Source organism: Geopseudomonas aromaticivorans (genome assembly GCF_019097855.1).
GTDB lineage: Bacteria > Pseudomonadota > Gammaproteobacteria > Pseudomonadales > Pseudomonadaceae > Geopseudomonas > Geopseudomonas aromaticivorans.
In genome coordinates this window covers 55,220-111,181 of record NZ_JAHRGL010000030.1, presented here as the reverse complement: position 1 = coordinate 111,181, position 55,962 = coordinate 55,220, and the positions used below count along the sequence as shown (strand labels likewise).

Below are 55,962 nucleotides of genomic sequence, written 5' to 3'. Positions count from 1 at the left end.
ACCTCCGCTTCACCGATATCAAGGGCCGTCAGCACCACATCACCATGCCGGCACGCGATGCCGACGAAGACTTCTTCGATGTGGGCAAGATGTTCGACGGTTCCTCCCTCGACGGCTGGAAGGGCATCGAAGCCTCCGACATGATCCTGCTGCCGGACGACAGCACCGCCGTGATGGACCCGTTCACCGAAGAGCCGACCCTGATCCTGGTCTGCGACGTGATCGAGCCCTCCACCATGCAGGGCTATGACCGCGACCCGCGCGCCATCGCCAAGCGCGCCGAGGAATACCTGAAGTCCACCGGCATCGGCGACACCGTATTCTGCGGCCCGGAGCCGGAGTTTTTCATCTTCGATTCCGTGAAGTACAAGTCGGACATGTCCGGCTCGATGTTCAAGATCTTCTCCGAGCAGGCCGCCTGGAGCAGCGACGCCGACGTCGACGGCCGCCAGGGCAACAACGGTCACCGCATCGCGGTCAAGGGCGGCTACCTGCCGACCCCGCCGAGCGACCCGGATCACGAAATCCGTACCGCCATGTGCAACGCCCTGGAAGAAATGGGCCAGGTCGTCGAAGTGCACCACCACGAAGTGGCTGGCGGCCAGAACGAAATCGGCGTCAAGTTCAACACCCTCGTCGCCAAGGCTGACGAAGTGCAGACCCTGAAGTACTGCGTGCACAACGTCGCCGAAGCCTACGGCAAGACCGTGACCTTCATGCCGAAGCCGCTGTACGGCGACAACGGCTCGGGCATGCACGTGCACCTGTCCATCGCCAAAGACGGCAAGAACACCTTCGCCGGCGAAGGCTATGCCGGCCTGTCCGATACCGCCCTGTACTTCATCGGCGGCATCATCAAGCACGGCAAGGCGCTGAACGCCCTGACCAACCCGTCGACCAACTCCTACAAGCGTCTGGTCCCGGGCTTCGAAGCTCCGGTCATGCTGGCCTACTCGGCCCGCAACCGTTCCGCCTCGATCCGCATCCCGTACGTGTCCAGCCCGAAAGGCCGCCGCATCGAAGCGCGCTTCCCGGACCCGGCTGCCAACCCGTACCTGGCCTTCGCCGCCCTGCTGATGGCCGGCCTGGACGGTATCCAGAACAAGATCCACCCCGGCGACGCCGCCGACAAGAACCTGTACGACCTGCCGCCGGAAGAGTCCAAGCTCATCCCGCAGGTGTGCGGCAGCCTGAAGGAAGCCCTGGAAGCTCTGGAAGCCGACCATGACTTCCTGCTCAAGGGCGGCGTATTCACCAAGGACTTCCTGGAGGCCTTCACCGAGCTGAAGTCCGCCGAGGAAATCAAGGTGCGCACCTTCGTGCACCCGCTGGAGTACGACCTGTACTACAGCTGCTAAGCCAGTCGCCGGTCCTGCCCAGGACCGGCCCTGCAGCGTTGTCACAAAGGCCTCCTTCGGGAGGCCTTTGTGCTTTGTGTGTCGGAAAAACCTCACGAGTGCGCCGGGGCGCACAGCCCGCAGCCGCGCCACTTGCCAGTGCGCTCCGGCAGTGCAAGGCTTGGCCCATCGCCGATTGATGCCGAAAGGACTCCCCCATGCGCCTGACCTGCACCTGCCTGCTGCTTGCCCTGGCCCTGCCGGCCAGCGCCGAGATCTATCGCTATACCGACGCCCACGGCAATCCGGTCTATACCAACCAGCCGCCCGAGGGCGTGAGCAGCGAGAGCGTGCAGCTGGGCCCGACCAATACGGTCGCGGCGCCGCCGGCCAAGCCGGCCAAGCCCCAGAGCGCCACCGAGCAGGAAGGCTACCGCCGCCTGGAGATCAGCGGGGTACCGAACGACGACGACACCCTGCGCGCCAATGCCGGCGACTTCACCGTCGACGTCAGTCTGGAGCCGAGCCTGCGCGAGGGCGATCTGCTGCAACTGCTGCTGGATGGCCAGCCCCTGGCGGCCCCGGGCACCCAGACCAGCTTCCGGCTCGGCCAGGTCGACCGCGGCACCCACAGCCTGCAGGCCGTGGTCCTGCGTGACGGCGAACCCCTGCAGACCAGCGCCAGCGTCAGCTTCACCGTGCAGCGCGTGCACATCGGCAGCCCGGCCCTGCCCCGCAAGGCGAACAATTGACCACCATGCGTACACTGCTCTGCCTGCTCCTGCTGACCTGCCTGCCGGCCTTCGCCGGCGTGTACACCTACCTCGACGCCGACGGCAACAGGGTGTTCACCGACCAGCCGCGCCGCGCCAACGCCGAGCGCCTCGAACTGGCGCCGACCAACCGCGCCGACCTGCCCGCCCCGGCCGCCAGCCCGCCGCCGGCGCTGCCACCCGTGCTGCTGCCGGCCTACCAGCTGCTGCGCATCACCCTGCCGGAACCGGATGCCACCATCCGCGACAACAGCGGCGGCCTGCTGGTCACCCTGGAAAGCGAACCGGGCCTGCTGGAAGAGCACAGCTACCGCGTGCTGCTCGACGGCAAGCCCTACGGCGCCCCGGCGCGCAGCCCGGTGTTTGCGCTGGACAACATCGACCGCGGCACCCACCAGCTGGCCGCGGAGATCATCGATGGCGAAGGCCGCATCGTCGAGCGCACGCCGAACCAGCCCTTTCACCTCAAGCGCATCTCGCTGGCGCAGAAGCGTCAGGCCAACCCCTGCCAGGGGGACGACTACGGCGTACGCCCGGAGTGCCCACTGGCCGACAAGCCGGCCGAACCGCGCCGCCTGCTTGGCCTGCCCCTGCCTTGAGCACGACGCACCAATAAAGTGCACACCCGTGCCCTGCGACCTATACTGAACCATCGGTAGCGGGCAGAGCGTAGCGCCCGGCAGGCTCGCCCAGCGCCGCTGCCGTCCCGCCGTAGCCGCCGAAGCACTCCACTGGCGCAACGCTGCAGGCCTTGTTCTACCGGCCTCCGCCCAGGGCGACAGGTCCCCCGGGCACGCGCAGGCCCGGCGCGCGGCGTGCACGAAAAAGCGGCAGCCACCGGCCTGCCTGTGCACCACGGAGTGCTGGCGCGCTTCTTGCAAATGCCATGCATCCACAGGAGCGCATGCTTGCCATGGCCTACGACTCTCTGCAGCGCCTGCTGCTCGACAACCTCACCACCGCGGTCATTCTGCTGAATGCCGAACTGCGCCTGGAATACATGAACCCGGCCGCCGAGATGCTGCTCGGCGTCAGCGGCCAGCGCAGCCAGGGCCTGTTCATCGGCGAACTGTGTCACGAGACGCCCGACGGCCTCTCCGCCCTGCGCCATGCGGTGGCCAGCGGCCAGCCGTTCACCAAGCGCGAGGCGCAGCTGGTGTCGGCCAGCGGCCAGCACCTCGCGGTGGACTACGCTGCCACGCCGATTCCCGGCCTGAGCAGCTTCCTGCTGCTGCTCGAGCTGCATCCGCGCGACCGCCTGCTGCGCATCAGCAAGGAGGAAGCGCAGCTGGCCAAGCAGGAGACCACCCGTCTGCTGGTGCGCGGTCTGGCCCACGAGATCAAGAATCCGCTGGGCGGCATCCGCGGTGCCGCTCAGCTGCTGGCCCGCGAGCTGCCGGAGGCGAGCCTCAAGGACTACACCAACGTGATCATCGAGGAAGCCGACCGCCTGCGTAACCTGGTGGACCGCATGCTCGGCTCCAACAAGCTGCCTCAACTGGTGCCGACCAACATCCACGAGGTCCTCGAGCGCGTGTGCAACCTGGTCGAGGCGGAAACCCAGGGCAAGCTGGCCCTCGAACGCGACTACGACCCGAGCATCCCCGAGCTGCTGGCCGACCATGAACAGCTGATCCAGGCCCTGCTCAACATCGTGCGCAATGCCATGCAGGCGATCCTCGAGCAGAAGCATCCGGCGGCGCCCGGACGCATCCTGCTGCGCACCCGCACCCTGCGCCAGTTCACCATCGGCCACCAGCGCCACCGCCTGGTGTGCCGGATCGAGGTGATCGACAACGGCCCGGGCATCGACCCGGCGCTGCAGGACACCCTCTTCTATCCCATGGTCAGCGGCCGTGCCGACGGCACCGGCCTGGGTCTGGCCATCGCCCAGAACATCCTCAACCAGCACCAGGGCCTGATCGAGTGCGAGAGCCAGCCCGGACGCACGGTTTTCTCGCTGTATCTGCCGCTTGAACAAGGAGCACCAACCCCATGAACCGACCGGAAACTGTCTGGATCGTTGACGATGACCGCTCGATCCGCTGGGTGCTGGAGAAAGCCTTGCAACAGGCGGGCATCGCCAACCAGAGCTTCGACAACGCCGACAGCCTGCTCAATCGCCTGAGCCTCGAGCAGCCCAGCGTGATCCTCTCCGACATCCGCATGCCCGGGGCCAGCGGCCTAGAGCTGCTGGCGCGCATCCGCGAGCTATACCCGCGCCTGCCGGTGATCATCATGACCGCGCATTCCGACCTGGAAAGCGCGGTGGCCTCCTATCAGGGCGGTGCCTTCGAATACCTGCCCAAGCCGTTCGACGTCGACGAGGCGGTGTCGCTGGTCAAGCGTGCCACCCTGCACGCCCGCGAGCAGCAGGCGCTGGCCACCCCCGAGGAGCAGACCGCCACCCCGGAGATCATCGGCGAGGCGGCGGCGATGCAGGAGGTGTTCCGCGCCATCGGCCGCCTCAGCCACTCCAACATCACCGTGCTGATCAACGGCGAGTCCGGCACCGGCAAGGAGCTGGTGGCACACGCCCTGCACCGCCACAGCCCGCGCGCCAGTGCGCCGTTCATCGCGCTGAACATGGCGGCGATTCCCAAGGACCTGATGGAGTCGGAACTGTTCGGCCACGAGAAGGGCGCCTTTACCGGCGCCGCCGCGCAGCGCCGCGGCCGCTTCGAGCAGGCCGACGGCGGCACCCTGTTCCTCGACGAGATCGGCGACATGCCCGCCGATACCCAGACCCGTCTGCTGCGCGTGCTGGCCGACGGCGAGTTCTACCGGGTCGGCGGCCACACCCCGGTCAAGGTCAACGTGCGCATCATCGCCGCCACCCACCAGAACCTGGAAACCCTGGTGCGCGCCGGCAAGTTCCGCGAGGACCTGTTCCACCGCCTCAACGTCATCCGCATCCACATCCCGCGCCTGTCCGACCGCCGCGAGGACATCCCGGCGCTGGCCCGCCACTTCCTCGCCCGTGCCGCCCAGGAGCTGGCGGTCGAGCCCAAGCTGCTCAAGGCGCAGACCGAGGAGTACCTGCAGAACCTGCCATGGCCGGGCAACGTGCGCCAGCTGGAAAACACCTGCCGCTGGATCACGGTGATGGCGTCCGGGCGTGAGGTGCACGTCGACGACCTGCCGCCGGAGCTGCTGCAGCAGCAACAGGAAGCCCCGGTCGGCGGCAGCTGGGAACAGAGCCTGCGCCTGTGGGCCGAGCAGGCCCTGAGCCGCGGCCAGAGCGATCTGCTCGGCAGCGCCCTGCCGGCCTTCGAGCGGGTGATGATCGAGAGCGCGCTCAAGCACACCGCCGGCCGCCGCCGCGACGCCGCCCAGCTGCTCGGCTGGGGCCGCAACACCCTGACCCGCAAGATCAAGGAGCTGGACATGGCGGTGGAAGGCAGCGACGAGGACGAAAGCCTGTAAGCCTGCCCCGCCCTCCCGGTGCGCCGGGACGGGGCGAGCAGGCCGTCATCTCCCGCCTTCTCACCGACTCGCTCAGCGCCCGCCCTGCTCCTGCAGGTCGTCGCGCACGCGCTCGCCGAGCACCTGCCGGCGGGCCAGCAGCCACAGACAGAACAGCAGCAATACCCCGCCTTCCAGCGCCAGCGTCAGCGGCGCACCGATGCGCGCCGCCAGCAGGCCGGCGAGCAGGCCGCCGATGGCATCGAAGCCGAAGCGGATCGAGGTGAAGAAGGACACCACGCGGCCACGCAGATGCTCCGGTGCCAGGCTCTGCAGCAGCATGTTGGTGCCGACATTGCCCACCGCGATGCCGAAGCCGAGCAGGGCCATGGCCAGCAGCGCCAGCGCCAGCACCGGGCTGGCCGCAAAGGCCAGCAGCGCCGCGCCGCTCAACACTGCGCCGACCAGCACGATGCCCACCAGTCCCGGCAGCGCCTGGCGGGTGGCGAGGAACAGGGTGGACAGCAGCGCCCCGCAGCCGGCGGCGCCCCACAGCCAGCCGAGGGTCCGCGCATCGCCGGCGAAGATGTCGCGGGCGAATACCGGCAGCAGCACCGCATAGCTGGAGGCGGTGAGGTTGACCATCGCCAGGGTGAGGATCAGCAGGCGGATCGGGTAGTTGTGCCAGACGTAGCCCAGGCCCTCGCGAAACAGCGTGGCCATCGAGCCCGTGGCCCGGGCCGGCGCCTCGATGCGGATCAGCAGCAGGCCGAGCATCAGGGCGAGGAACGACAGGCCGTTGAGGGCAAAGCACAGCGCCTCGTTGGTCAGTGCCAGCAGCAGGCCGGCCAGCGGCGGGCCGATGAAGCGTCCGGAGTTGAACAGCATGGCGTTGAGCGCCAGGGCATTGGGCAGGTCGCCGCGGCTGCCGACGAAGCTGCCGATCAGCGACTGGCGCAGCGGCGTATCGAAGGCGTTGAGCACGCCGAGCAGCAGCGACATGCCGACGATCAACGCCGGGCCGACCAGCTCCAGCGCCGTGAGCGCGGCCAGCGCCAGCGCCTGCAGGGCGAGAATGCCCTCGACGACGATCAGCAAGCGGCGCTTGTCGTGGCGATCGGTCCAGGCACCGGCCAGCGGGCCGACGATCAGCTGCGGCAGCAGCGCGGCGAAGGTGGTGACGCCCAGCAGCGCCACCGAGCCGGTGAGGCGGTAGATCAGCCAGGACAGGGCGACCTGCTGGATCCAGCTGCCGAGGATGGAGACGGCCTGCCCGGCGAAATACAGGCGAAAGTTGGGGTACTGCAGCGCACGGATGGCGGCCGGCCAGGGCTGGCGATCGGTAGAGCGACTCACGGTGTCTCCTGCGGGGTCGCGGGTTCCGTCTGGAGCCGACGGAGCAATTGAAAGATGGCCGCCCCGGCACGTGAAGACGGCAGACGCGCGGCCCGCAATCGGAGGCATGGCAAGCGCCGCGACAGGACGGCGGCAGGCAGACTGCCGCCTGCCGACCTGCAAGGCAAGTCCCTTGCTGTCGGCGCCCCGCCGCAGAGGCCAGCAGCAGCACCGTCGGCGGCGCTGGCGCGCCTACCAGGGCAGCTCCTGGCCCTGGTAATCGACGAAACGACAGTCGCGGCGCCCGGCAGCCGCCTCGATCACCGGCACCAGGCCGTTCACGCTCTGCGCCACGCTCAGCGGCGCCTGGGTACCGCCCATGTCGGTCTGCACCCAGCCCGGATGCAGCGCCAGCAGGCTGAAATCGCGCGCCGCGCCAAGCTGCGCCGCCCAGCTGAGCAGCAGGCTGTTGAGCGCGGCCTTGCTGGCCGCGTACAGCGGCAGGTCCGCACCCGGGCTGAGCTGCAGGCTGGCCATCACCGAGCTGGTACAGGCCACGACCGCGTCCGTGTTCAGCTGCGCCGCGAGCGCGCGGGCCAGGCGCAGCGGGGCGATGGCATTGCTGAGAAACAGCTGGGCGATTTCCGCCTCGCTGACGCTGGCCACATCCTGCGCCGCCGGGCCGGCCACCCCGGCATTCAGCAGCAGGCGATCCAGGCGCGTCTCGCCCAGCGCGGCGCGGATGGTTGTCGCGGCGGCGGGTGCGTTGAGGTCGCAGGCGATCAGTTGCAGGCGCGCGCCGTGTTGCGCCGCCAGCTCGGTCAGCCCGGCGGAACCGGCCGGATCGCGCGCCACGGCGAACACCCGGTCACCGCGCTCGAGATAGGCGCGGACCAGCCCCAGACCGATCCCCCGCGAAGCGCCGGCCAGCAGAACGTTGAGCATGAGGTGACTCCCGTCGAGTGAACTGCGCACAGGGTAGTCGCAACGCCACGGCGGGGAAACCGGCCGAGCAGCCGGTCGCCGCCTGACCGGACCGGCAGCGGACGAAAAAAGCCGCCCGGCGCAGGAGAGGCGCGCGGACGGCAAAGGAACAGCAGAGGAGATCGCGCTCAGCCAGCGGCCAGCGCCGTGTCGCGCAGGCGCGCGCGGCTGACCCGCACCAGCGCGCGCTCCAGGCGGCGCAGCATCTCGTCGATGTTGCCGTGGCTGACGGTCAACGCCGGCGAAAAACGCAGAATGTGCGGCTGCGGCGCGTTGAGCAGCAAGCCCTCGTCCAGCGCCGCGCGCACCACCGCCGGCGCCGCCAGGCGGTGCAACGGCAGGCCCCAGAGCAGGCCCTGGCCACGCAGCGGGCCATGGCCGTGCCGGCGCGCCAGCTGGGCCAGACCGTCGCTGAGGTGCTCGCCGAGCTCGCGCACCTGCTCGAGAAAGCCCGGTTCCAGCACCGTCTTCAGCACCGCCAGGCCGGCGGCCATCATCAGCGCGTTGCCGTGGTAGGTGCCGCCCTGCTCGCCCGGCTCCTGGCAGCAAGCATTGCCGCGGGCCAGTACGGCGGCCAGCGGCACGCCGCCGCCGAGCCCCTTGCCGAGGGTGACGATGTCGGCGCGCACGCCGTACAGCTCCTCGGCCAGCAGCGCACCGCAGCGGCCCATGCCGGTCTGCACCTCGTCGAGGATCAGCAGCACGCCGCGCGCCCGGCACAGCCGCTCGGCGCCCTGCAGGTAGTCGAGGGTCGCCGGGATCACCCCGGCCTCGCCCTGCAGCGGCTCCAGCATCACCGCCACGGTATGCGAATCGACCGCCTGCGACAGCGCCTCCAGATCGTTGAACGGCACCTTCTCGAAGCCTGGCAGCTTCGGTTCGAACAGCTGCTGGAAGGCCGGCTTGCCCGAGGCGGACATGGCGCCGAGGGTGCGGCCGTGGAAGCTGTGCTTGGCGGTGACGATGGTGTAGGCGCCGCCGCGATGGCGCTGGCCCCACTTGCGCGCCAGCTTGATGGCGCCCTCGCAGGCCTCGGCGCCGCTGCTGAGGAAGTACGCCTGGTCGCTGCCGGTGGCCTCGCAGAGGCGACTGGCCAGCTTGAGCAGGCCCGCGTTGTAGTAGCCCGCACCGGGGTTGAGCAGCCGTTCGGCCTGGCGCTTGAGCGCCTCGACCACCACGCTCGGGCTGTGACCAAGGCTGTTGACAGCCCAGCCCTGGGTGAAGTCGAGGTAGGCGCGATCCTCGCTGTCCCACAGCCAGGAGCCCTGGCCACGCACGAAGACCTGCGCCGGGCGCTCGACGCTGGGCATCAGGCGCAGGCTGGCCAGCGTATCGTCACGCATGTTGGACTCCTTCGCTCTCGGCCGACCGTGCCGCTTCACCGCCGTACAGCCGCGCCTGCCAGTCCTCCAGTTCGCCGCTGGCCAGGCGCCGTTCGGCCACCTTGCGCCACGCTGGCGCCAGCGCGTCGCAGGCCAGCATCTGGCGCAGGGCGCAGCGCTCCAGCGGGGTGTGCACGTACCACTCGAGCAGCCGGGCGATGCTCAGCTCCGGGTAGTGCCGCTGCACCCGTTGCAGAGGCTCCGCCGCACTGACCAGGCCGGGGCGCAGCACCCGGTAGAACCAGCCGCAGCGACCGCTGTCCTGCAGCAGCCGCGGCAACTCGGGCAGGTTCCAGCGCCGCGCCAGTCCGTAGTCGGGCAGGCACGGCTGGCTGACCTCCAGCAGCGCCTCGCCCCAGCGCACCACGTCGCCGACGCAGACCTCCGCCTCGCCGAGGCCGAAGGTGGAGAAGTTTTCGCTACAGGCGGCCGGCCGCCACTTGTGCAGCGGGAAGCGCTTGCGCCAGTGGCGGTAGTGCTCGGCCGGATAGTGCAGCAGAACGCTGTCGGCCCGTTCCGGGCGGCGCTGGGCCAGCTGGTCGCCCGGCAGTCCGTCGCTGCCCAGCCAAACCTCGCCCTGCAGCGGCTGCGACGCGGCGACGCCGGACTGGGCGCTGCCAAGCTCTTCGAATTTACCTATGAACACTTCCCGAATCGTGATGGGCTGCATGGCCTGTTGACCACCTGTCTGCGCGTGATGAGCGCTAGACTAGGACTCGTCCGGCCTGCGGGCCATTTCGTTTTTCCAGTGTCTCTAATAAGTTCAGCTTATGGATTTTCGTCAGCTTCGCTACTTCGTCGCCGTCTACGAGGAGGGCCATGTCGGCCGCGCCGCCGAGCGCCTGAGCATTTCCCAGCCGGCGCTGTCGCAGCAGATCCGCCATCTGGAAGGCGAACTGGAGGTGGCGTTGTTCCAGCGCAGCGGCAAACGCCTGCTGCCGGCGCCAGCGGCGCACACCCTCTACCACCATGCCGTGCCGCTGCTCGACGGCCTCGAGCGCACCCGCGAGGCGATGCGTGCCTTCCGCGGCCAGGCGCCGCGCAGCCTGGCCATCGGCGTGCTGCAGACGATCAACGCCAACCTGGTGCCGCTGCTGCTGGAGCGCCTGCGCACGTTGCAGCCGCATCTGGTGGTGCAGATCTACGAGCTGTCGGGGATCGACATCGAGCGGCGCCTGCTCACCGGCACCCTGGATGTCGGCATCGGCTTCCTGCCGCCGCGCCAGCCCGGCCTGCACAGCCTGCTGTTGTACGAGGACGAGCTGCAGCTGGTGATCGCCGCCGACCATCCGTTGCGCGAGTTCAGAAAGGTGTCGCTGGCCCAGGCGGCCGAGCTGCCGATGCTGCTGCTCGGCGAGGAGTTCCGCATCCGCCAGATCTGGCAGGAGCAGCTGGCCGCCATCGGCCGCCGACCGCAGGTACAGGCCGAGCTGAACCAGATGAACGGCATTCTCGACAGCCTGCCGCACACCCGGCTGGCCTCGGTGCTGCCCGGCCGGGCGCGGCAGGTGCAAGGACACGAACAACTGCTGTGGAAACCGCTGAGCGAGCCGCGCGTGCCGCTGCAGGTGGGGCTGGTGTACCGCGACGCCCAGCGTCAGCAGGCGACGCTGGAGCTGCTGCGCTCGGTGCTGGAGGGAGGCGCCTGAGCGAAAAATCGCAGGCAAAAAAAACCCCGCGTAAGCGGGGCTCTTGCAGACCTGTTCCTGACATCCCTTATCGCCCCACCATCCTGATGGGATCCCTGTGATCCGTGTTCTGATTCGCGCTTCCTGCGCCAAGTCCAGATGTGCTTAGGTTAGTTGCGGGGCCTGGGTATTCCTAGGGCGGTTAACCCCCACGATGTGTAAGCCTACGCTTACACAATGCCAGCATTTCAGAACAGCGCCGCGTCCAGTTCGTACAGTGTCGCGCTGCCGGCGCGCACCGCAGCGCTCAGCGAGTGGATGCGCGGCAGCAGGCGGGCGAAGTAGAAGCGCGCGGTAGCCCGCTTGGCCGTGTAGAAATCGCCCTCGCGGCCCAGCGCCGCGGCAGCCATGCGCGCCCACAGGTAGGCGTAGGCCGTGTAGCCGAACACCTGCAGGTACTCCACCGAGGCGGCGCCGATCTCGCGCGGATCGCGCAGGGCCTGCTCGACCAGCCAGACCGACAGGTCATCGAGGTTGTCCAGCGCCGCCGCCAGCGGCACGGTGAACTCCGCCAGTGCCGGCGCCGTCGCGGCAATGAAGGCACGCACCTCGTCACTGAACAGGCGGTACAGCGCACCGTCGCTGCCGACCAGCTTGCGACCGGCAAGGTCGAGGGCCTGGATGCCGTTGGTGCCTTCGTAGATCTGGGTGATGCGCACGTCGCGCACCAGCTGCTCCTGGCCCCACTCGCGGATGTAGCCGTGGCCACCGAATACCTGCTGGCCGAGCACGCAGACCTCGAGACCGAGGTCGGTGAGGAAGGCCTTGGCCACCGGGGTGAGCAGCGCCACCAGGCCCTCGGCGCGCGCTCGCTCGGCCGGATCGCCTGCGTACTTGGCGGCATCCAGCTGCAGCGCCACGTAGCTGGAGAAGGCGCGGCCGCCCTCGGTGAGCGCCTTCATAATCAGCAGCATGCGCCGCACGTCGGGGTGCTCGACGATCGGGTCGGCGCTCTTGTCCGGCGCCTGGGGGCCGTGCGGAGCGCGGCTCTGCAGGCGCTCGCGGGCGTAGGCGACGGCGTTCTGCCAGGAGCGCTCGCCGGCCGCCAGGCCCTGGATGCCGACCGCCAGGCGCTCGTAGTTCATCATGGTGAACATCGCCGCCAGGCCCTTGTGCGGCTCGCCGACCAGCCATCCGCTGGCGCCGTCGTAGTTCATCACGCAGGTGGACGCCCCCTTGATGCCCATCTTGTGTTCCAGCGCGCCGCAGCTCAGCGGGTTGCGCGCGCCCAGCGAACCGTCGGCATTGACCAGCCGCTTGGGCACCAGGAACAGCGATATACCTCTGGAACCTGCCGGTGCATCGGGCAGGCGCGCCAGCACCAGATGGACGATGTTCGCGGTGAGATCCTGCTCGCCGCCGGTGATGAAGATCTTGTTGCCGGTGAGCCGGTAGCTGCCATCAAGCTGCGGCTCGGCGCGCGTACGGATCAGGCCGAGGTCGGTGCCGGCGTGCGGCTCGGTCAGGCACATCACCCCGGCCCACTCGCCACTGTACAGCCTGGGCAGGTAGCGCGCCTTGAGCTGCTCGCTGGCGTGGGCGGACAGCTCCAGGCAGGCGCCGGCGGTGAGCATCGGGTAGAGGGCGAAGGCCAGGTTGGCCGAGTTGAGCATCTCCTCGATCTGCGCGCCGAGGGCCTTGGGCATGCCCAGGCCGCCGTAGGCCGGATCGCCGCACACGCCGACCCAACCGCCCTCGGCCCAGGCCTGCCAGGCCGCGGGAAAGCCGGCCGGGGTATGCACCGCGCCGTCCTGCCAGTGGCAACCCTCCTCGTCGCCGCTGCGGTTGAGCGGGGCGATGGTTGCGGCGGTCAGCTTGCCGGCCTCCTCCAGTACGGCCGCAACGGTATCGACATCCGCCACGCCGGCCAGCGCCGGCAGGCGCGCCCACTGCGCGGGGGCGTCAAGGACCTCCTCGAGAACGAAGCGCATGTCGCGCAGGGGAGCCTGGTAGTCGGCCATGGGTGCATTCCTCGCGGGTTTTATTGTTGTCCTGGTGGCCTGTGCAGGAGCGGACTCATCTGCGAGCGGTCGCGAAAGAATGCGCTCCTACAAGGTGAATCTCTGCGCTCCCGTGCCGCTCAATGGCCGAGCGCGAACTCCTCCGCCGCCATCGCCATCAGGCTGCCCGCGCCGGCCTGGATGCAGGCGACGTGCGCGCGGGTGCGCGGCAGCAGGCGCTGGAAGTAGAAGCGGGCGGTGTGCAGCTTGGCGCGGTAGAAGGCCTCCTCGCCCGTGCCGGCGGCCAGCTTCTCCTGGGCCAGACGCGCCATGTCGGCCCACAGCCAGGCCAGGCAGACGTAGCCGGAGTACATCAGGTAGTCCACCGCGGCGGCGCCGACCTCCTCGCGATCCTGCATGGCCTTCATCCCGATCTGCATGGTCAGCTCGCCCCACTCCTTGTTCAGCTGCGCCAGCGGGGCGACGAATTCCTTGAGCGGCTCGTCTGCCTCGTGGGCCTTGCAGAACTTGTGCACCACCTTGGTGAAGGCCTTGAGCGTCTCGCCCTGGCTCATCAGCACCTTGCGCCCCAGCAGGTCCAGCGCCTGGATGCCGGTGGTGCCCTCGTAGAGCATCGAAATGCGGCTGTCGCGGGCGTTCTGCTCCATGCCCCACTCGGCGATATAGCCGTGGCCGCCGAACACCTGCATGCCGAGGCTGGCGCTCTCGAAGCCGGTTTCGGTGACGAACGCCTTGGCGATCGGGGTGACGAAGGCCAGCAGGGTGTCGGCCTCCTGGCGCGCCGCCGCATCGCTGCTGTAGCGCACCACGTCGACCAGCTTGGCGGCGTAGTAGATCAGCGCGCGATTGCCCTCGGCGAAGGCCTTGATGGTCAGCAGCATGCGCCGCACGTCGGGGTGGACGATGATCGGGTCGGCCGGCTGCTCGGGCGCCTTCGGTCCGCTCAGCGCACGCATCTGCAGGCGCTCGCGGGCGTACTTGATCGCGCCCTGGAAGGCCACCTCGGCGTGCGCCAAACCCTGCAGCGCGGTGCCGATGCGCGCGGTGTTCATGAAGGTGAACATGCACTTGAGGCCTTCGTTGGCCGGGCCGATCAGGTAGCCGGTGGCGCCGTCGAAGTTCATCACGCAGGTGGCGTTGCCGTGGATGCCCATCTTGTGTTCCAGCGAGCCGCAGGCCAGCGCGTTGCGCGCGCCGAGGCCGCCACCTTCGCCGGGCAGGAACTTGGGCACGATGAACAGCGAAATGCCCTTGGTGCCGGCCGGGGCGTCGGGCAGGCGGGCGAGGACGATGTGCACGATGTTGTCGGCCAGGTCGTGCTCGCCGGCGGAAATGAAGATCTTGGTGCCGCTGATCTTGTAGGAGCCGTCGGCCTGCGGCTCGGCGCGGGTGCGCAGCAGGCCGAGGTCGGAGCCGCCCTGCGGCTCGGTCAGGCACATGGTGCCGGTCCACTCGCCGCTCACCAGCCGGGGCAGGAAGGTGGCCTTCTGCTCGGCGCTGCCGTGCGCCGACAGGGTGTTCATCGCACCGTGGGCCAGCCCCGGGTACATGCCCCAGGCCCAGTTGGCCTCGCCGACCAGCTCGCTGACCACCAGGCCCAGCGATTCCGGCAGGCCCTGGCCGCCGTGCTCCGGCTCGTGGGCCAGGCTCGGCATGCCCAGCTCGACGTACTGGCGGTAGGCCTCCTTGAACCCCGTCGGGGTCTTCACCCCCGCGGCCGTCCAGGTGCAGCCCTCGAGGTCGCCGACGCGGTTCAGCGGCGCCAGCACCTCCTCGCAGAACTGCGCGGTCTGTTCGAGGATGGCGTCGACCACGTCGGCAGTGGCGTCCTGGCAGCCGGGCAGGCTCTGGTAGTGCTCCGCGTAGCCGAGCAGCTCGTCGCGGACGAAACGCAGATCGCGCAGGGGGGCGTGGTACTCGGGCATGGTCGTCGTCCTCTGAAAAACCTGTTGTTGTCGTTCAGGGACAGTATGACCGATAGCTCCTTTGGGCAACCCGGCGCTGATCAGCCTGCGCTCAACCCAGCAGCGGCGCCAGCTCGAGATGCGCCGCCACCGCCGCCGGGGTGGCGGCCGAAAGGCGTGGCACGCGGCCGAGACAGGGCGCCGGCAGGCGCTCGGCCAGGGTGGCGAGGTTGTCGTCGAGGCGTGAGGTGGCCGGGTCGACCACGTTGGCCACCCAGCCGGCCAGGGTGAGGCCGTCGCGGGCGATGGCCTCGGCCGTCAGCAGCGCGTGGTTGATGCAGCCCAGGCGCACGCCGACCACCAGGATCACCGGCAGCTGCAGGGCCACGGCGAGATCGGCCAGGCTTTCCCGCCCGGCCAGCGGCACCCGCCAGCCGCCGGCGCCCTCGACCAAGGTGATGTCGGCGCCGCGCGCCAGCACCCGCTGCACCGCCGGCAGCAGCGCGGCCACATTGAGTTCGACGCCCACCTCGCGCGCCGCCAGGTGCGGGGCGATGGCTGGCGCGAAGGCGAACGGGTTAACCTCGGCGTAGTCGAGCGCCAGCGAACACTCGCCGAGCAGGGCCAGGGCATCGCCGTTGCGCAGCCCATCGGGTGTACGCACGCAGTCGGAAGCCACCGGCTTGGCCGCCGCGGTGGACAGCCCGCGCAGCCGCGCGGCATGCAGCAGGCCGGCGGCCACGGTGGTCTTGCCGATCTCGGTGTCGGTACCGGCGATGAAGAAGGCGGCGGTCATGGCAGTTGTCCTCGGTAATGATCGTGCCCACGCTCCCGCGTGGGCACGCCTCCCGGGACGCTCCCGCGTCCCACGGACGCCGGAGCGTCCGACAAAGCGGTTCCCACGCGGGAGCGTGGGAACCATCAGTTCAATCAGTAACTCAGCTGCGGCGCAGCACCCCGTACACCACCTGCCAACTGGCCGGCAGGCCCTGGTCGTCACGGAAACGCTCGTAGGCCTCGAGCAGCGCCAGCACCCGCGCGCGGCCGGTGAGGCCGCCGGGGCGGCCGGGGTTGAGGTTGTGCGCGCCGAGCGCCTTCAGCTCGTGGGTCAGCTGACGCAGGTCGCGGTAGTGCAGCACGCGGCGCTCGCTGCGCAGTTCGAGCACGTCGAGGCCGCTGGCGGCGCACAGCGCCTGGTAGTCCTCGAAGCGGCGGAAGCGGTTGACGTGGACGAAGCCGTCCACCACCTGCCAGCTGTCACGCAGCTCCTGCAGGGTGCCGACGCACAGGCTGCTGAAGGCGAACACGCCGCCCGGCTGCAACACACGGCGCGCCTCGCCCAGCACGGCGGCGAAATCCGCGCACCACTGCAGGGCCAGGCTGGAGAAGATCAGTTGTTGGCTGACGCTGGCCAGCGGCAAGCGCTCGGCGTCGCCGCAGACGTATTGGCTGGCGCCAACCGACGCCCGCGCATGGCGCAGCATGCCTTCGGCGATATCCACCGCGGTGCCCTGCCCCTCGGGGAAGCGTTCCGCCAGCGCACGGCTGAAGTGGCCGGTGCCGCTGCCCAGGTCGACCCAGCGCGCGGGCGCCAGCTCGGCCGGCAGCTGCGCCAGCAGCTCGGCACCCACCGCTCGCTGCAGTTCGGCCACGCTGTCGTAGCTGGCCGCGGCGCGCGAGAAGGAGGCGGCGACCTGGCGCTTGTCGGGCAGGCGCGCTTCCTGCGGGTCAGTCATGGTCAACCTCGCGAAACAGCGGGTACGCCGCCTTAGGGTGCGCCGCGCGCACCGGACGGATCGCGCCAATGGTGCGCATGGCGCACCCTGCGAACCTACGCATCGCCAGCAGCCTCGCGGATGAACTCGGCGATCAGCTCGGCCAGCGCCTGCGGCTGTTCGAGGGCACAGGCGTGGCCGCTCTGCTCGAGCAGGTCGACCTCGCCGACCGGCAGCAACGCCAACAGCGCCTCGGCGGCGGCCGCCGGCACCAGCGCGTCGCCCTCGGCCAGCAGGTGCAGTTGCGGCCCGGCGAAACGCGCCAGCGCCGCGCGGTTGTCCAGTGCGGCCAGCACGTCGAGGCCGGCGAGCAATTGCGCGGCGTCCTGCGCCGGCAGCCCCTGCTGCAGCTGGCGGCCGACCGCGCGGGCCTCAGCGCCACCCTGAGCGCAGAGCAGCGCAAAGCGTTTCAGGGTCGCCGCGGCATCGTCGGCGCAGCCGGCGCGGAAGGCGGCAAAGGTCTCCGCGGTCATCGCCTGCGGCCAGTCGGCACGCGGCACGAAGCAGGCGTTGCTGGCCAAGGTGACCAGGCCGCGGCAGCGCGCGCCGCGCCGCGCCGCCAGGGCGGTGGCGAGCATGCCGCCAAGCGACCAGCCGCCCAGCCAGCAGTCCTGGGGCAGGCGCGCATCGAGCTCGTCGAGCCAGTCGTGCGGATCGCTGCTGGTCAGCGCCGGCAGGTCGGCCAGCTCGACCGCGAGCCCGCCAGCCTGCTCGCGCAGGGCGGCGGCCAGCGGCTCCAGCGCGGCGCGGCCCAGGCCCCAGCCGGGCAGCAGGATCAGGTGTTGGGACAGTTCTGCGTCACTCATCGGAAGTCTCTCCTGGTACGGCGCCCAGCAGCGCCTGGCATTCGCCCAGCGCGACGAGCAGACGCTCGACCTGCTCGACCGTGTGCGCAGCGGACAGGGTCACCCGCAGGCGCGCGGTGCCGGCCGGCACGGTGGGCGGACGGATCGCGCCGACCAGCAGGCCGCGCTCGCGCAGCAGGCGGGAAAACTCCACGGCGCGGGCGCTGTCGCCGATCAAGATCGGCTGGATCGGCGTCGGGCTGTCCATCAGCTCGAGTCCCAGCGCGGCGGCGCCGGCGCGGAAACGGGCGATCAGTGCATTGAGATGGTCGCGGCGCCAGCCTTCGCTGCGCAGCAGCTCGAGGCTTTTCAGCGTGGCGCAGGCCACGGCCGGCGGCTGGCTGGTGGTGTAGATGTACGGGCGGGCGAACTGGATCAGCGTCTCGATCAGCTCCTCGCTGCCGGCGACGAAGGCGCCAGCGGTGCCGAAGGCCTTGCCCAAGGTGCCGACCAGCACCGGCACCTCGTCGATCCCCAGGCCGAACTGCTCGACGATGCCCCCGCCGCTCGCGCCCAGCGGGCCGAAGCCGTGGGCGTCGTCGACCATCAGCCAGGCGCCCTTCTGCTTCGCCGCGGCGCACAGCGCCGGCAGGTCGGCGAGGTCGCCGTCCATGCTGAACACGCCGTCGGTGACCACCAGGGTGTTGCCCTCGGCCTTGTCCAGACGCTTGGTCAGGCTGCCTACGTCGTTGTGCAGGTAGCGCGAGAAGCGCGCGCCACTGAGCAGGCCGGCGTCGAGCAAGGAGGCGTGGTTGAGGCGGTCCTCCAGCACGCTATCGCCCTGGCCGACCAGTGCGGTGACCGCGGCGAGGTTGGCCATGTAGCCGGTGGAGAACAGCAGCGCGCGCGGGCGGCCGGTGAACTCGGCCAGCGCCTCCTCCAGCGCGTGGTGCGGCTGGCTGTGGCCGATCACCAAGTGCGAGGCGCCGCCGCCGACGCCCCACTGCTCGGCGCCCTGCTGCAGGGCACGGACCACTTCGGGGTGGTTGGCCAGCCCGAGGTAGTCGTTGGAGCAGAAGGCCAGCAGCGGCTGGCCGTCGACCACCACCTCCGGGCCCTGCGGGCTCTGCAGCAGCGGGCGCTGGCGGAACAGGTTGTCCGCCCGGCGGGCGGCGAGACGGGAGGCGAGGTCGAAGGTCATGGGATCACCGGGGACTGGTGGATAACCGCAAGCGAGTTACCACCCTACGGATTCAAAGCGGGCGCAGGGTGGACAACTCGCCATGCGATTGTCCACCGCAAGGGGGATGGCACGTGGCTCATCCCCCCGATGACTCAGACTGCCGCCGCGTCGTGGAACAGCGCGCTGTTGCGCTGTTCGATCAGCGCCTCCTCGATGGCGGCCTGGTGCACCTCGTCGGCGTGCTCCTCGCGGGCTTCCGGCTGGATGCCCAGGCGGGCGAACAGGCGCATGTCGCGGTCGGCGTCGGGGTTGCCGGTGGTCAGCAGCTTCTCGCCGTAGAAGATCGAGTTGGCGCCGGCGAAGAACGCCAGGGCCTGCATCTGCTCGCTCATCTGCTCGCGGCCGGCCGACAGGCGCACGTGCGATTCCGGCATGAGGATGCGCGCCACCGCCAGGGTGCGGATGAAGTCGAACGGATCGACGTCGTCGACCTGCTCCAGCGGGGTGCCGGCGACCTTGACCAGCATGTTGATCGGCACCGACTCCGGGTGCTCCGGCAGGTTGGCCAACTGGATCAGCAGGCCCATGCGGTCGTCCAGCGACTCGCCCATGCCGAGGATACCTCCGGAGCAGATCTTCATCCCCGCCTCGCGCACGTAGGACAGGGTCTGCAGACGCTCGGCGTAGGTGCGCGTGGTGATGATGTTGCCGTAGAACTCCGGCGAGGTATCGAGGTTGTGGTTGTAGTAGTCGAGGCCGGCGTCGGCCAGCGCCTTGGTCTGCTCGGCGTCGAGGCGGCCGAGGGTCATGCAGGTCTCCAGGCCCAGCGCCTTGACGCCCTTGACCATCTCCAGCACGTAGGGCATGTCCTTGGCCGACGGGTGCTTCCACGCCGCGCCCATGCAGAAGCGGGTCGAGCCGATGGCCTTGGCCTCGGCGGCGGCCTGCAGGACCTTCTGCACCTCCATCAGCTTTTCTTTATCCAGGCCGGTGTTGTAGTGGCCGGACTGCGGGCAGTACTTGCAGTCTTCCGGGCAGGCGCCGGTCTTGATCGACAGCAGGGTGGAGACCTGCACGCGGTTGGGATTGAAGTGCTGGCGATGCACGGTCTGTGCCTGGAACAGCAGGTCGTTGAACGGCTGCTGGTACAGGGCGCGGACCTCGGCGAGGGTCCAGTCGTGGCGCAGGGAGGCGTTGGCACTCATGGGCGGTTTCCTTGTTAGGGGATAGCACGCCCGGAGAAGAAGTAGAATCGCGGGGCGGCAGGGATGGCCGCATCTTTACGGCAGCCTCGCGCGCTGTCAACTGCGAGGGAACGCATGGTTTACCAATGGTTAGAAAACAGCCAGCCCTGCCTGCTCTGCGATCTGCCCGCCGATACGGCGCAGCCGCTGTGCAGCGACTGCGAACGCGAGCTGCCCTGGCTCGGCCCGCACTGCCGGGTGTGCGCCCTGCCGCTGCCGGCGGATGGCCTGGTCTGCGCCCACTGCCTGCGCCGCGCGCCCAGCTTCCAGCGCGTCGAGGCACCCTGGCGCTATGCCTTCCCGCTGGATGCGCTGATCACCCGCTTCAAGCACCAGAGCGCCTGGCCGTTCGGCCGCCTGCTCGGCGCACTGCTGGCCGAACACCTGCGCCATGCCTATCTGGAAGGCCTGCCGCGCCCCGACCTGCTGTTGCCGGTGCCGTTGGCGCGCCTGCGTCTGCGCCGGCGCGGCTTCAACCAGGCGGCGCTGCTGGCGCAGTGGCTGTCGACCGGCCTGCAGCTACCACTGCGCGAGGATCTGCTGCTGCGCCCGCGCGACACCGCCGCCCAGCAGCAGCTGGATGCCGCCGCACGGCGGCGCAACCTGCGCCAGGCCTTCGCCCTCGCCGATCCGACCGCCATTGCCGGCCGACGGGTGGCCATCGTCGACGACGTACTGACCACCGGCGCCACCGCCGAGGCACTCTCACGCCTGCTGCGCCGGGCCGGCGCGGCACGGGTGGATGTCTACTGCCTGGCGCGCACCCCGGCGCCGGACTGAGCGACTGCGGGCAGACGCCAGTAGCGCAGACTGGACTACGCTTTCCGTTAGGCGACTGCATCACCCACAACAAGACGCCGCGCCAGGCGCCAGCGAGGTACAGGCCATGAAAATCGTCCACTGCCGGGAATGCCATCAGGAAGTCGAGCGCCACGCCAAATGCTGTCCGCACTGCCGCGCCGAGATCCCCGGCGAGAGTTCCTTCATCCTGACCACCAAGTACAGCCTGTTCTTCGTGATCCTCAGCGGGATCATGTACGGCCTGTTCAACGTCGGCGCCTGACCGCGGACTCGTCCCAAGGGTGACGGCAAGGGGTACACTCCGGGGCCAATGACTGGAGCCCGCGATGAGCCATCCCTTTGCCACCCTCACCCCCGATCTGGTGCTGGATGCCGTGGAAAGCCTCGGCTTTCTCAGCGATGCCCGCGTGCTGGCGCTGAACAGCTACGAGAACCGCGTGTATCAGGTAGGCATCGAGGGCGAGACGCCGCTGATCGCCAAGTTCTACCGCCCGGCGCGCTGGAGCGACGCCGCGATCCGTGAGGAGCATGCCTTCAGCTTCGAGCTGGCCGAGCACGAGGTGCCGGTGGTGGAGCCGATCCTGCGTGACGGCGAGAGCCTGTTCGAGCATGCCGGCTTTCGCTTCGCGCTGTTCCCGCGCCGCGGCGGCCGCGCGCCGGAGCCGGGCGACCTGGACCAGCTGTACCGCTTCGGCCAGCTGCTCGGCCGCATGCACGCCATCGGCGCCAGCCGGCCGTTCGCCCACCGCGAGGCGCTGTCGGTGGATAACTTCGGTCACGAATCGCTGGCCACCCTGCTGGACGGCAACTTCGTGCCGCGCAGCCTGCTGCCGGCCTACGAGTCGGTGGCCCGCGACCTGCTGGCGCGCCTCGACGCGCTGTTCGCCCGCATCGACTACCGCTCGATCCGCCTGCACGGCGACTGCCATCCGGGCAACCTGCTGTACCGCGACGAGCGCTTCCATGTGGTCGACCTCGACGACTGCCGCATGGGCCCGGCGGTGCAGGACCTGTGGATGCTGCTGGCCGGCGAGCGCCAGGAGCGCCTGCTGCAGCTGGCCGAACTGATCGACGGCTACCAGGAGTTCCACGACTTCGCCCCCCGCGAGCTGGCGCTGATCGAGGGCCTGCGCAGCCTGCGCCTGATGCACTACAGCGCCTGGCTGGCGCGGCGCTGGGACGATCCGGCGTTCCCCATGAGCTTCCCCTGGTTCGGCAGCGAGCGTTACTGGGGCGAGCAGATCCTCATGCTGCGCGAGCAGTTGGCAGCGCTGGACGAGGAGCCGCTGCGGCTGTTCTGAAGCGCCTGGTCAGTTTCTGCACGATGCCCTGCAGGCCCCGCCCGCCGTGGCCTGCAGGGTCTTGCCCCAAGGTTATCCACACACTGATCCCCGCCAGATGTGCACAAGCCCGGGCGGGCGGACTGCTCAATAAATCACCAACGCCCCGCCAGCGCCCGGCCATGCTGGGGCCTGGCCATCCATCCCGAGCTTATCCACAGGCTGGTCCCCCGCAATCGTGGACAAGTCGCGCGAAAATCGCCCCGCCACGACCTGTACGAAATTCGACCACCCGTCCGCAAGCCCCGTGCCTGCTGGCTTGCAGAAATGTGCACGCAGCTTGTCCACAGCCTGGCCCACGTCGATTGTGGACAATCCTGCGCTTATCCACCGTCACGGATTGACCATCTACCCTAGTTGTCCCCAAGCAGCGCCTGACAAACTGCACAAAAAATCACCAGCCCCCCGCAGACCGCGGCACGCATGGGCTGCAGCAAGGGCTCCAGAGCTTATCCACAACCCCATACAGCCCGGCGGTGCATAACCGCCGCAGCCCTGTACAAAAATCGCACAACCCTCTGCAGGCCGCGTGGCACTATGGCCACAGCACTGTACCCAAGGCTTGTCCACAGGCCGATCCACGGCAAACGGGGACAACTGTGGAAAACCGTGCGCCAGTCATCCGCAGCGACTGCGCCAGTCTTGTCCACACCCGTGCACCCCGCCCTGCGGCGCCTGTGCACAACTGCGCACATCAGCCTTGGGTCGCGGTTCTCCACGACTTTTGTCGAAGGCTTGCCCGCCCTTCATACATTTCTCATCCGGCTTCATGTAGTATCCTGAGATCGGTACTACACGAACGGCGGGCCGCAGTCCGATGCGGCTCCCAAGCAGAGTGAGGCAAGCAATGACTGAACGCGTTCAAGCCGGTGGCCTGCAGGTCGCCAAAGTCCTGTTCGACTTCGTCACCAACGAAGCCATTCCCGGCACCGGCGTCAGCGCCGAACAGTTCTGGCAGGGCGCCGACGCCCTGATTCATGACCTGGCTCCGAAGAACAAGGCCCTGCTGGCCAAGCGCGACGCCCTGCAGGCGCAGATCGACGCCTGGCACCAGGCGCGTGCCGGCCAGGCCCACGATGCCGTTGCCTACAAGGCCTTCCTGCAGGAAATCGGCTACCTGCTGCCGGAACCCGCGGACTTCGCCATCAGCACCGAGAACGTCGACGACGAGATCGCCCGCATGGCCGGCCCGCAGCTGGTGGTGCCGGTGATGAACGCGCGCTTCGCCCTCAACGCCGCCAACGCCCGCTGGGGTTCGCTGTACGACGCCCTGTACGGCACCGACGCGATCAGCGAAGAAGACGGCGCCGAGAAAGGCAAGGGCTACAACCCGGTGCGCGGCGCCAAGGTGATCGCCTTCGCCCGCGACTTCCTCAACGAAGCCGCACCGCTGGAAGGCGCTTCCCACGTCGACTCCACCGGCTACCGCATCGAAGGCGGCAAGCTGGTCGTCAGCCTGGCCAACGGCTCGACCACCGGCCTGAAGAACCCGGCCCAGCTGATCGGCTTCCAGGGCGAGGCCGCAGCGCCCAAGGCCGTGCTGCTGAAGAACAACGGCATCCATTTCGAGATCCAGATCGATCCGACCAGCCTGATCGGCAAGACCGACGCGGCCGGCGTGAAGGACGTGCTGATGGAAGCCGCGCTGACCACCATCATGGACTGCGAAGACTCGGTCGCTGCTGTCGATGCCGACGACAAGGTCATCGCCTACAAGAACTGGCTGGGCCTGATGAAGGGCGACCTGGCCGAGGAAGTGGCCAAGGGTGGCACCACCTTCACCCGCACCATGAACCCAGACCGCGTGTACACCGCGGCCAACGGCGGCGAACTGACCCTGCACGGCCGTTCCCTGCTGTTCGTGCGCAACGTTGGTCACCTGATGACCAACGACGCCATCCTGCTGCAGGACGGCAGCGAGGTGCCGGAAGGCATCATGGACGGCCTGGTCACCAGCCTGATCGCCATCCACAACCTCAACGGCAACACCAGCCGCAAGAACACCCGCACCGGCAGCGTGTACATCGTCAAGCCGAAGATGCACGGTCCGGAAGAAGCCGCCTTCACCAACGAGCTGTTCGGCCGCGTCGAGGACGTCCTCGGCATGACCCGCAACACCCTCAAGGTCGGCATCATGGACGAGGAGCGCCGCACCACGGTCAACCTCAAGGCCTGCATCGAAGCCGCCAAGGAGCGCGTGGTGTTCATCAACACCGGCTTCCTCGACCGCACCGGCGACGAGCTGCACACCTCCATGGAAGCCGGCGCGTTCATCCGCAAGGGCGACATCAAGGGCGCCAAGTGGATCAGCGCCTACGAGAACTGGAACGTCGACATCGGCCTGAAGGCCGGCCTGTCCGGCCGTGCGCAGATCGGCAAGGGCATGTGGGCCATGCCCGACCTGATGGCCGGCATGCTGGCGCAGAAGATCGCCCACCCGCTGGCCGGCGCCAACACCGCCTGGGTACCGTCGCCGACCGCCGCCGCCCTGCACGCCCTGCACTACCACAAGGTCGACGTGTTCGCCCGCCAGCAGGAGCTGGCCCAGCGCGAGCGCGCCTCGCTGGACGACATCCTGACCATCCCGCTGGCGCCGAGTGTCAGCTGGAGCGCCGAAGAGATCCAGAACGAACTGGACAACAACGCCCAGGGCATCCTCGGCTACGTGGTGCGCTGGATCGACCAGGGCGTCGGCTGCTCCAAGGTACCGGACATCAACGACATCGGCCTGATGGAAGACCGCGCCACCCTGCGCATCTCCAGCCAGCACATCGCCAACTGGCTGCGCCACGGCGTGTGCTCGGTCGAGCAGGTGATGGAAACCATGAAGCGCATGGCGCTGGTAGTTGACCGCCAGAACGCCGAAGACCCGCTGTACCGCCCGATGGCGCCGAACTTCGACGACAACATCGCCTTCCAGGCGGCGGTCGAGCTGTGCGTCGAAGGCACCAAGCAGCCCAACGGCTACACCGAGCCGGTACTGCACCGCCGTCGCCGCGAGTTCAAGGCCAAGAACGGCCTGTAATACCGCGTCGGCACGGATGCCGACTCCGGGAGCGCCCTGCGGCGCTCCCCACCGCAACGCGCCGCGCTCCTCCGGGAGGCGGCGCGTTGTGCTTTTTGGCCCGGCGCAAGCCGGCCGGGCGCGGCCAATGGCCGATTGCCAGCGACCGTGCCTGCGGTTAGCGTGGTCGACGGGACCTGACAGACCCACTTTCGGAGACTGCCATGCGCCGTTTACGTCTATTGCTCGGCCTGCCCCTGCTGTTCGGCGGCCTTACCGCCCAGGCGGACGAATGCACCCCGCTGCTGGAAGGCAGCCTGCCCGCCCTGCGCGGCAAGGAGCGCATCGATCTGTGCCGGTTCGCTGGCAAACCCCTGGTGGTGGTCAACACCGCCAGCCACTGCGGCTTCACCCCGCAGTTCAAGGGTCTGGAAAGCCTCTACCAGCGCTATCGCGAACAGGGCCTGGAAGTCCTCGGCGTGCCTTCCGACGACTTCAAGCAAGAGGCCGACGAAGCCGCCGAGACCGCCACCGTCTGCTACGTCAACTACGGGGTGACCTTCGCCATGACCGCCCCCCAGGTGGTCACCGGCAAGGAGGCCATTCCGCTGTTCCGCGGCCTGGCGGCACAGAGCGCTGCGCCGCGCTGGAACTTCTACAAGTACGTGATCGACCGCCAGGGCAAGGTGATCGCCCATTTCTCCAGCCTGACCAAGCCCGAAGACCCCAAGCTGCTGCAGGCGGTCGAGCAGGCCATAGCCTCGCCGCCCTGAACCCGCGGCATCCTTCCCCCGCGTTCCCCGGCCTGCGTCAAGCCTGCGGCCGGGGCACGCAGGCACAATCGACGCAAACCCACTGAGCCAGTGAGAACAACAAGATGAGCAAGTCGGACGCCTTTGCCGAAGCCGGCAAGACTGCAGTCCTGCAGAACATCCAGGGCACCTTGCAGTTCCTGCGCCACTACCCGCCCTTCGAGCAGATGGACGACACCGAGCTGGTGTTCCTGGTCGAGCACTGCCAGCTGCGCTTCTATGCCGCCGGCGACAGCATCGTCAAACCCGAAGACGGCCGCGTCGAGTACCTGTACATCGTCAAGCAGGGGCATATCCTCGGCCAGCGCCTGAACACCGCCGGCAGCATGGAGAACGCCCTGGACATCGCCGTCGGCGAGTGCTTCCCGATGGGCGCCCTGGTCGGCGAACGGCCGACCCGCACCGACTACCTCGCCGCCGAGGACACCTTCTGCCTGCAGCTGCAGCGCGAAGCCTTCGCCCGCCTGCTGGCGCTGTCGCCGCCGTTTCGCGATTTCGCCATGCGCGGGGTCAGCAGCCTGCTCGACCAGGTCAACCAGCAGGTCCAGCTCAAGGCCACGGAAACCCTCGGCGCGCAGTACTCGCTGGATACCCGCCTGGGCGAACTGGCGACGCGCAAGCCGATCACCTGCACCGTCGGCACCAGCCTGCGCCAGGCGGTGCAGTTGATGAACGAGCATCACGTCGGCAGCCTGATCATGGTCGACGAGCAGGCCTACCCGATCGGCATCTTCACCCTGCGCGACCTGCGCGAGGAGATCGCCAACGGCAGCGGCGACCTCGCCCAGCCGCTGGACCAGCTGATGGTGCGCGATCCCTTCCACCTGCCGCCCTCGGCCAGCGCCTTCGACGCCGCCCTGGCGATGACCCAGCGGCACATCGCCCACGTCTGCGTGGTCGACGACAAGCGCCTGGTCGGGGTGATTTCCGAGCGCGATCTGTTCTCCCTGCAGCGCGTCGACCTGGTGCACCTGGCACGCACCATCAGCAGCGCCACCAGCGTGGGGGCACTGGCCGCCCTGCGCGGCGACATCGCCCACCTGGTCGACAACATGCTCGCCCACGGCGCCAGCCCGGCGCAGCTGACCCACATCATCACCCTGCTCAACGACCATACCGTGAGCCGGGTGATCGAGCTGATGATCGCCCAGCACGGCGACCCCGGCGTGCCCTTCACCTGGCTGGTGTTCGGCAGCGAAGGCCGCCGCGAGCAGACCCTGCACACCGACCAGGACAACGGCATCCTGTTCGAGGCCGACAGCCCGGCCGAGGCCGAGCACATCCGCCAGCGCCTGCTGCCGCTGGCGCGCGAGATCAACCAGGCCCTCGACCAGTGCGGCTTCACCCTGTGCAAGGGCAACATCATGGCCGGCAACCCCGAGCTGTGCCTGTCGCGCCAGGAGTGGACGCGCCGCTTCGCCGCCATCATCCATGCGCCGACCGCGGAGAACCTGCTCAACTCGACCATCTACTTCGACCTGCGCCCGGCCTGGGGCCCCACCGAGGGTTACCAGGCGCTGCTCGACGCCCTGCTGCAGATGGTCGCCGACAGCACGCTGTTCCAGCGCATGATGGCCACCAACGCCCTGCAGCACCGCCCGCCGATCGGCCGCTTCCGCGACTTCGTGGTGGCCAGCCGCGGCCTGGAGAAGGACACCCTGGACCTCAAGGTCGAGGGCCTGACGCCCTTCGTCGACGGCGCGCGCATCCTCGCCCTGGCCAACGGCATCAGCGAGAGCAATACCCTCGAGCGCTTCCGCCTGCTGGTGGCCAAGCAGGTGATGGAGGCCAAGGACGCCGCGTCCTTCGAGGAGGCCTACCACTTCATCCAGCTGATCCGCATGCAGCAGCACCAGCACCTAGAGCGCGAGGGCAAGCCGCTGCACAACCGCCTCGACCCCGACACCCTCAACACCCTCGACCGCCGCATCCTGCGCGAATCCTTCCGCCAGGCGCAGCGCCTGCAGAACAAGCTGAGCGTGCGTTACCAGCTATGAATCCCTTCGCCTTTCTCGCCAACCTCGGCCACAAGCGCACGCCGCTCAGCGACAAGCAGCACCGCCGCCTGCAGCGCCTGCCGGCGCCGACGCCGCTGGACGGCCGCCCGCTGCGCAAGCAGCGCTTCGTGGTCCTCGACCTAGAAACCAGCGGCCTCAACCTCAACCGCGACATCGTGCTGTCGATCGGCGCCGTGCTGATCGAGGATGGCGCCATCGACTTCAGCCGGCAGTTCGAGTGCACCCTGCAGCGCCAACTGAAGACCGTCACCGAGAGCGTGCTGATCCACGGCATCGCGCCCAGCGCCCTGGCCCGCGGCAGCGAGCCGGCCGAGGCGCTGCTGGCGTTCATGGAGTTCGCCGGCGACTGCGTGTTCCTCGCCTACCACGCGCCCTTCGACCAGCGCATGCTGACCCGCGCGCTGAAGGACGAACTGGGCTACCGCCTGCAGCACCCGTTCTTCGACATCGCCGACCTGGCCCCCATGCTGTTCCCCGAGGCCCTGATGCAGCGCAGCGGCCTGGATCACTGGATCGACTACTTCGCCCTGAACATGCCACAGCGCCACCACGCCTCGGCCGACGCCCTGGCCACCGCGGAGATCGCCCTGATCCTGTTCAACCGCGCCCAGCGCATGGAGCTGAACAACGTGCAGCAACTGGGCGAGCGGCTCGGCCACTGGCGACGCTCGCGCGAGGCCAGCCATCGCTCGATCTGAGGCACCGGCGGGCGGCGCTGCCGCCTGCCGGGCGCGTCATCCTGTTACACTCCGCGGCCGTTTTCCTTGCCAGGCCCTCGCCGTGACCGACGCCTTCTCCTCCCTGCCGCTACCCGCCAGCCTCCTCGCCAGCCTGGATGCCATCGGCTACCGGCAGATGACGCCGATCCAGGCGCAGAGCCTGCCGACCATCCTCGCCGGCAACGACCTCATCGCTCAGGCCAAGACCGGCAGCGGCAAGACCGCCGCCTTCGCCCTCGGCCTGCTGGCGCCGCTCAACCCGCGCTACTTCGGCTGTCAGGCGCTGGTGCTGTGCCCGACCCGCGAACTGGCCGACCAGGTGGCCAAGGAAATCCGCGCGCTGGCGCGGGGCTCCAGCAACATCAAGGTGCTGACCCTGTGCGGCGGCGTGCCCTTCGGCCCGCAGATCGGCTCGCTGGAGCACGGCGCGCACATCGTCGTCGGCACCCCGGGGCGCATCCTCGAGCACGTGCGCAAAGGCACCCTCAAACTCGACGGCGTCAACCACCTGGTCCTCGACGAAGCAGACCGCATGCTCGACATGGGTTTTGTCGACTCGATCAGCGAGATCATCGAGCAGACCCCGGGCAAGCGGCAGACCCTGCTGTTCTCCGCCACCTACCCGCAGGGCATCGAACAGCTGGCCGCGCGGTTCATGCGCCAGCCGCAGCGCATCGAGCTGGAGTCGCAGCACGACGACAGCCAGATCGAACAGCGCTTCTACGAGATCGACCCCGACCAGCGCATCGAGGCGGTGGCGCGCCTGCTGCTGCACTTCCGCCCGGCCTCCAGCGTGGTGTTCTGCCAGACCAAGCAGCAGTGCCAGGAAGTGGCGACGATGCTCAATGCGCGCAAGATCTCGGCGCTGGCCCTGCACGGCGACCTGGAGCAGCGCGAGCGCGACCAGGTGCTGGCGATGTTCGCCAACCAGAGCTGCTGCGTACTGGTGGCCACCGACGTGGCCGCACGCGGCCTGGACATCGACACCCTGGAAGCGGTGATCAACCTCGAGCTGACCCGCGACCCGCAGGTGCACATCCACCGCATCGGCCGCAGCGGCCGCGCCGGCGAGAAAGGCCTGGCGCTGTCGCTGGTGGCGCCGAGCGAAGCCGGCCGCGCCCGCGCCATCGAGGAGCTGCAACAGGCACCGCTGAACTGGGCCAACCTGGACAACCTAAAGCCGCTGTCCGACGAACGCCTGCTGCCGCCGATGACCACCCTGTGCATCAACGGCGGGCGCAAGGACAAGCTGCGCCCCGGCGACATCCTCGGTGCCCTCACCGGCGAAGGCGGCCTGCCCGGCGCCAGCATCGGCAAGATCGCCCTGTACGACCACAACGCCTACGTGGCGGTCGAGCGCGAGCGCGCCAAAGAGGGTCTGCAACGCCTGAGCGAGCGCAAGGTCAAGGGTCGCAGCTACAAGGCCCGGATTCTCTGAAGGAAGGGCTGAAATAGCCACCGACCGTCACTCCCGCGCAGGCGGGAGTCCAGGTGCTGCGGGCCTTGTCGATTCCCGCCTGCGCGGGAATGACGGCTTCTTCAGAGTTTCCTGAACCGCGGTCTGTAGAACAGTCGACATCCGACCTGCGAAACGCTTCACACTTTTCGCAACCTTCACCGCGAGCAGTGACTACAGTTGACGTATGGCAATGTGCCGCCAGCGGCAGATTGCCTGCCCCTGCCCGGCGCGGAGACGCCGGGTGACTGTCCATGGAACTCGCGGATTACCTCATGCAGCATGCCTCCAGCCGGTGCCCCACTCGGGCGCAACCGGCAACGGTGATTGTGCGTCCGATCCCGGCCCACAGGCTGCTGATCCTGCTCGGCCTGTTGCTGCTGCTCGCCCTGCCGGCGCAGCAGGCCCGCGCCGGGCTGGCCGCGCTGGTGCTGGACGGCCGCGAGCAGGCCGTGGATCTGCACAGTCACGTCAGCCTGCTGCGCGACCCCACGGGCAGCCTGCGCCCCGAGCAGCTGCCCGCCCGCGCGGCGGACTTCATCCCCGTGCGCCAGCGCAGCGACCTGAATCTCGGCTATACCGGCGAGGTGATCTGGCTGCGCCTGGACCTGCAGTCGCGGGCCACCGGTGCCGGAGAATGGCGCATCGAATTCAACCGGCCGTCGCTGGATCGCGTCGAGCTGTTCAGCATGGGCCCCGGCGGACTGCAGCAGCAACTCGGCGGCGACAGCGTGCCCGCGGCACACCGCAGCTTCGACCATCGCGCCCCGCTGTTCGCCGTGCAGCTGGCCCCGGGCGAACAGCGCAGCCTGTATTTCCGCGCCAACTCCAGCGGCAACCTGGCCCTCGACGCCCGGTTGTGGAACGCCCGCGCCTTCGAGCAATACGCCCACAGCGCCAGCCTGCTGCTGGCGCTGTACTTCGGCCTGCTGCTGGGGCTGGCCAGCTACAACCTGCTGCTGTTCCTCGCCCTGCGCGAATCCAGCTTCCTGTGCTACGTGCTGTTCGTGGCCAGCTTCGCCGCCGGCATGCTCGGCTTCAGCGGCCTCGGCGCCCAGTATCTGTGGCCGCAGGGCGGTGCCTGGGGCAGCCGCGCCCTGCCCTTCTGCCTCGCCCTGGCCAATGCCGCCGCCGTCCTGCTGGCCCGCAGCATGCTCGACAGTGCCGCCAACGCGCCGCTGTGGCAGCGCTGGCTGCGGGTCGACCTCGGCGTACAGCTGGCCAGCGCCCTCGGCACCCTGCTGCTGCCGCTGCCGCTGCTCCTGCAGGCGCTGGTGCCGATCAGCATCGGCAACATCCTCCTGCTGCTGGCCTACGGCATCCGCTGCATGCGGCGACGCGTACCGGCGGCATCGGTGTTCGTCGGCGCCAAGCTGCTGCTGATGGCCGGGGCGGTGCTGCTGGCGCTGCGCAACTTCGGCCTGCTGCCGTCGAACGCCGTCTCGGTCAACGCCATGCAGATCGGCTCGGCGCTGGAGATGCTGCTGCTGTCCTTCGGCCTGGCGTTGCGGCTCAACGCGCTGAAGCTGCAGAAGGTCACCACCCAGGCCAACACCCTGGTCGCCCAGCAGCACGACCTGCAGGCCCTGCAGGAACAGGAGCGGGTGCTCGAGCAGCGGGTGGCCGAGCGCACCGAAGCGCTGGCCGCCGCCAACGAGCGCCTGCGCGAGCTGGCGCTCAAGGATCCGCTGACCGGTCTGGCCAACCGCGTGGCGCTGCGCCAGCACATCGAGCAGGTCTGGCAGCGCGCCCGCCGGCGCAACGAGATGCTCGCGCTGATCATGCTCGACCTCGACGGTTTCAAGCCGGTCAACGACCACTACGGCCACGAGGCCGGCGACCTGCTGCTGATCCAGGTCGCCCGCCGCCTGCAGGCCAGCGCGCGCACCACCGACCTGGTGGCGCGCCTGGGCGGCGACGAGTTCGTGCTGGTCTGCGAGAGCATCGGCAGCCCGGAGCAGGCCGAGGTGCTGGCCGGACGCATCCTGGAAAGCCTCGGACGACCGTTCCGCCTGCTCGGCCTCGACGTGGGCATCGGCGCCAGCATCGGCATCAGCTTCGGCCTGCCTCCCGGCGGCCACAGCGACGACCTGCTGCGCGCCGCCGACCAGGCGATGTACGAGGCCAAGGCCGCCGGGCGCAACTGCATCCGCCTCGGCCACCCGCTCACCACGGAAACGCCGCTCGGCGAGTCCGTCCAGCGCGACGAGAACTGAACCCCGCCGCCCTCGGCCTGAACCCCGGCGCTTTGCTACCATGCGCGCCCGTCCCGCCCGCCAGAGAGTTCCGCCGTGTCCAGTCCCGATGTTGTAATCCTAGGCGCCGGTGCCGCCGGCCTGATGTGCGCGCTGACCGCCGCCGCGCGCGGACGCCGCGTGCTGGTGCTGGACCACGCCAACAAGGCCGGCAAGAAGATCCTCATGTCCGGTGGCGGACGCTGCAACTTCACCAACATGTACACCGAGCCGGCCAACTTCCTCTCGCACAACCCGCACTTCTGCAAGTCGGCGCTGGCCCGCTACACCCAGTGGGACTTCATCGCCCTGGTGTGCAAGCACGACGTGCCCTACCACGAGAAGAAGCTCGGCCAGCTGTTCTGCGACCGCAAGGCCAGCGACATCCTGCAGCTGCTGCTGGTCGAGTGCGCCGAGGCAGGCGCCGAGATCCGCCTGGACACCGCGATCGAGCAGATCGAACGCACTGACGCCGGCTACCGGCTGACCACCAGTGGCGGCGAGTTCGCCTGCCAGTCGCTGGTGATCGCCACCGGCGGGCTGTCGATTCCCACCCTCGGCGCCACGGGTTTCGGCTACCAGGTCGCCCGCCAGTTCGGCCACAGCGTGCTGCCGACCCGCGCCGGCCTGGTGCCGTTCACCATCACCGACCCGCAGCTCAAGGCGCTGTGCGCCGAGCTGTCCGGTACCGCGGTGGACTGCCTGGTCAGCTGCAACGACAAGAGCTTCCGCGAGAACCTGCTGTTCACCCACCGCGGTCTCAGCGGCCCGGCCATGCTGCAGATTTCCTCCTACTGGCACAGCGGCGACAGCCTGGAAATCAACCTGCTGCCGGATCGCGACGCCCTGGACTGGCTGACCAGCCAGCAGGCCGAGCGGCCGAACAGCGAGCTGAAGACCCTGCTCGGCGAGGTGTTCAGCAAGAAGATGGCCGGCCTGCTCTGCGAGCTGTGGTGCGCCAGCAAGCCGCTCAAGCAGTACACCCCCGGCGAGCTGCAGGCCATCGCCGCGCAACTGTCCGCCTGGCGGCTGGTCCCGGCCGGCACCGAGGGCTACCGCACCGCCGAAGTCACCCTCGGCGGCGTGGACACCCGCGAGGTGTCGTCGAAGACCATGGAGTCGCAGAAGTCCCCGGGGCTGTACTTCGTCGGCGAGGTGCTGGATGTCACCGGCCACCTCGGCGGCTTCAACTTCCAGTGGGCCTGGGCCTCCGGGCATGCCGCCGGGGAAGTGGTCTGAGCGCCCTGCTGCACGCGCGCTAGCCGGCACAAACCCTGCTTGCCTAAACTGCCGATACGCCCGGTACATCGCCGGGTATCGCTTTGACAAGGTTGTCCGCCATGGTCTCTCCAACCCTCGGTCACCGCCTGCGCCAGCTGTGGGCGCTGGACAAGTTCAGCTACAGCCTGCGGGTCTTCGTCGCCCTCACCGGCTGCATGGCCCTGAGCTGGAGCCAGGGCCGCATGGACCTGCTGATCCCGCTGTTCCTCGGCATCATCGCCAGCGCCCTGGCGGAGACCGACGACAGCTGGCGCGGCCGCCTGCAGGCGCTGCTGGTGACCCTGGTGTGCTTCGCCGCCGCGGCCTTCGCCGTCGAGCTGCTGTTCCCCTATCCCTGGCTGTTCGTCGCCGCGCTGGCGCTGTCCACCTTCGCCCTGACCATGCTCGGCGCCCTCGGCGAACGCTTCGGCACCATCGCCTCGGGCACCCTGATCCTGTCCATCTACACCATGATCACCGTCGACCAGCGCGGCGGCGAGGTCGCCGACCTGTGGCATCAGCCCCTGCTACTGGTCGCCGGCGCGGCCTGGTACGGTCTGCTCTCGGTGCTCTGGCAACGGCTGTTCAGCCAGCAGCCGGTGCAGCAGGCGCTGGCCCGGGTGTTCCGCGAGCTGGGGCGCTACCTGCGCCTGAAGGCAGCGCTGTTCGAGCCGGTGCGCGAACTCGACGTGGAAGCGCGGCGCCTGGAGCTGGCGCAGCAGAACGGCCGCCTGGTGGCGGCACTCAACGCGGCCAAGGAGATCATCCTGCACCGGGTCGGCAAGGGCCGGGCGACGCCGCAGGTCAATCGCTACCTGAAGCTATACTTCGTCGCCCAGGACATCCACGAGCGCGCCAGCTCCTCGCACTACCCCTACAACGAGCTGGCCGAGGCGTTCTTCCACAGCGACGTGCTGTTCCGCTGCCGGCTGCTGTTGCGCCAGCAGGGCCAGGCCTGCCGCGCGCTGGCCGAGGCCATCGAGCTGCGCCAGCCGTTCGCCTACCAGCGCGCCAGCGCCCAGGCCCTCGACGACCTGAATGCCTCGCTGGCCTACCTGCAGGCGCAGCACAATCCGCAGTGGCGCGGCCTGCTGCGCTCGCTGCACGCGCTGGCCAGCAACCTCGGCACCCTCGAGCAGCTGCTCGGCGCGGCGAGCAACCCGGACGCCCTCGCCGAGGCCCAGGACAGCACCCTGTTCGACCGCGACCCGCACAGCCTGCGCGAGGTCGGCGAGCGCCTGCGCCAGCAGCTCACCCCCACCTCGCTGCTGTTCCGCCACGCCCTGCGCCTGGCCCTGGCGCTGGCCGCCGGCTACGGCGTGCTGCACTGGATCCATCCGGCCCAGGGCTACTGGATCCTGCTGACCACGGTGTTCGTCTGCCAGCCCAGCTACGGCGCCACCCGCCGCAAGCTGGTGCAGCGCATCGCCGGCACCGTGCTCGGCCTGGTCGCCGGCTGGGCGCTGTTCGACCTGTTCCCCGGCGCGCCACTGCAGTCGCTGATCGCCGTCGCCGCCGGGGTGGCCTTCTTCGCCACCCGCAGCACGCACTACACCCTGGCCACCGCGGCGATCACCCTGATGGTGCTGTTCTGCTTCAACCAGGTCGGCGACGGCTACGGGCTGATCTGGCCGCGGCTGATCGACACCCTGCTCGGCAGCCTGATCGCCGGCCTCGCGGTGTTCCTGATCCTGCCCGACTGGCAGGGCCGCCGCCTGCCCAGCGTGGTGGCCAATACCCTGCGCTGCCACAGCCGCTACCTGCGGGAAATCATGCTGCAGTACGCCAGCGGCAAGCGCGACGACCTGGCCTACCGCCTGGTCCGCCGCAACGCCCACAACGCCGACGCCGCGCTGTCCGCTGCGCTGGCCAACATGCTGCTGGAGCCGGGGCATTTCCGCCGCGAGGCGGACACCGGCTTTCGCTGCCTGGCGCTGTCGCACACCCTGCTCAGCTACCTGTCGGCCCTCGGCGCGCACCGCGCGGTCCTGCCGGCCGAGCTGCGCGGCGGGCTGATCGAGCAGACCGCCGCGCAGCTGGCCGCCAGTCTCGACGAGATCGCCCGCCAGCTGGCCCTGCGCCAGGCACCGGCCGCCGCCACGTTCGACGAGGAGGCCAGGGCCGGCGAGCTGGAGCGGCTGGCGGAGGACAGCGACGAACGCCAGCGCCTGCTGCGCACAGAACTGGCGCTGATCTGCCGGCAGATGAAGCCGTTGCGCGAGCTGGTCACCCGCCTGCTGCAGCCAGACCGCGAAGCGGGCGCCGCGCAACGGCCCGCCGCCTGAAGCCGGCGATCCACGCGGCACGGCGGGAAGCGGTCGAATATGTTCGGTTGCCGTCCTACACTCAGGACTCACTAACCCGAGGAGAGCTGTCCATGGCCCGTAAAACCCCCTCAGTGGATCCGCTGCTGGCCGACTTCCAGACGCTGGTCCAGGACACCGAGAAGCTGCTGCAGCAGTCGGCCAGCCTGGCCGGCGAGCAGGCTGAAGGGCTGCGCGCGCAGATCGAGGCCAGCCTCGCCCGCGCCCGCACCTCCCTGCATGCCAACGAGGAATCGCTGCGCCAGTGCTGCGCGTCCGGCGTCAAGGCGACCGAAAACTATGTGCAGCAGCATCCCCTGCAATCCCTCGGCGTGTGCGCCGGCATCGGCTTCCTGCTCGGCCTGCTGGTAGCGCGGCGCTGAACCGATGAGCGAGGGAACGCCGCACGCTTCATCCACTGCCAACGCCCCGCTGCGCGGCATGGGCGCCGCCGCCCTCGGCCTGCTGCACGGCCACCTCGAACTGCTGGGCATCGAGCTGCAGGAACAGAAGGCGGCCAGCCTGCGCCAGTTGCTCTGCGCCGGCGTGGCCCTGGTGTTCGGCCTGCTGTTGCTGTTCGCCCTCAGCGTGCTGGTGCTGCTGCTGTGCTGGGACAGCTACCGCCTGGAGGCGATCGCTGCGCTGTGCCTGTTCCACGGCCTGGGCTGCCTGCTGGCGCTGTGGCGCCTGCTCGCCAGCCTGCGCCGGCAGACCTCCCCTTTCAGCGCCACCCTCGAAGAGCTGGCGCGCGACCGCGAGCAACTGCTGCCATGACCCCGCCACGCCTGTCGGAACACGCCTCCCCGCAACAGCTGCGCAAGGAGCTGGTGCGCATGCGCATGCAACTGCATCGCCAGGAGCTGCACTACGAAAGCCTGCGCCTCACCCAGCCGCTGCAGCAGGTGCGCGCCTGGCAACAGCGCCTGAACCTGCGCCATGCCCCGCTGTGGGGGCTGGCCGGGGTCACCCTGCTGGGCTTTGTCGGCGGCAAGGGTGCGGGCAGCCTGAAGCGCTGGCTGCGCCTGGCCGGACCCTATGTGCCGCTGGCGGTCGCCGCCCTGCGCCTGCTCGGCATGCCGCGAGCGCGCAGCGCCACGGGACAGGACCCGCAGCAGCCCTGATCCACCCGCGCTGGCGCGGCAACGCAGCCATCAGCCCGCCGCCTGCTCGCGCCAGGTCAGATACACGCGCAGGTCGAACTCCAGCTGGTGATAGCCCGGCAGCATGTGCTCGCACAGCTGGTAGAACGCCTTGTTGTGGTCGAACTCGCGCAGATGCGCCAGCTCGTGCACCACGATCATCTGCAGGAACTCCGGCGCCGCCTCGCGAAACAGCGCGGCCACGCGGATCTCCTTCTTGGCCTTGAGCTTGCCGCCCTGCACCCGCGACACCGCGGTATGCAGGCCAAGCGCATTGCGCACCACATCCAGCTTGCTGTCGTAGAGCACCTTGTCGATGCCCGGCGCGTTGCGCAGGTACTGCTGCTTGAGCTCCATGGTGTAGGCGTACAGCGCCTTGTCGCTCTGTACCGTGTGGCGCCCCGGATAGCGCTTGTGCAGGTAGTCGCCCAGGCGCTGTTCGGCGAGCAGCCGGCGCACCTGGTCCTGCAACTGGGAGGGATAGGCGTTGAGGTATTTGAGCGGGGTCATGGGCAGCAAGCGGCAGGCGGGGAAGCGCTCATTCTACCCGGCCGCGGCCGCTTCAGGCGTGCCGCTGGGGATTCTCCGCAGGCAGGCCTGGCGTCCCCCGCACGCGCAGGAAGTGTTCGCCGGCGAACAGCGCGGCGGCGTTCACCGCCGTCATGAACACGCCGATGCCGCGCAGCCCGTGGCCCCCGGTGATGTCGAGGAAACAGAACAGCAGCAACACCGCGCTGCCCAGGCCCTGGACCCAGTACCAGCGCCGGAACCAGGCCTCGCGCCGCGCGAGCACCAGGGCAAAGCTCAACGACGGCGCAAGGAAGATCGCCACCACCAGCAGATGGGAGAACTCCGCGCGCAGGGTGCCCCCGCCGAGCAGGATCAGCAGGGCGACCAGCATGACGCCGGCATACAGCCAGTTCAGCCAGCGATAGGCGGCGAAGCCGGGCGGCGCGGCGGTCGGATCGAGGGGCGCGGGATCGCGCGAGCGCGGCGGGGCGTAGGGGTTGAACTCGTCCATGAGTGCAGGTCTGGCAGCGGAACACGGGGCCGAATATAGCGCGCCGGCAGGGCTGCGGCAGCAGGCGAAGCGACGCTGCAGGCGGCAATAGGCACCCCCGAGGGGTGAAACGTGCTTGAATACAGCAAAACCGACGACAACCGCCAGCGGCACCAGCCAACGCCGCGGCACATCAGTCCGCACGCCTGCGCGGCGCGGCTGAGTGCTTGACTCGCGGTTCACGCCTGCCGGGCATGATCCCCGCCGGCAGTGGAACCCCGAAATTCAAGCCGTGGAAATCCAACCAGGAAAAGACGTTATGACCTCCGAAGCAATCGCCCAGCAGCCCCATCAAGAGTTTATGCATCGCGAAAGCGATGGGTGCTCCTGCGCCATTTGCGGCACCACTGCTCGCCCGCTGGCCTTTCATGTCCTGCAACAGTCCTACTCGCGGGACAATGCCGAACCCAAGGGGTTCATGGTGCTGTCCATGTCCGTCGACGCCGTGCACGGGGTGTTCCCGGTGTGCGATCGCTGTGCGCCGGCCTGCTCGACCTGTGGCCGTCCGCTCGCCAGCGAGCGCGTGCTCGAATTCGCCACGGCCCTGGGCGCCAATCTCGGCGACGGCGCCTGCCAGCAGCACGCCCAGCTCGGCGACCGCCTCAAGGCCGCCTTCAAGCGGACCTTCAAGCTGGGCCGTTTCAAAAACGCCTAGCCCGCCGCCCACCTCGGCCGCTCGCCGCGAGCGGCCACCTGCCGGCCCGCCCCGGCCCCGGGGCCGCCCGAATCCCCCCGGCCCAGCGCGGCCATGCGCAGACGCCGCCGAGTTGCCCGCCAGAAAGCACAAGGCCCGCGCGAGGCGGGCCTTGTGGCGGTACGGCAAACGCGGCGATCAGTTGACCTTGGCGTTCAGCTCGCCCTTGGCGTAGCGCTGGAACATGCCTTCCAGGGAGATCGCCTTGATCTTCGAGGCTTGGCCGGCGGTGCCGAAGGCTTCGTAGCGGGCGATGCAGATGTCGCGCATGGCCACGATGGTCTGGGCGAAGAACTTGCGCGGGTCGAACTCGCTCGGCTGCTCGGCCATCATGCGGCGGATCGCGCCGGTGGAGGCCAGGCGCAGGTCGGTGTCGATGTTGACCTTGCGCACGCCGTGCTTGATGCCTTCGACGATCTCCTCGACCGGCACGCCGTAGGTTTCCTTGATGTCGCCACCGTACTGGTTGATGATCGCCAGCCACTCCTGCGGCACCGAGGAGGAGCCGTGCATCACCAAGTGGGTGTTGGGGATGCGCTTGTGGATTTCCTTGATGCGCTCGATGGCCAGCACGTCGCCGGTCGGCGGCTTGGTGAACTTGTAGGCGCCGTGGCTGGTGCCGATGGCGATGGCCAGGGCGTCGACCTGGGTGGCCTTGACGAAGGCCGCCGCTTCTTCCGGATCGGTCAGCATCTGGCTGTGGTCGAGGGTACCCTCGGCACCGACGCCGTCTTCCTCGCCGGCCTGGCCGGTTTCCAGGCTGCCCAGGCAGCCCAGCTCGCCTTCCACCGACACGCCGCAGGCGTGGGCCATGGCCACGGTCTGCTGGGTCACGCGCACGTTGTAGTCGTAGTCGGCCGGGGTCTTGCCGTCGGCCATCAGCGAGCCGTCCATCATCACCGAGCTGAAGCCCAGCTGGATCGAGCGTTGGCAGACGTCCGGGCTGGTGCCGTGGTCCTGGTGCATGCACACCGGGATGTGCGGGAATTCTTCGATGGCGGCGAGGATAAGGTGGCGCAGGAAGGGCGCACCGGCGTACTTGCGCGCGCCGGCGGAGGCCTGGACGATCACCGGGGAGTCGGTCTTGTCGGCCGCTTCCATGATGGCGCGCATCTGCTCGAGGTTGTTGACGTTGAAGGCCGGTACGCCGTAGCCGAATTCGGCGGCGTGATCCAGCATCTGGCGCATGCTGATAAGTGCCATCTGTGGTGCTCCCAGTAAGGGTCGATTATTTGGTGCCCAGCCTGCCGCAGGGGCAGGCCGGGTTCAAGTCTGTCGGTTGCTGATCGTTCCCACGCTTGCGCGTGGGAATGCATCCCAGGACGCTCCGGCGTCCATGCACCGGGACGCAGAGCGTCCCTGGCGCTGGTATTACTTGGCGCGCTCTTCGAGCACCGCCACGGCCGGCAGGACCTTGCCCTCGACGAACTCGAGGAAGGCGCCACCGCCGGTGGAAATATAGGAGATCTGCTCGGCCACGCCGTACTTGTCGATGGCCGCCAGGGTGTCGCCGCCGCCAGCGATGGAAAAGGCGGGGCTTTCGGCGATGGCCTGGGCCAGCACCTTGGTACCGTTGCCGAACTGGTCGAACTCGAACACGCCGACCGGGCCGTTCCACAGGATGGTCTTCGAGGCCTTGAGCATCTCGCCGAACATCGCTGCGGTCTGCGGGCCGATGTCGAGGATCATGTCGTCGTCGGCGACGTCACCGATCAGCTTGACGGTCGCGGCGGCCGTTTCGGCGAACTCCTTGGCGACCACCACGTCGACCGGCAGCGGCACGCTAACCTTGGCGGCGATGGCGCGGGCGGTGTCCAGCAGGTCGGCTTCGCACAGCGACTTGCCGACCTTGTAGCCGGCGGCGGCGAGGAAGGTGTTGGCGATGCCGCCGCCGACGATCAGCTGGTCGCAGATGTCGGCCAGCGAGGTCAGCACGTCGAGCTTGGTCGACACCTTGGAGCCGGCGACGATGGCCACCATCGGCCGCGCCGGGCTGCCCAGCGCCTTGCCCAGCGCGTCCAGCTCGGCGGCCAGCAGCGGGCCGGCCGCGGCGACCTTGGCGAACTTGGCGACGCCGTGGGTCGAGCCCTCGGCGCGGTGGGCGGTGCCGAAGGCGTCCATGACGAACACGTCGCACAGCGCGGCGTACTGCTGCGCCAGCTCGTCGCTGTTCTTCTTCTCGCCCTTGTTGAAACGCACGTTCTCGAACAGCACGATCTGGCCCGGCTGCACGTCGACGCCGCCCAGGTAGTCGGCGACCAGCGGCACTTCGCGGCCCAGCGCCTTGCTCAGGAACTCGGCGACCGGCTTGAGGCTGTTCTCGGCGGAGAACTCGCCCTCGGTCGGGCGACCCAGGTGCGAGCAGACCATCACCGCGGCACCCTTCTCCAGCGCCAGCTTGATGGTCGGCAGGGAGGCGAGGATGCGGGCGTCGCTCTTCACCACGCCGTCCTTCACCGGGACGTTGAGGTCTTCGCGGATCAGCACGCGCTTGCCGGCGAGGTCGAGGTCGGACATCTTCAAAACGGTCATGGGCTTCAGTCCTTCATGGGCTGTGGGCAATGGGCGACGCGGAGGAAGTGTTCCGCCACGTCGAGCATACGGTTGGCAAAGCCCCATTCGTTGTCGAACCAGGCCAGCAGGTTGACCAGCCGGGGGCCGGACACCAGGGTCTGGCTGCCGTCGACGATGGCCGAATGGGGGTCGTGATTGAAATCGCAGCTGGCGTGGGGCAGCTCGGTGTAGTCGAGCAGGCCCTGCAGCGGGCCGCGCTCGGCCGCCTCGCGCAGCACGCGGTTGATCTCGGCGACGCTGGTGTCGCGGCGGGTCTGCAGGGTGATGTCCAGGCACGACACGTTGACCGTCGGCACGCGCACCGCCTTGGCCTGGATCCGTCCGGCCAGTTCCGGGAGCAGGCGCTCGATGCCCCGCGCCAGGCCGGTCGACACCGGGATCACCGACTGGAACGCCGAGCGGGTACGGCGCAGGTCCTCGTGATGATAGGCGTCGATCACCGGCTGGTCGTTCATCGCCGAGTGGATGGTGGTGATGGTCACGTAGTCGAGGCCGATCGCCTCGTTCAGCAACTTGAGCAGCGGCACGCTGCAGTTGGTGGTGCAGGAAGCATTCGACACCAGCCGCTCGTGGCCGCTCAGGCGTTGCTGGTTGACCCCGTAGACGATGGTGGCGTCGATGTCGGCCTCGCTGGCCATCGGCTGGGAGAACAGCACCCGCGGCGCACCGGCAGCCAGGAAGCGCTCGGCCTGCTGGCGGGTGTGGTAGACGCCGGTGCACTCCAGCACCAGATCGACGCCCAGCGCCGCCCAATCGATGGCTTCCGGGGTGGCCTGGCGCAACACCTGCACGCAGTCGCCGTTGAGGTGCAGGCAGTCGCCGGCCACCTTCACCTTGCCGGGGAAGCGGCCGTGGGTGGAGTCGAAGCGGGTCAGGTACTCGATGCTGGCCTGGTCGGCCAGGTCGTTGAGCGCGACGATTTCCAGCCCGGCATCCGCGCCACGTTCATACAGCGCACGCAGCACGCAGCGGCCGATGCGGCCGTAGCCGTTGAGGGCGACTTTGTAGGGGCGTTTCGACATGAGTTCTCGCAGTCTGTCGCTCGGCGCGGAGAGTGCCTCGTAGGGTGCGCCATGCGCACCACAGGCGCACCCTACCGGAGTGCCGGTGGATGGCCGCAGCCATCCACCGCTCGCGGCATCAGACGTCCAGCAGCTCCTCGGCGGTGCTCAGCACGTTGTCGAGGGTGAAACCGAACTCCTCGAACAGCTGCGCCGCCGGGGCGGACTCGCCGAAGGTGGTCATGCCGATGATGCGACCTTCCAGACCGACGTACTTGTACCAGAAGTCGGCATGCGCTGCCTCGATGGCAATGCGCGCGCCGACCTGCACCGGCAGCACGGCCTGCTTGTAGGCGGCGTCCTGCTGGTCGAACACGCTGGTCGACGGCATCGACACCACACGCACCTGGCGGCCCTGGGCGCTCAGCGCGTCGAAGGCCTGCACGGCCAGGCCGATTTCCGAACCGGTGGCGATCAGGATCAGCTCCGGCTCGCCGGCGCAGTCCTTGAGCACGTAGCCACCGCGGGCCACGTCGGCCAGCTGCTGGGCGTCGCGCGCCTGGTGCGGCAGGTTCTGGCGGCTGAAGATCAGCGCGCTCGGGCCGTCGTTGCGCTCGATGGCGTACTTCCAGGCCACCGCGGACTCGACCGCGTCGCACGGACGCCAGGTGTCGAGGTTCGGCGTGCCGCGCAGGCTGGCCAGCTGCTCGATCGGCTGGTGGGTCGGGCCGTCCTCGCCCAGACCGATGGAGTCGTGGGTGAACACGTAGAGCACGCGCTGCTTCATCAGCGCCGACATGCGCACGGCGTTGCGCGCGTATTCCATGAAGATCAGGAAGGTGGCGCCGTAGGGAATGAAGCCGCCGTGCAGGGCGACGCCGTTCATGATCGCGCTCATGCCGAACTCGCGCACGCCGTAGTGCACGTAGTTGCCGCCGGCGTCGTCATGGGCCAGGCCCTGGCAGCCCTTCCACAGGGTCAGGTTGGAGCCGGCCAGGTCCGCCGAGCCGCCGAGGAACTCGGGCAGCAGCGGGCCGAAGGCGTTGAGGGTGTTCTGGCTGGCCTTGCGGCTGGCGATGGTCTCGCCCTTGGCCGCGACGTCGGCGACGTAGGCGGCAGCCTGCGCGGCGAAGTCGGCCGGCAGCTCGCCGGCGATGCGGCGCTGGAACTCGGCCGCCAGTTGCGGGAACTCGGCGGCGTAGGCGGCGAAGCGTGCATTCCACTCCGCTTCGTTGGCGGCGCCAGCGGCCTTGGCGTCCCACTCGGCATAGATGTCGGCCGGGATCTCGAACGGCCCATGGTTCCAGCCCAGCGCGGCGCGGGTGGCGGCGATCTCGGCATCGCCCAGCGGCGCGCCGTGGCACTCTTCCTTGCCGCCCTTGTTCGGCGAGCCGAAGCCGATGGTGGTCTTGCAGCAGATCAGGGTCGGACGGCCCGTTTCGGCGCGGGCAGCCTCGACGGCAGCCTTGATCGCCTCGGCATCGTGGCCGTCGACGCTGCGGATCACCTGCCAGCCGTAGGCCTCGAAGCGCGCCGGGGTGTCGTCGGTGAACCAGCCCTCGACTTCGCCGTCGATGGAGATACCGTTGTCGTCGTAGAAGGCGACCAGCTTGCCCAGGCCCAGGGTGCCGGCCAGCGAGCAGACTTCGTGGCTGATGCCTTCCATCATGCAGCCGTCGCCGAGGAAGGCGTAGGTGAAGTGGTCGACGATGGCGTGGCCGGGACGGTTGAACTGCGCGCCCAGCACCTTCTCGGCGAGGGCGAAGCCGACGGCGTTGGCGATGCCCTGGCCGAGCGGGCCGGTGGTGGTTTCCACGCCCGGGGTGTAGCCGTATTCCGGGTGGCCCGGGGTGCGGCTGTGCAGCTGGCGGAACTGCTTGAGGTCGTCGATCGCCAGGTCGTAGCCGGTCAGGTGCAGCAGCGAGTAGATCAGCATCGAGCCGTGGCCGTTGGACAGCACGAAGCGGTCGCGGTCGGCCCACTGCGGGTTCTGCGGGTTGTGCTTGAGGAAGTCGCGCCACAGCACTTCGGCGATGTCCGCCATGCCCATGGGTGCACCGGGATGGCCGCTGTTGGCTTTCTGCACGGCATCCATGCTGAGGGCACGAATGGCATTGGCTAGCTCACGACGACTGGGCATCGCTGGTCTCCTGCAGGGGGGGCTTGATCAAAAAGGCGGCCATTTTCGCCCAGCGGCAGGGGAACGGGCAATCACAGATGGTCGATCCGCGCGAATTGCTTGCATCCACGTCCGCCACTCCCGCGCCAGCGGGCGCCAATATCAAAACTTTTTGATACAGAAGTTGCGACTCGCCGCCGCGACGATTAAACTTCGCCGCCTTATGAGTACGCAGCCCGCCTTCCGCCACGATCCCAGCGACGAACTGGCCGCCCTGTGCAAGGCCGGTGGCGACCCGCTGCGTCTCAACGTGCTGCGCGCGCTGGCCAGCGACTCGTTCGGCGTGCTGGAGCTGGCGCAGATCTTCGCCATGCGCCAGTCCGGCATCAGCCATCACCTCAAGGTGCTGGCCCAGGCCGGGCTGGTGGCGACCCGTCGCGAAGGCAACGCGATCTTCTATCGTCGCGCCCTGGCCTCCAGCGGGCAGACCGGCAGCGCGCTGCAGGCAGCGCTGCTGGAAGAGGTGGACGCCCTGCAGCTGCCGACCGAGGTCCAGCTGCGCATCGCCGAGGTGCAGGCGCAGCGCGCCGCCGCGGCGCGCGACTTCTTCGCCCGCACGCTGGAGAAGTTCCGCGCCCAGCAGGACCTGATCGCCGGGCTGCCGCAGTACCGCGACAGCCTGCTGACCCTGCTCGATGCCCTGCACTTGCCGGCCAGTGCCAGTGCTCTGGAAGTCGGCCCTGGGGACGGCGCCTTTCTCCCCGAGCTGGCGAAACGCTTCGCCCGCGTCACCGCGCTGGACAGCAGCCCGGCGATGCTCGAACTGGCCCGCCAGCGCTGCAGCGCCGAGGGTCTGGCCAACGTCGAACTGAAACTGGCCGATGCCTTGAATGACGATCAGGCGCCGGCCGACTGCGTGGTACTGAACATGGTGCTGCACCACTTTGCCGAGCCGGCACGGGCCATGGCCCAGCTGGCGCGCCTGCTGACCCCGGGCGGCAGCCTGCTGCTGACCGAGCTGTGCAGCCACCACCAGTCCTGGGCGCGCGACGCCTGTGGCGACCTGTGGCTGGGTTTCGACCAGGACGAGCTGGCCCGCTGGGCAGAAGACGCCGGTCTGACGGCAGGCGAAAGCCTGTACCTGGGCCTGCGCAACGGTTTCCAGATCCAGGTGCGCCACTTCGCCAAGCCCGAAGCGGCTACCCGCACTACCCTGAAGCATTGATTGAATGCTGTATGACACGGCCGCGAGGCCGCCTCACCCACCGGTAAAAACAGGAACCGATTGATGAGCGAATATTCCCTTTTCACCTCCGAGTCCGTGTCCGAAGGCCATCCGGACAAGATCGCCGACCAGATCTCCGATGCCGTGCTCGACGCCATCATCGCCGAGGACAAGCACGCCCGCGTGGCCTGCGAGACCCTGGTGAAGACCGGCGTGGCCATCGTCGCCGGCGAGATCACCACCAGCGCGTGGATCGACCTCGAGCAGCTGGTGCGCGACGTGATCGTCGACATCGGCTACAACAGCTCCGAGGTTGGCTACGACGGCGCCACCTGCGGCATCGTCAACATCATCGGCAAGCAGTCCCCGGACATCAACCAGGGCGTCGACCGCGCCAAGCCGGAAGACCAGGGCGCCGGCGACCAGGGCCTGATGTTCGGCTACGCCAGCAACGAGACCGACGTGCTGATGCCGGCGCCGATCTGCTTCTCGCACCGTCTGGTCGAGCGCCAGGCCGAAGCGCGCAAGAGCGGCCTGCTGCCGTGGCTGCGCCCGGACGCCAAGAGCCAGGTCACCTGCCGCTACGAGAACGGCAAGGTGGTCGGCATCGACGCCGTGGTGCTGTCCACCCAGCATAGCCCGGAGATCAGCCAGAGCGATCTGCAGGAAGCGGTGATGGAGCTGATCATCAAGCACACCCTGCCGGCCGAACTGCTGCACAAGGACACCCAGTTCCACATCAACCCGACCGGCCAGTTCATCATCGGCGGCCCGGTGGGCGACTGCGGCCTGACCGGCCGCAAGATCATCGTCGACTCCTACGGCGGCATGGCCCGTCACGGCGGCGGCGCCTTCTCCGGCAAAGACCCGTCCAAGGTCGACCGCTCGGCCGCCTACGCCGGTCGCTACGTGGCCAAGAACATCGTCGCCGCCGGACTCGCCGAGCGCTGCGAGATCCAGGTGTCCTACGCCATCGGCGTGGCCCAGCCGACCTCCATCTCGATCAACACCTTCGGCACCAACAAGGTCAGCGAAGACACCATCATCAAGCTGGTGCGCGAAGTCTTCGACCTGCGTCCGTACGCGATCACCAAGATGCTCGATCTGCTGCACCCGATGTACAAGGCCACCGCCGCGTACGGCCACTTCGGCCGCACTCCGCAGCAAGTGACTGTCGGTGACGATACCTTCACCACCTTCACCTGGGAGAAGACCGACAAGGCCGAGGCGCTGCGCGCCGCTGCCGGTCTGTAACTGCCCGTCGCGACACCGAAGCCCCGCCGGCGCGAGCCGTGCGGGGCTTTTTCATGCGCGCGCAGCACCCGGCAGTGAACGCCGCGGCCACTGGCGCAATTGCACCCGGGCGGCCGAGGCGGGATCATGAGCCATCCGCCGCGCGTCAGCGCTGCGCCTTACGCTTTGCCTGTCACCGAACCAGGACACCCCGGACATGAATCCCGACTGTCGCTATCTGGAAGAACTGCTGCATCACGACATCCCGCTGACCCGCGCCATGGAGCTCAAGGTACAGGGCTGGGAAAACCACGAGCTGCGCCTGTCCGCGCCGCTGCCCCCCAACGTCAACCATACCGGCAGCATGTTCGGCGGCAGCCTGTACAGCCTCTGCGTGCTGGCCGGCTGGGGCTGGCTGACCCTGCGCCTGCGCGAGGCCGGCATCGACGACGGCCATATCGTGATCAAGGGTGGGCAAATCGACTACCCGCTGCCGGTGGTCGCGGAGGCCGTGGCCATCTGCGCCGCACCGAGCGCGGATGACTGGAAGAAGTTCGAAACGATGTACCGTCGCCGCGGCCGCGCGCGCCTGTACCTGGACATCCGCATCCTCGCGCCGAGCGGCGAGACGGCGGTGCATCTGCATGGCGAGTATGTGCTGCACAAGTAGGCAGCGCCCGAGCCCAGGGCTCTGGGTGCGCATGGCGCACCCTACGGCCAAGCAGCGAGGCGGTACGACGTAGGGTGCGCCATGCGCACCGATGAGCTTAGATGCTCCGCACTCAATCCAGCGCCAGGGCGAGCTGCAGCAGCTCCTCGCGCCACTCGGCCGCCTGCGGCAGGGCGAGGAAGTGCGGGTTGAGAAAACTCTCGCGCGCCGGGTACTCCAGCGGCTGGCCACGCAGGTCGAGCACCTCGCCGCCGGCGCCTTCCAGCACGCCCTGCGCCGCCGCGGTGTCCCACTGCGAGGTGGGCGCCAGGCGCGGATAGCAGTCGGCGCTGCCCTCGGCCAGCAGGCAGAACTTCAGCGAACTGCCGACGCTGGTCAGCGCCAGATCGCCGAAGCGCTCGCCCAACCCGCTGAGCAGGCGCTCCTGGGCCGGACTGGAGTGGCGGCGGCTGGCCACCACGGTGAAGACTTCCGGCGGGGCGATGCGCACCCCGATCGCCTGCGCCTCGCCATCCGCCAGGCGCCAGGCACCAAGGCCGGCACCGCCGGAGAAGCACAGGCCGCGCGCCGGCACGCCGACCACGCCGAACACCACCCGGCCCTGCTCGATCAGCGCCACGTTGACGGTGAACTCCTCGCTGCCGGCGATGAACTCCTTGGTGCCGTCCAGCGGGTCGACCAGCCACCAGCACGCCCAGTGACGGCGCTCGGCCAGGCCGATCTCGCAGTCCTCCTCGGACAGCAGGTGAATCTCCGGCGCCAGCTGCGCCAGGCCAGCGGCCAGCAGGCGGTGGGCGGCCAGGTCGGCAGCGGTCACCGGCGAGGCGTCGGCCTTCAGCTCGACCGCCACGTCCGCGCGCCAGTAAGGCAAGGTCGCCGCGCCGGCCTGGCGCACCAGCTCGACCACCGCCGGCAACAAGGGATGGCTCATGGCTGGGCTCACGGCTGGAAGTCGCCGCGCTGGGTCAGCAGGTCGCGCACCAGGTACAGCGCGGCCAGGGCCCGGCCTTCGCTGAAGTTGTCGGCCGCGGCCAGACGCGAGATATCGCGCAGGCTGAAGCGCTCGACGCGGATGCTCTCCGGCTCGTCGCCGGGCAGGCGCTCGGCATACAGATCGCGCGCCAGCACCACCTGGATGGACTGGCTCATGTAGCCCGGCGACAGCGACAGGCCGGTGATGTGCTCGAGCTGGCGGGCGCCGAAGCCGGCCTCCTCCTTCAGCTCGCGATTGGCCGCCGCCAGCACGTCCTCGCCCGGCTCGATCAGCCCCTTGGGCAGCGACAGCTCATAGGCATCGATGCCGGCGCAGTACTCCTCGATCAGCAGCACGGTCTCCGCGTCCTCCAGCGCCACCACCATCACTGCACCGTAGCCCAGGCCGCGATTGACCAGCCGCTCGTAGGTGCGCTCGACCCCGTTGCTGAAGCGCAACTGCAGCTCCTCGACGGTGAACAGACGACTCTTGGCGACGATGGCGCGGGCTAGAACATCGGGTTTCTGGCGCATATGCTGGGCTCCTTGGCGTGGCCCACACGTTATCATAACCGCCCCTTTTTTCGACTCCCGGCAGCGTTGTCGAGACACCCTGCGACACACCCACTGCCGCCCAGCCCGAGCCGCCCGCCACCATGCCCACGCCGCCCTGGAACCAGATCGACACCGTCCTGCTCGACATGGACGGCACCCTGCTCGACCTGCACTTCGACAACCACTTCTGGCTGCACCATCTGCCGCAGCGCTACGCCGACAAGCACGGCATCCAGCTCGACGCCGCGCTGGCCGAGCTGCTGCCGCTGTTCCAACAGCATGCCGGTCAGTTGAACTGGTACTGCCTGGACTTCTGGAGCCGCGAACTGGACCTGCCGGTACGGGCACTGAAGGAGGAGATCGCCCACCTGATCGCCTTGCGCCCGGACGCCGACCAGTTCCTCGCCGCCCTGCGCGCCGCCGGCAAGCGTGTGGCGCTGATCACCAATGCCCACCGCGATTCGCTGTCGCTGAAACTGGAAAGGGTCGAGCTGGCACCGTTCTTCGATCGCCTGATCAGCTCGCACGACTACGGCTTCCCCAAGGAAGACCAGCAGTTTTGGTTCGCCCTGCAGCAGGACTTCGGCTTCGACCCGGCGCGCAGCCTGTTCATCGACGACAGCCTGCCGATCCTGCGCAGCGCCCGCCAATACGGCATCGCCCACCTGCTCGGCATCCGCCAGCCGGACAGCCGCGGCGAATGCAAGGACACCGAGGAATTCGCCGCCGTCGACAGCTACCGGCGTCTGTGCGAAGGGCTTCGCAGCGAACTTCCTCAGACGAAACCAGAGCGATAAGACCGGGGCGGTTCCAGCAAAGTTCCGGGAAAATAGCCACAACATGCAGAATTTCGCAAAACGCTGCCAACCGTCGGGAAACGCCTTGCCAAAGCCCTCGCACCTGCTCAGGATCGGCGCCGTCATCCCCACTGAGCGATAGCGCCAATGAAATACTCCCCGCTTATCCTGTTGTCCCTCACCCTGGCCGGCGGCAGCGCCTGGGCGGCCGACGGCGATCTCCCTGCCGGCGTCGGTGGTGCGCTCGGCGGGGTACTCGGCTCGGTGGTTGGCCAGACCGTCGGCGGCAGCACCGGAGCCACCATCGGCGCCGGCCTCGGTGGCGCAGCCGGCGGCGCGGTCGGCGCCAAGCGCGGCAACAAGACCGAAGCGGCCATCGGCGGCGGTCTCGGCGCGGCCGGCGGCAATGCGGTCGGAAAAACCCTCGGCGGCACCACCGGTGGCCTGATCGGCGCCGCCGTGGGCGGAGGTGCCGGCGGCGCGCTGGGCAACAACATGGGCGACGCCAGCGACGCGGAGCGGCGCCGCGACAGCTACTACGACGGTTACCGCAACGGCCACCGACACAAGCATAAGCGCAAGCACAGACATCGCCATCATGACCGCTGGGATGACTGAAGCTTCCTGAAGCCGTCCGCCAGAAAGAGGGGACTGCCGCGCAAGCGAAAAGGTTCCCAAATTTGCACAAAAAGCTGGCAAAAAGCGCGACCATTCACCGATCGTCGCGCGAGGACTTGCCAAATCGCGGCGATCTGCGCAGCATCGTCGCCGTCATCCTTATCCGAGTGATTGCTCCGATGAAATACTCTCCCCTGATCCTGTTGTCCCTGACTCTGGCCGGCGGCACTGCTTGGGCGGCCGACGGCGATGGCCGTGCTGCCGTGGGCGGTGCACTTGGCGGGGTATTGGGATCGGTGGTCGGCAAGACCGTTGGCGGCACCACCGGCGCGACCATCGGCGCCGGCCTCGGCGGCGCAGCGGGCGGCGCGGTCGGCGCCAAGCGCGGCAACAAAACCGAAGCGGCCATCGGCGGCGGCCTCGGTGCGGCCGGCGGCAGTGCGGTCGGCAATGCCGTCGGCGGCACCACCGGCGGTCTGATCGGTGCCGCCGTGGGCGGCGCCGGCGGCGGCGCGCTGGGCAACAACATGGGCGATGCCAGCGAGGACGACCGACGCGGCGGCAGCTACCGCGACGGCTACCGCGAAGGTCGCCGCTCCGGCTATCGCCGCGACTACGACGACGGATACCGCAACCACGGCCGCGGCTTCTGCCCTCCGGGCCAAGCCAAGAAGGGCAACTGCTGAGCCCCGCTCAGCAGACCAGCAACGGGCGCCTCAGGGCGCCCGTTCGCGTTTCCCCCCACGCAAAAGTACAGCAGCGCCTGGCTCGCCGACTGGAAAAGCACGCCACGCTTGGGGACACTAGGGCACTCCTCCCTGCCGAGCGCCCTTGCCCATGAGCGAACCAACCCCCACCCCCTCGCCCTTCGCCGACGCGCCGCTGTCCGCCGTCGAGGTCCGCGCCCTCGGCTGCCTGATCGAGAAGCAGGCCACCACGCCGGAAAGCTACCCGCTGACCCTCAACGCCCTGCAGCTGGCCTGCAACCAGAAGACCAGCCGCGAGCCGCTGATGAACCTGCAACCCGGCGAGATCGGCCAGGCCCTGCGCAGCCTGGAGCATCGTGGCCTGGCCAGGCTGGTGATGGGCAGCCGCGCCGACCGCTGGGAGCAGCGCGCCGACAAGCAGCTGGAGCTGGTACATGCCCAGCTGATCCTGCTCGCCCTGCTCATGCTGCGCGGCCCGCAGACCCTCGGCGAGCTGCTCGCCCGCAGCACCCGCCTGCACGCCTTCGACGACACTGAGGAAATCCGCCACCACCTCGAACGCCTGATGGCTCGCGAGCTGGTCATTCAGCTGCCGCGCCAGAGCGGCCAGCGCGAGGAGCGTTACGCCCAGCAGCTGGGCGATCCGGCCGAGCAGGAGGCCCTGCTCGCCGCCCGCACCCAGGAAACCGCCGCCGCCAGCGGTGCCGCGACCGCCCAAGAGGATCGCATCGCCGCCCTCGAGGCGCGTATCACCGAGCTGGAGGCGCGCCTCGCCCGCCTGGAAACCGGCAGCGACTGAGGTGCAACGGGAGAAAATCGCTGTGCGCGTTTTCTGCCCTACGAAACTGCGACTACGGCTACCGCGGCCATGGTCGCCATCATCACGACGACCAACAGGCGCACCGCCCCGCACTCCATGCCCGGGCCGCGTATCCAGCACCGAACGGGCGCCTTGGTGGCGCCCGTTTCGTTGGCGCAGCGGGCACGGCGAGGCAAATGTGTCCGCAGAGGAAACACTCTATTGACTGCCGATCATCGCCTGGGCGGTTGTCAAAACAGGGGCGGCTGCTCAGGATCTGCACCGCCTTATTCCTGCCAAGAGCCAACCCCGCAATGAAACGCACCAGCCTCCTCCTGTTGACCCTGAGCCTGACCAGCAGCTTCGCCTGGGCGGCTACCGGCGCCCCTGGCAACGCTCCCGACAGCAGCGACTCCGCCATGACCACAACAGCAGGCAACCACTTCGCCGGCAACAAGGTCGGCGGCCGCGCCGCAGCCGTCCGCCATACCGCGGCCAACGAGCAGGACGACACTCGCACCATCCGCCGCAACCAGGCCGGCAAGTTCCGCTACCTGCATCAGGTGCGCCACAGCCACTGAGTCGCCGGGCGATCGTGCAACCCCCTCGCCTGCGCCCAGCCGCTCAATGGGCGCGGCAGCGGCCGATGGCTGCCAGGGTAGCGCCGGAAGCTGAAACGAAAAAACCGCCCGAAGGCGGTTTTTTCACACCGGATCGCGATTGCTTACAGCTGCGGACCGGCGCTGCGGATGGCGTCGGACACTTCGAACTTCTTGAAGTTGTCGACGAACAGCGCGGCCAGGGCGCGGGCGGCCTGGTCGTACTGGCTCTTGTCGGCCCAGGTGTTGCGCGGGTTGAGCAGCTCGGTGTCGACACCGGCGACGGCCTTCGGCACGTCCAGGTTGATGATCGGCAGGTGCTCGGTCTCGGCACCGACCAGCGCGCCGCTCTGGATCGCCGCGATCACCGCACGGGTGGTCGGGATGTTGAAGCGCTTGCCAACGCCGTAGCCGCCGCCGGTCCAGCCGGTGTTGACCAGGTAGACCTTGGAGCCGAAGGCCTTGATGCGCTTGATCAGCAGCTCGGCGTACTCGCCGGCCGGACGCGGGAAGAACGGCGCGCCGAAGCAGGTGGAGAAGGTCGACTTGATGCCGCTGCCCGAACCCATCTCGGTGGAACCGACCAGCGCGGTGTAGCCGGACAGGAAGTGGTAGGCCGCCTGCTCGTTGTTGAGGATCGACACCGGCGGCAGCACGCCAGTCAGGTCGCAGGTCAGGAAGATCACCGCATTCGGCTCGCCGCCGAGGTTCTTCTCCGAGCGCTTCTCGACCAGCTCCAGCGGGTAGGCCGCACGGCTGTTCTGGGTCAGGCTGGCGTCGGCGTAGTCGGGCAGACGCGAACGCTCGTCGAGCACCACGTTCTCCAGCACGGCGCCGAACTGGATGGCTTTCCAGATCACCGGCTCGTTCTTCTCGGACAGGTCGATGCACTTGGCATAGCAACCGCCCTCGATGTTGAACACCACGCCCTCGCCCCAGCCGTGCTCGTCGTCGCCGATCAGGTAGCGGCTCGGGTCGGCGGACAGGGTGGTCTTGCCGGTGCCGGACAGGCCGAAGAACAGGGTGACGTCGCCTTCTTCGCCGATGTTGGCGGCGCAGTGCATCGGCAGCACATCTTTTTCCGGCAGCAGGAAGTTCTGCACGGAGAACATGGCCTTCTTCATCTCGCCGGCGTAGCGCATGCCGGCGATCAGCACCTTCTTCTCGGCGAAGTTGAGGATCACGCAACCGTCGGAGTTGGTGCCATCACGCTCCGGCTCGCAGACGAAGGTCGGCACGTTGAGGATGCGCCACTCGCCCTTGCCGGCCGGGTTGAAGGTTTCCGGGTTGATGAACAGGCAGCGGCCGAACAGGTTGTGCCAGGCGGTCTCGGTGCTCATCTTCACTGGCAGGTAGTGCTCCTCGGCGGAGCCGACATGCACGTGGGAGACGAAGTGGCTGCGCTCGCCCAGATAGGCCTCGACGCGGTCCCACAGGGCAGCGAACTTGTCTTCCGGGAACGGACGGTTGATCTTGCCCCAAGCGATCTTGGCCTGGGTGCTCGATTCCTCGACGATGTAGCGGTCCATCGGCGAACGACCGGTACGGTGACCCGTGCGCACGACCAGCGAACCATTGGCAGCGAGCTCACCCTCGCCACGCTGGATGGCCTGCTCGATCAGTTCGGCAACGCTGATATCGGTGTACACGGCAGTATTGGCTTGCGTCATGTGGTCCCCGTCGGCCTGAGGCCGAGTCCTCCAATCGTTTTGTAGCGGTTCTTATAGGCGCGCTACAGCGAGAAAAATTGCGCGCGATTATGCCAGAAAAGTTGCGTTCTGGGTGAAAAACACTCAATGCCCACTCAGTGCTTGGTGGGCGACGGCGCGTCGCTGCCGCCGCCGGCAAACAGTTGGGCGATGTCGGCCGCATCGAACGGATAGCGCTGGTTGCAGAACTGGCAATCGATATGCACCGCCCCACCCTGCTCCTCGACCAGCTGCAGGGCCTCGACCTCACCCAGGCTGACCAGGGCGTTGGCCGAACGCTCGCGCGAGCAGCTGCAGCCGAAGCGCAGCGGCTCGGCGTCGAACACGCGCACCACTTCCTGATGATACAGGCGATACAACAGCGTCTCGTTGTCCAGGCCGAGCAGCTCCTCGGCGGTCAGGGTGTCGGCCAGGGTCACCAGGTGCTCCCAGCTGGCCGCACGCTCCTCGGCATCGGTCAGGCGGTCGGCCGGCAGCTGCTGCAGCAGCAGACCGCGGGCGCGACGACCGTCGGCATTCAGCCAGAAGCGCGAGGGCAGCTGCTGGGACAGGGCGAAATAGTCGGATAGGCAAGCGGACAGCGTCTCGCTATCCAGGCTGACGATGCCCTGGTAGCGCTGGCCGACCTTGGGATCGACGGTCATCGCCAGCACGCCCTCGGGCATCAGCTCGCGCAAGGTGCTCGCGGAGCCCAGCGCCTCGGCATCGTAGCGGGCGATGCCGCGGATCTCGCGCTCGCTGGAGCACTCGACCATCAGCAGCGGCACCGGGCCGGAGGAGCGCGCCTGCAGCACCAGCAGGCCATCGTACTTGAGGATGTCGCTGAGCAGGGTGACCGCCGCGAGCATCTCGCCAAGCAGCTGGGCCACCGGCTCGGGATAGGCGTGCTTGGCCAGCACCTCGGCGTAGCTTTGATCGAGTTCGACCAGTTCGCCGCGCACATCGGTGTCTTCGAACAGGAAGCGTTGGGAAAAATCGGACATGCCAGACCCGCGGGTTTTCTTTATAAAGGCTGATTTTAGGCGCAAACGCCGGGCGCGACCAAGGGGCGTCCGTCTATCGCCGGCAAGGGCAGAATCTATCGGGCAACGCGGCTCACTGCCCGTCGCGGAACTGGTGGATCTGCCGGCGCTGCTTCTTGGTCGGCCGGCCGTCGCTCTGCACGCCCAGCGCACCGGCCTTGCGCAGCGCCGCGGCCGCTTCGCGGCGGGCGATGCTGTCGGCGGTTTCCTCGTAGAGCTGCTGCGCCTCGGGCGCGCCGCGGCGGACCATGGACAGCACGCGGACGATCACCGTGCGCTCGTCGAAACCGCTGCGAATCAGCAGCTCGTCGCCCACCCTGGGCTCCTTCGACGGCTTGCAGCGCTCGCCGCGGCAGTGCACCTTGCCGCCCTCGATGGCCGCCTTGGCCAGCGCGCGGGTCTTGAAGAAGCGCGCCGCCCACAGCCACTTGTCCAGGCGCGCCTTGTCGTCTCTTTCGCTCATGCTCTCTCTCGTGTCACGGCCAGCCGACTCCGCCAGCGTCTACCCTGTCACAGAACATGACAGGTCCGCCGGGCGTTGCCCATAATGGCACGTCCAGGACCCGCCCCGACCTCGTCGCGGCCGAACAACGAGGAAGTTTGTGCATGTCGGAGGCCCGCAAGCGCCTGCAGCAGACACGGCCGCCGCAACGCGCCGGCAAGCGCGCAGGCCTGCCGGCCGGATGGCACTGGCTGGCAGCGCTCCTCCTGCTCGCCGGGCTGCCGCTGGCGGCAGTGGCCCAGGCCGTCGCGCTGACCGACTCGG

General features: G+C 68.7%; 52 protein-coding genes (2 of these 52 only partly in view). 30 read left to right on the top strand and 22 right to left on the bottom strand.

The window, feature by feature from the left end:
• From glnA to ntrC, 5 genes are all read left to right on the top strand, one after another.
• On the top strand, window positions 1-1,358 hold the 3' portion of the coding sequence (glnA, locus tag KRX52_RS11970) for a type I glutamate--ammonia ligase (RefSeq protein ID WP_217681955.1). 49 nt of this gene lie to the left of the window's left edge; only the last 1,358 of its 1,407 coding nucleotides appear in the window; its start codon lies off the left edge, out of view; it ends in the stop codon at window positions 1,356-1,358.
• 197 nt (window positions 1,359-1,555) lie between these two features.
• Window positions 1,556-2,089, top strand: coding sequence for a DUF4124 domain-containing protein (locus KRX52_RS11965; protein WP_217681954.1), 534 nt, complete (start codon window positions 1,556-1,558; stop codon window positions 2,087-2,089).
• A gap of 5 nt (window positions 2,090-2,094) precedes the next feature.
• Window positions 2,095-2,709: a DUF4124 domain-containing protein gene (locus KRX52_RS11960; protein ID WP_217681953.1), complete on the top strand. Its 615-nt coding sequence runs from the start codon at window positions 2,095-2,097 to the stop codon at window positions 2,707-2,709.
• 314 nt (window positions 2,710-3,023) lie between these two features.
• The gene (glnL, locus tag KRX52_RS11955; protein ID WP_217681952.1) at window positions 3,024-4,109 is read left to right on the top strand and encodes a nitrogen regulation protein NR(II); all 1,086 of its coding nucleotides are present in this window, start codon (window positions 3,024-3,026) and stop codon (window positions 4,107-4,109) included.
• A complete protein-coding gene (gene ntrC / locus KRX52_RS11950) occupies window positions 4,106-5,536 on the top strand; it encodes a nitrogen regulation protein NR(I) (protein WP_217681951.1) in 1,431 nt (476 codons plus the stop codon). Before glnL ends, ntrC begins: the two co-directional genes overlap by 4 nt.
• 72 nt (window positions 5,537-5,608) lie before the next feature.
• On the opposite strand, the gene KRX52_RS11945 is transcribed toward ntrC, so the two are convergent.
• The 4 genes from KRX52_RS11945 to KRX52_RS11930 all read right to left on the bottom strand — a co-directional run bounded on the left by KRX52_RS11945 (window position 5,609) and on the right by KRX52_RS11930 (window position 9,886).
• Window positions 5,609-6,871 (bottom strand): MFS transporter, encoded by a 1,263-nt coding sequence (locus KRX52_RS11945; RefSeq protein WP_367890540.1) that lies wholly within the window; start codon window positions 6,869-6,871, stop codon window positions 5,609-5,611.
• Between the two features lie 231 nt (window positions 6,872-7,102).
• The gene (locus KRX52_RS11940; RefSeq protein ID WP_217681949.1) at window positions 7,103-7,795 is read right to left on the bottom strand and encodes an SDR family oxidoreductase; all 693 of its coding nucleotides are present in this window, start codon (window positions 7,793-7,795) and stop codon (window positions 7,103-7,105) included.
• A gap of 167 nt (window positions 7,796-7,962) precedes the next feature.
• Window positions 7,963-9,177 carry an aspartate aminotransferase family protein gene (locus tag KRX52_RS11935; protein WP_217681948.1) on the bottom strand — a complete coding sequence of 405 codons (1,215 nt, stop codon included), beginning with the start codon at window positions 9,175-9,177 and terminating at the stop codon, window positions 7,963-7,965.
• A complete protein-coding gene (locus tag KRX52_RS11930; RefSeq protein WP_217681947.1) occupies window positions 9,170-9,886 on the bottom strand; it encodes an MOSC domain-containing protein in 717 nt (238 codons plus the stop codon). The genes KRX52_RS11935 and KRX52_RS11930 overlap by 8 nt, the downstream gene beginning before the upstream one ends.
• A gap of 100 nt (window positions 9,887-9,986) precedes the next feature.
• Between KRX52_RS11930 and KRX52_RS11925 the strand changes: the two genes are divergently transcribed.
• Window positions 9,987-10,865: a LysR family transcriptional regulator gene (locus KRX52_RS11925; protein WP_217681946.1), complete on the top strand. Its 879-nt coding sequence runs from the start codon at window positions 9,987-9,989 to the stop codon at window positions 10,863-10,865.
• 227 nt (window positions 10,866-11,092) lie between these two features.
• Here the strand turns inward: KRX52_RS11925 and KRX52_RS11920 are convergent, their stop codons facing one another.
• From KRX52_RS11920 to bioB, 7 genes are all read right to left on the bottom strand, one after another.
• Window positions 11,093-12,865: an acyl-CoA dehydrogenase C-terminal domain-containing protein gene (locus tag KRX52_RS11920; RefSeq protein WP_217681945.1), complete on the bottom strand. Its 1,773-nt coding sequence runs from the start codon at window positions 12,863-12,865 to the stop codon at window positions 11,093-11,095.
• A 119-nt stretch (window positions 12,866-12,984) separates the two neighbouring features.
• Window positions 12,985-14,790, bottom strand: a complete 1,806-nt coding sequence (locus KRX52_RS11915) for an acyl-CoA dehydrogenase C-terminal domain-containing protein (RefSeq protein WP_217681944.1) — start codon at window positions 14,788-14,790, stop codon at window positions 12,985-12,987.
• Between the two features lie 91 nt (window positions 14,791-14,881).
• The gene (gene bioD, locus KRX52_RS11910) at window positions 14,882-15,565 is read right to left on the bottom strand and encodes a dethiobiotin synthase (RefSeq protein WP_217681943.1); all 684 of its coding nucleotides are present in this window, start codon (window positions 15,563-15,565) and stop codon (window positions 14,882-14,884) included.
• A gap of 142 nt (window positions 15,566-15,707) precedes the next feature.
• Window positions 15,708-16,505: a malonyl-ACP O-methyltransferase BioC gene (gene bioC / locus KRX52_RS11905; RefSeq protein WP_217681942.1), complete on the bottom strand. Its 798-nt coding sequence runs from the start codon at window positions 16,503-16,505 to the stop codon at window positions 15,708-15,710.
• 95 nt (window positions 16,506-16,600) lie between these two features.
• Window positions 16,601-17,335, bottom strand: a complete 735-nt coding sequence (locus KRX52_RS11900; RefSeq protein WP_217682140.1) for an alpha/beta fold hydrolase — start codon at window positions 17,333-17,335, stop codon at window positions 16,601-16,603.
• A 7-nt stretch (window positions 17,336-17,342) separates the two neighbouring features.
• On the bottom strand, window positions 17,343-18,530 hold the full coding sequence (bioF, locus tag KRX52_RS11895; RefSeq protein WP_217681941.1) for an 8-amino-7-oxononanoate synthase: 1,188 nt from the start codon (window positions 18,528-18,530) through the stop codon (window positions 17,343-17,345).
• A gap of 134 nt (window positions 18,531-18,664) precedes the next feature.
• Window positions 18,665-19,717, bottom strand: a complete 1,053-nt coding sequence (gene bioB, locus KRX52_RS11890; protein WP_217681940.1) for a biotin synthase BioB — start codon at window positions 19,715-19,717, stop codon at window positions 18,665-18,667.
• 114 nt (window positions 19,718-19,831) lie between these two features.
• Between bioB and KRX52_RS11885 the strand changes: the two genes are divergently transcribed.
• From KRX52_RS11885 to KRX52_RS11820, 14 genes are all read left to right on the top strand, one after another.
• Window positions 19,832-20,536, top strand: coding sequence for a ComFC family protein (locus KRX52_RS11885; RefSeq protein WP_217681939.1), 705 nt, complete (start codon window positions 19,832-19,834; stop codon window positions 20,534-20,536).
• Window positions 20,537-20,642: 106 nt separating this feature from the next.
• The gene (locus KRX52_RS11880) at window positions 20,643-20,819 is read left to right on the top strand and encodes a hypothetical protein (RefSeq protein ID WP_217681938.1); all 177 of its coding nucleotides are present in this window, start codon (window positions 20,643-20,645) and stop codon (window positions 20,817-20,819) included.
• A 64-nt stretch (window positions 20,820-20,883) separates the two neighbouring features.
• The gene (locus KRX52_RS11875) at window positions 20,884-21,858 is read left to right on the top strand and encodes a serine/threonine protein kinase (protein WP_217681937.1); all 975 of its coding nucleotides are present in this window, start codon (window positions 20,884-20,886) and stop codon (window positions 21,856-21,858) included.
• Window positions 21,859-22,744: 886 nt separating this feature from the next.
• Window positions 22,745-24,922, top strand: coding sequence for a malate synthase G (locus tag KRX52_RS11870; RefSeq protein ID WP_217681936.1), 2,178 nt, complete (start codon window positions 22,745-22,747; stop codon window positions 24,920-24,922).
• A 203-nt stretch (window positions 24,923-25,125) separates the two neighbouring features.
• Window positions 25,126-25,674 carry a glutathione peroxidase gene (locus KRX52_RS11865; protein WP_217681935.1) on the top strand — a complete coding sequence of 183 codons (549 nt, stop codon included), beginning with the start codon at window positions 25,126-25,128 and terminating at the stop codon, window positions 25,672-25,674.
• Window positions 25,675-25,778: 104 nt separating this feature from the next.
• Entirely contained in the window at window positions 25,779-27,710 is a 1,932-nt protein-coding gene (locus KRX52_RS11860; RefSeq protein ID WP_217681934.1) for a putative nucleotidyltransferase substrate binding domain-containing protein, read from the top strand.
• The gene (locus KRX52_RS11855; RefSeq protein ID WP_217681933.1) at window positions 27,707-28,429 is read left to right on the top strand and encodes a 3'-5' exonuclease; all 723 of its coding nucleotides are present in this window, start codon (window positions 27,707-27,709) and stop codon (window positions 28,427-28,429) included. Before KRX52_RS11860 ends, KRX52_RS11855 begins: the two co-directional genes overlap by 4 nt.
• An 82-nt stretch (window positions 28,430-28,511) precedes the next feature.
• The gene (gene dbpA / locus KRX52_RS11850) at window positions 28,512-29,888 is read left to right on the top strand and encodes an ATP-dependent RNA helicase DbpA (protein WP_217681932.1); all 1,377 of its coding nucleotides are present in this window, start codon (window positions 28,512-28,514) and stop codon (window positions 29,886-29,888) included.
• Window positions 29,889-30,235: 347 nt separating this feature from the next.
• Window positions 30,236-32,122, top strand: coding sequence for a diguanylate cyclase domain-containing protein (locus tag KRX52_RS11845; protein WP_367890539.1), 1,887 nt, complete (start codon window positions 30,236-30,238; stop codon window positions 32,120-32,122).
• Between the two features lie 75 nt (window positions 32,123-32,197).
• A complete protein-coding gene (locus KRX52_RS11840; RefSeq protein WP_217681931.1) occupies window positions 32,198-33,379 on the top strand; it encodes a BaiN/RdsA family NAD(P)/FAD-dependent oxidoreductase in 1,182 nt (393 codons plus the stop codon).
• 101 nt (window positions 33,380-33,480) lie between these two features.
• Window positions 33,481-35,685 carry a YccS family putative transporter gene (gene yccS / locus KRX52_RS11835; RefSeq protein ID WP_217681930.1) on the top strand — a complete coding sequence of 735 codons (2,205 nt, stop codon included), beginning with the start codon at window positions 33,481-33,483 and terminating at the stop codon, window positions 35,683-35,685.
• Window positions 35,686-35,777: 92 nt separating this feature from the next.
• Window positions 35,778-36,086 carry an ElaB/YgaM/YqjD family protein gene (locus KRX52_RS11830; RefSeq protein WP_217681929.1) on the top strand — a complete coding sequence of 103 codons (309 nt, stop codon included), beginning with the start codon at window positions 35,778-35,780 and terminating at the stop codon, window positions 36,084-36,086.
• Between the two features lie 4 nt (window positions 36,087-36,090).
• Window positions 36,091-36,477: a phage holin family protein gene (locus KRX52_RS11825; protein ID WP_217681928.1), complete on the top strand. Its 387-nt coding sequence runs from the start codon at window positions 36,091-36,093 to the stop codon at window positions 36,475-36,477.
• A complete protein-coding gene (locus KRX52_RS11820; RefSeq protein ID WP_217681927.1) occupies window positions 36,474-36,824 on the top strand; it encodes a hypothetical protein in 351 nt (116 codons plus the stop codon). The genes KRX52_RS11825 and KRX52_RS11820 overlap by 4 nt, the downstream gene beginning before the upstream one ends.
• 30 nt (window positions 36,825-36,854) lie before the next feature.
• Here KRX52_RS11820 and KRX52_RS11815 read toward each other — a convergent pair whose 3' ends face one another.
• Complete coding sequence (locus KRX52_RS11815; protein ID WP_217681926.1) at window positions 36,855-37,352, bottom strand: YgjP-like metallopeptidase domain-containing protein; 498 nt, start codon at window positions 37,350-37,352, stop codon at window positions 36,855-36,857.
• 52 nt (window positions 37,353-37,404) lie between these two features.
• A complete protein-coding gene (locus KRX52_RS11810; protein WP_217681925.1) occupies window positions 37,405-37,863 on the bottom strand; it encodes a hypothetical protein in 459 nt (152 codons plus the stop codon).
• Window positions 37,864-38,332: 469 nt separating this feature from the next.
• On the opposite strand from KRX52_RS11810, the gene KRX52_RS11805 reads away from it, so the two are divergent.
• The gene (locus tag KRX52_RS11805) at window positions 38,333-38,557 is read left to right on the top strand and encodes a hypothetical protein (RefSeq protein ID WP_217681924.1); all 225 of its coding nucleotides are present in this window, start codon (window positions 38,333-38,335) and stop codon (window positions 38,555-38,557) included.
• 177 nt (window positions 38,558-38,734) lie between these two features.
• On the opposite strand, the gene fba is transcribed toward KRX52_RS11805, so the two are convergent.
• The 4 genes from fba to tkt all read right to left on the bottom strand — a co-directional run bounded on the left by fba (window position 38,735) and on the right by tkt (window position 44,311).
• A complete protein-coding gene (gene fba / locus KRX52_RS11800; RefSeq protein WP_217681923.1) occupies window positions 38,735-39,799 on the bottom strand; it encodes a class II fructose-bisphosphate aldolase in 1,065 nt (354 codons plus the stop codon).
• Between the two features lie 168 nt (window positions 39,800-39,967).
• The gene (locus KRX52_RS11795) at window positions 39,968-41,128 is read right to left on the bottom strand and encodes a phosphoglycerate kinase (RefSeq protein ID WP_217681922.1); all 1,161 of its coding nucleotides are present in this window, start codon (window positions 41,126-41,128) and stop codon (window positions 39,968-39,970) included.
• A 5-nt stretch (window positions 41,129-41,133) separates the two neighbouring features.
• The gene (epd, locus tag KRX52_RS11790) at window positions 41,134-42,192 is read right to left on the bottom strand and encodes an erythrose-4-phosphate dehydrogenase (protein ID WP_217681921.1); all 1,059 of its coding nucleotides are present in this window, start codon (window positions 42,190-42,192) and stop codon (window positions 41,134-41,136) included.
• 118 nt (window positions 42,193-42,310) lie between these two features.
• A complete protein-coding gene (tkt, locus tag KRX52_RS11785; RefSeq protein WP_217681920.1) occupies window positions 42,311-44,311 on the bottom strand; it encodes a transketolase in 2,001 nt (666 codons plus the stop codon).
• A 202-nt stretch (window positions 44,312-44,513) separates the two neighbouring features.
• On the opposite strand from tkt, the gene KRX52_RS11780 reads away from it, so the two are divergent.
• The 3 genes from KRX52_RS11780 to KRX52_RS11770 all read left to right on the top strand — a co-directional run bounded on the left by KRX52_RS11780 (window position 44,514) and on the right by KRX52_RS11770 (window position 47,418).
• Window positions 44,514-45,515 (top strand): ArsR/SmtB family transcription factor, encoded by a 1,002-nt coding sequence (locus KRX52_RS11780; RefSeq protein WP_217681919.1) that lies wholly within the window; start codon window positions 44,514-44,516, stop codon window positions 45,513-45,515.
• 63 nt (window positions 45,516-45,578) lie between these two features.
• Window positions 45,579-46,769 (top strand): methionine adenosyltransferase, encoded by a 1,191-nt coding sequence (gene metK / locus KRX52_RS11775; protein ID WP_217681918.1) that lies wholly within the window; start codon window positions 45,579-45,581, stop codon window positions 46,767-46,769.
• Between the two features lie 196 nt (window positions 46,770-46,965).
• On the top strand, window positions 46,966-47,418 hold the full coding sequence (locus tag KRX52_RS11770) for a thioesterase domain-containing protein (RefSeq protein ID WP_217681917.1): 453 nt from the start codon (window positions 46,966-46,968) through the stop codon (window positions 47,416-47,418).
• A gap of 112 nt (window positions 47,419-47,530) precedes the next feature.
• On the opposite strand, the gene cysQ is transcribed toward KRX52_RS11770, so the two are convergent.
• Entirely contained in the window at window positions 47,531-48,349 is an 819-nt protein-coding gene (gene cysQ, locus KRX52_RS11765; protein WP_217681916.1) for a 3'(2'),5'-bisphosphate nucleotidase CysQ, read from the bottom strand.
• A gap of 8 nt (window positions 48,350-48,357) precedes the next feature.
• Complete coding sequence (gene nudE / locus KRX52_RS11760) at window positions 48,358-48,924, bottom strand: ADP compounds hydrolase NudE (protein ID WP_217681915.1); 567 nt, start codon at window positions 48,922-48,924, stop codon at window positions 48,358-48,360.
• A 122-nt stretch (window positions 48,925-49,046) separates the two neighbouring features.
• Here nudE and yrfG point away from each other — a divergent pair, with 122 nt between their 5' ends.
• The 5 genes from yrfG to KRX52_RS11735 all read left to right on the top strand — a co-directional run bounded on the left by yrfG (window position 49,047) and on the right by KRX52_RS11735 (window position 52,447).
• Complete coding sequence (yrfG, locus tag KRX52_RS11755; protein WP_217681914.1) at window positions 49,047-49,742, top strand: GMP/IMP nucleotidase; 696 nt, start codon at window positions 49,047-49,049, stop codon at window positions 49,740-49,742.
• Window positions 49,743-49,889: 147 nt separating this feature from the next.
• Complete coding sequence (locus KRX52_RS11750; RefSeq protein WP_217681913.1) at window positions 49,890-50,360, top strand: hypothetical protein; 471 nt, start codon at window positions 49,890-49,892, stop codon at window positions 50,358-50,360.
• A gap of 179 nt (window positions 50,361-50,539) precedes the next feature.
• Entirely contained in the window at window positions 50,540-51,046 is a 507-nt protein-coding gene (locus KRX52_RS11745; RefSeq protein ID WP_217681912.1) for a glycine zipper domain-containing protein, read from the top strand.
• Window positions 51,047-51,197: 151 nt separating this feature from the next.
• Entirely contained in the window at window positions 51,198-51,866 is a 669-nt protein-coding gene (locus KRX52_RS11740) for a YceH family protein (RefSeq protein WP_217681911.1), read from the top strand.
• 314 nt (window positions 51,867-52,180) lie between these two features.
• On the top strand, window positions 52,181-52,447 hold the full coding sequence (locus KRX52_RS11735) for a hypothetical protein (protein ID WP_217681910.1): 267 nt from the start codon (window positions 52,181-52,183) through the stop codon (window positions 52,445-52,447).
• A gap of 143 nt (window positions 52,448-52,590) precedes the next feature.
• Here KRX52_RS11735 and KRX52_RS11730 read toward each other — a convergent pair whose 3' ends face one another.
• From KRX52_RS11730 to KRX52_RS11720, 3 genes are all read right to left on the bottom strand, one after another.
• Window positions 52,591-54,135 carry a phosphoenolpyruvate carboxykinase gene (locus KRX52_RS11730; protein WP_217681909.1) on the bottom strand — a complete coding sequence of 515 codons (1,545 nt, stop codon included), beginning with the start codon at window positions 54,133-54,135 and terminating at the stop codon, window positions 52,591-52,593.
• A gap of 134 nt (window positions 54,136-54,269) precedes the next feature.
• Window positions 54,270-55,157, bottom strand: a complete 888-nt coding sequence (gene hslO, locus KRX52_RS11725; protein ID WP_217681908.1) for an Hsp33 family molecular chaperone HslO — start codon at window positions 55,155-55,157, stop codon at window positions 54,270-54,272.
• 112 nt (window positions 55,158-55,269) lie between these two features.
• Window positions 55,270-55,659, bottom strand: a complete 390-nt coding sequence (locus KRX52_RS11720) for an RNA-binding S4 domain-containing protein (protein WP_217681907.1) — start codon at window positions 55,657-55,659, stop codon at window positions 55,270-55,272.
• 143 nt (window positions 55,660-55,802) lie between these two features.
• On the opposite strand from KRX52_RS11720, the gene KRX52_RS11715 reads away from it, so the two are divergent.
• Window positions 55,803-55,962 carry the beginning of a diguanylate cyclase gene (locus tag KRX52_RS11715; RefSeq protein ID WP_217681906.1) on the top strand. Its footprint extends 1,322 nt past the window's final position, so only the first 160 of its 1,482 coding nucleotides appear in the window; it begins with the start codon at window positions 55,803-55,805; its stop codon lies off the right edge, out of view.

What these genes read in the sequence shown, in the direction of transcription:
- hslO (WP_217681908.1), bottom strand. Translation starts at nt 55,157, where the DNA reads ATGTCCGATTTTTCCCAACGCTTCCTGTTCGAAGACACCGATGTGCGC.
- KRX52_RS11735 (WP_217681910.1), top strand. Translation starts at nt 52,181, where the DNA reads ATGAAACGCACCAGCCTCCTCCTGTTGACCCTGAGCCTGACCAGCAGC.
- KRX52_RS11960 (WP_217681953.1), top strand. Translation starts at nt 2,095, where the DNA reads ATGCGTACACTGCTCTGCCTGCTCCTGCTGACCTGCCTGCCGGCCTTC.
- bioD (WP_217681943.1), bottom strand. Translation starts at nt 15,565, where the DNA reads ATGACCGCCGCCTTCTTCATCGCCGGTACCGACACCGAGATCGGCAAG.
- KRX52_RS11940 (WP_217681949.1), bottom strand. Translation starts at nt 7,795, where the DNA reads ATGCTCAACGTTCTGCTGGCCGGCGCTTCGCGGGGGATCGGTCTGGGG.
- KRX52_RS11915 (WP_217681944.1), bottom strand. Translation starts at nt 14,790, where the DNA reads ATGCCCGAGTACCACGCCCCCCTGCGCGATCTGCGTTTCGTCCGCGAC.
- yrfG (WP_217681914.1), top strand. Translation starts at nt 49,047, where the DNA reads ATGCCCACGCCGCCCTGGAACCAGATCGACACCGTCCTGCTCGACATG.
- KRX52_RS11875 (WP_217681937.1), top strand. Translation starts at nt 20,884, where the DNA reads ATGAGCCATCCCTTTGCCACCCTCACCCCCGATCTGGTGCTGGATGCC.
- KRX52_RS11815 (WP_217681926.1), bottom strand. Translation starts at nt 37,352, where the DNA reads ATGACCCCGCTCAAATACCTCAACGCCTATCCCTCCCAGTTGCAGGAC.
- KRX52_RS11965 (WP_217681954.1), top strand. Translation starts at nt 1,556, where the DNA reads ATGCGCCTGACCTGCACCTGCCTGCTGCTTGCCCTGGCCCTGCCGGCC.
- KRX52_RS11925 (WP_217681946.1), top strand. Translation starts at nt 9,987, where the DNA reads ATGGATTTTCGTCAGCTTCGCTACTTCGTCGCCGTCTACGAGGAGGGC.
- bioB (WP_217681940.1), bottom strand. Translation starts at nt 19,717, where the DNA reads ATGAGTGCCAACGCCTCCCTGCGCCACGACTGGACCCTCGCCGAGGTC.
- KRX52_RS11720 (WP_217681907.1), bottom strand. Translation starts at nt 55,659, where the DNA reads ATGAGCGAAAGAGACGACAAGGCGCGCCTGGACAAGTGGCTGTGGGCG.
- KRX52_RS11880 (WP_217681938.1), top strand. Translation starts at nt 20,643, where the DNA reads ATGAAAATCGTCCACTGCCGGGAATGCCATCAGGAAGTCGAGCGCCAC.
- KRX52_RS11870 (WP_217681936.1), top strand. Translation starts at nt 22,745, where the DNA reads ATGACTGAACGCGTTCAAGCCGGTGGCCTGCAGGTCGCCAAAGTCCTG.
- KRX52_RS11780 (WP_217681919.1), top strand. Translation starts at nt 44,514, where the DNA reads ATGAGTACGCAGCCCGCCTTCCGCCACGATCCCAGCGACGAACTGGCC.
- tkt (WP_217681920.1), bottom strand. Translation starts at nt 44,311, where the DNA reads ATGCCCAGTCGTCGTGAGCTAGCCAATGCCATTCGTGCCCTCAGCATG.
- ntrC (WP_217681951.1), top strand. Translation starts at nt 4,106, where the DNA reads ATGAACCGACCGGAAACTGTCTGGATCGTTGACGATGACCGCTCGATC.
- KRX52_RS11885 (WP_217681939.1), top strand. Translation starts at nt 19,832, where the DNA reads ATGGTTTACCAATGGTTAGAAAACAGCCAGCCCTGCCTGCTCTGCGAT.
- bioF (WP_217681941.1), bottom strand. Translation starts at nt 18,530, where the DNA reads ATGACCTTCGACCTCGCCTCCCGTCTCGCCGCCCGCCGGGCGGACAAC.
- KRX52_RS11730 (WP_217681909.1), bottom strand. Translation starts at nt 54,135, where the DNA reads ATGACGCAAGCCAATACTGCCGTGTACACCGATATCAGCGTTGCCGAA.
- KRX52_RS11745 (WP_217681912.1), top strand. Translation starts at nt 50,540, where the DNA reads ATGAAATACTCTCCCCTGATCCTGTTGTCCCTGACTCTGGCCGGCGGC.
- yccS (WP_217681930.1), top strand. Translation starts at nt 33,481, where the DNA reads ATGGTCTCTCCAACCCTCGGTCACCGCCTGCGCCAGCTGTGGGCGCTG.
- KRX52_RS11830 (WP_217681929.1), top strand. Translation starts at nt 35,778, where the DNA reads ATGGCCCGTAAAACCCCCTCAGTGGATCCGCTGCTGGCCGACTTCCAG.
- KRX52_RS11810 (WP_217681925.1), bottom strand. Translation starts at nt 37,863, where the DNA reads ATGGACGAGTTCAACCCCTACGCCCCGCCGCGCTCGCGCGATCCCGCG.
- cysQ (WP_217681916.1), bottom strand. Translation starts at nt 48,349, where the DNA reads ATGAGCCATCCCTTGTTGCCGGCGGTGGTCGAGCTGGTGCGCCAGGCC.
- KRX52_RS11855 (WP_217681933.1), top strand. Translation starts at nt 27,707, where the DNA reads ATGAATCCCTTCGCCTTTCTCGCCAACCTCGGCCACAAGCGCACGCCG.
- KRX52_RS11820 (WP_217681927.1), top strand. Translation starts at nt 36,474, where the DNA reads ATGACCCCGCCACGCCTGTCGGAACACGCCTCCCCGCAACAGCTGCGC.
- KRX52_RS11930 (WP_217681947.1), bottom strand. Translation starts at nt 9,886, where the DNA reads ATGCAGCCCATCACGATTCGGGAAGTGTTCATAGGTAAATTCGAAGAG.
- KRX52_RS11770 (WP_217681917.1), top strand. Translation starts at nt 46,966, where the DNA reads ATGAATCCCGACTGTCGCTATCTGGAAGAACTGCTGCATCACGACATC.
- KRX52_RS11795 (WP_217681922.1), bottom strand. Translation starts at nt 41,128, where the DNA reads ATGACCGTTTTGAAGATGTCCGACCTCGACCTCGCCGGCAAGCGCGTG.
- glnL (WP_217681952.1), top strand. Translation starts at nt 3,024, where the DNA reads ATGGCCTACGACTCTCTGCAGCGCCTGCTGCTCGACAACCTCACCACC.
- fba (WP_217681923.1), bottom strand. Translation starts at nt 39,799, where the DNA reads ATGGCACTTATCAGCATGCGCCAGATGCTGGATCACGCCGCCGAATTC.
- nudE (WP_217681915.1), bottom strand. Translation starts at nt 48,924, where the DNA reads ATGCGCCAGAAACCCGATGTTCTAGCCCGCGCCATCGTCGCCAAGAGT.
- KRX52_RS11860 (WP_217681934.1), top strand. Translation starts at nt 25,779, where the DNA reads ATGAGCAAGTCGGACGCCTTTGCCGAAGCCGGCAAGACTGCAGTCCTG.
- KRX52_RS11865 (WP_217681935.1), top strand. Translation starts at nt 25,126, where the DNA reads ATGCGCCGTTTACGTCTATTGCTCGGCCTGCCCCTGCTGTTCGGCGGC.
- bioC (WP_217681942.1), bottom strand. Translation starts at nt 16,505, where the DNA reads ATGACTGACCCGCAGGAAGCGCGCCTGCCCGACAAGCGCCAGGTCGCC.
- KRX52_RS11805 (WP_217681924.1), top strand. Translation starts at nt 38,333, where the DNA reads ATGTCCGTCGACGCCGTGCACGGGGTGTTCCCGGTGTGCGATCGCTGT.
- KRX52_RS11825 (WP_217681928.1), top strand. Translation starts at nt 36,091, where the DNA reads ATGAGCGAGGGAACGCCGCACGCTTCATCCACTGCCAACGCCCCGCTG.
- KRX52_RS11920 (WP_217681945.1), bottom strand. Translation starts at nt 12,865, where the DNA reads ATGGCCGACTACCAGGCTCCCCTGCGCGACATGCGCTTCGTTCTCGAG.
- epd (WP_217681921.1), bottom strand. Translation starts at nt 42,192, where the DNA reads ATGTCGAAACGCCCCTACAAAGTCGCCCTCAACGGCTACGGCCGCATC.
- metK (WP_217681918.1), top strand. Translation starts at nt 45,579, where the DNA reads ATGAGCGAATATTCCCTTTTCACCTCCGAGTCCGTGTCCGAAGGCCAT.
- KRX52_RS11740 (WP_217681911.1), top strand. Translation starts at nt 51,198, where the DNA reads ATGAGCGAACCAACCCCCACCCCCTCGCCCTTCGCCGACGCGCCGCTG.
- KRX52_RS11935 (WP_217681948.1), bottom strand. Translation starts at nt 9,177, where the DNA reads ATGCGTGACGATACGCTGGCCAGCCTGCGCCTGATGCCCAGCGTCGAG.
- KRX52_RS11750 (WP_217681913.1), top strand. Translation starts at nt 49,890, where the DNA reads ATGAAATACTCCCCGCTTATCCTGTTGTCCCTCACCCTGGCCGGCGGC.